Origin of the sequence: Mesorhizobium sp. M7A.F.Ca.US.010.02.1.1 (assembly GCF_004023085.1) — a bacterium.
In the GTDB taxonomy this organism is placed as follows: domain Bacteria; phylum Pseudomonadota; class Alphaproteobacteria; order Rhizobiales; family Rhizobiaceae; genus Mesorhizobium.
Map to the genome: position 1 here is coordinate 137529 of NZ_RZRV01000008.1, position 57671 is coordinate 195199.

54 protein-coding genes (1 of these 54 only partly in view) are annotated in these 57671 nt (G+C 62.2%); 34 read left to right on the forward strand and 20 right to left on the reverse strand.

The features are described 5' to 3' along the window. Positions 1 to 462 (forward strand): YdcF family protein (locus EOA19_RS35855; RefSeq protein WP_245486131.1); only part of this gene is annotated, 462 nt, incomplete at its 5' end. Here the strand turns inward: EOA19_RS35855 and EOA19_RS11195 are convergent. Continuing rightward, positions 441 to 1154, reverse strand: coding sequence for a DUF599 domain-containing protein (locus tag EOA19_RS11195; RefSeq protein ID WP_027161543.1), 714 nt, complete (start codon positions 1152 to 1154; stop codon positions 441 to 443). The genes EOA19_RS35855 and EOA19_RS11195 overlap by 22 nt on opposite strands. A gap of 179 nt (positions 1155 to 1333) precedes the next feature. On the opposite strand from EOA19_RS11195, the gene EOA19_RS11200 reads away from it, so the two are divergent. The 4 genes from EOA19_RS11200 (at position 1334) to EOA19_RS11215 (ending at position 4765) form a co-directional block, all read left to right on the forward strand. Further along, complete coding sequence (locus EOA19_RS11200; protein WP_127295570.1) at positions 1334 to 2737, forward strand: L-serine ammonia-lyase; 1404 nt, start codon at positions 1334 to 1336, stop codon at positions 2735 to 2737. A gap of 76 nt (positions 2738 to 2813) precedes the next feature. Continuing rightward, on the forward strand, positions 2814 to 3251 hold the full coding sequence (locus EOA19_RS11205) for a DUF1489 family protein (RefSeq protein WP_013531780.1): 438 nt from the start codon (positions 2814 to 2816) through the stop codon (positions 3249 to 3251). A gap of 84 nt (positions 3252 to 3335) precedes the next feature. Beyond that, the gene (locus tag EOA19_RS11210) at positions 3336 to 4067 is read left to right on the forward strand and encodes a VWA domain-containing protein (protein ID WP_164892904.1); all 732 of its coding nucleotides are present in this window, start codon (positions 3336 to 3338) and stop codon (positions 4065 to 4067) included. Further along, on the forward strand, positions 4067 to 4765 hold the full coding sequence (locus EOA19_RS11215; protein ID WP_023812952.1) for a DnaJ domain-containing protein: 699 nt from the start codon (positions 4067 to 4069) through the stop codon (positions 4763 to 4765). The genes EOA19_RS11210 and EOA19_RS11215 overlap by 1 nt, the downstream gene beginning before the upstream one ends. A 46-nt stretch (positions 4766 to 4811) precedes the next feature. On the opposite strand, the gene EOA19_RS11220 is transcribed toward EOA19_RS11215, so the two are convergent. After that, positions 4812 to 6221: a D-alanyl-D-alanine carboxypeptidase gene (locus EOA19_RS11220; RefSeq protein ID WP_128303603.1), complete on the reverse strand. Its 1410-nt coding sequence runs from the start codon at positions 6219 to 6221 to the stop codon at positions 4812 to 4814. A 285-nt stretch (positions 6222 to 6506) separates the two neighbouring features. Between EOA19_RS11220 and EOA19_RS11225 the strand changes: the two genes are divergently transcribed. The 4 genes from EOA19_RS11225 to EOA19_RS11240 all read left to right on the forward strand — a co-directional run bounded on the left by EOA19_RS11225 (position 6507) and on the right by EOA19_RS11240 (position 10621). Further along, on the forward strand, positions 6507 to 6836 hold the full coding sequence (locus tag EOA19_RS11225; protein ID WP_128303604.1) for a phasin family protein: 330 nt from the start codon (positions 6507 to 6509) through the stop codon (positions 6834 to 6836). A 297-nt stretch (positions 6837 to 7133) separates the two neighbouring features. Continuing rightward, positions 7134 to 7463 carry an ATP-dependent Clp protease adapter ClpS gene (gene clpS, locus EOA19_RS11230; RefSeq protein ID WP_023812950.1) on the forward strand — a complete coding sequence of 110 codons (330 nt, stop codon included), beginning with the start codon at positions 7134 to 7136 and terminating at the stop codon, positions 7461 to 7463. 6 nt (positions 7464 to 7469) lie between these two features. After that, positions 7470 to 9938, forward strand: a complete 2469-nt coding sequence (clpA, locus tag EOA19_RS11235) for an ATP-dependent Clp protease ATP-binding subunit ClpA (RefSeq protein ID WP_128303605.1) — start codon at positions 7470 to 7472, stop codon at positions 9936 to 9938. A gap of 59 nt (positions 9939 to 9997) precedes the next feature. Next, positions 9998 to 10621, forward strand: coding sequence for a chloramphenicol phosphotransferase (locus EOA19_RS11240; RefSeq protein ID WP_128303606.1), 624 nt, complete (start codon positions 9998 to 10000; stop codon positions 10619 to 10621). Positions 10622 to 10672: 51 nt separating this feature from the next. On the opposite strand, the gene EOA19_RS11245 is transcribed toward EOA19_RS11240, so the two are convergent. From EOA19_RS11245 to EOA19_RS11265, 5 genes are all read right to left on the reverse strand, one after another. Then, entirely contained in the window at positions 10673 to 11815 is a 1143-nt protein-coding gene (locus tag EOA19_RS11245) for a phosphatase PAP2 family protein (protein ID WP_245486133.1), read from the reverse strand. 183 nt (positions 11816 to 11998) lie between these two features. Further along, positions 11999 to 12430: an HIT family protein gene (locus tag EOA19_RS11250; protein ID WP_128303607.1), complete on the reverse strand. Its 432-nt coding sequence runs from the start codon at positions 12428 to 12430 to the stop codon at positions 11999 to 12001. A gap of 98 nt (positions 12431 to 12528) precedes the next feature. Next, complete coding sequence (locus tag EOA19_RS11255; protein ID WP_128303608.1) at positions 12529 to 13743, reverse strand: GNAT family N-acetyltransferase; 1215 nt, start codon at positions 13741 to 13743, stop codon at positions 12529 to 12531. A gap of 50 nt (positions 13744 to 13793) precedes the next feature. Next, positions 13794 to 14522: a glycerophosphodiester phosphodiesterase gene (locus EOA19_RS11260; RefSeq protein ID WP_128303609.1), complete on the reverse strand. Its 729-nt coding sequence runs from the start codon at positions 14520 to 14522 to the stop codon at positions 13794 to 13796. A gap of 14 nt (positions 14523 to 14536) precedes the next feature. Next, positions 14537 to 15001: a RidA family protein gene (locus EOA19_RS11265; RefSeq protein WP_128303610.1), complete on the reverse strand. Its 465-nt coding sequence runs from the start codon at positions 14999 to 15001 to the stop codon at positions 14537 to 14539. 138 nt (positions 15002 to 15139) lie between these two features. Between EOA19_RS11265 and EOA19_RS11270 the strand changes: the two genes are divergently transcribed. The 5 genes from EOA19_RS11270 to tsf all read left to right on the forward strand — a co-directional run bounded on the left by EOA19_RS11270 (position 15140) and on the right by tsf (position 19724). After that, positions 15140 to 15967 carry a cell envelope integrity EipB family protein gene (locus EOA19_RS11270; RefSeq protein ID WP_128303611.1) on the forward strand — a complete coding sequence of 276 codons (828 nt, stop codon included), beginning with the start codon at positions 15140 to 15142 and terminating at the stop codon, positions 15965 to 15967. 113 nt (positions 15968 to 16080) lie between these two features. Then, positions 16081 to 17379, forward strand: a complete 1299-nt coding sequence (locus EOA19_RS11275) for a hypothetical protein (protein WP_128303612.1) — start codon at positions 16081 to 16083, stop codon at positions 17377 to 17379. 43 nt (positions 17380 to 17422) lie between these two features. Then, on the forward strand, positions 17423 to 17701 hold the full coding sequence (locus tag EOA19_RS11280; protein ID WP_128303613.1) for a DUF4031 domain-containing protein: 279 nt from the start codon (positions 17423 to 17425) through the stop codon (positions 17699 to 17701). A gap of 203 nt (positions 17702 to 17904) precedes the next feature. After that, complete coding sequence (gene rpsB, locus EOA19_RS11285) at positions 17905 to 18693, forward strand: 30S ribosomal protein S2 (protein WP_128303614.1); 789 nt, start codon at positions 17905 to 17907, stop codon at positions 18691 to 18693. Between the two features lie 110 nt (positions 18694 to 18803). Further along, a complete protein-coding gene (gene tsf / locus EOA19_RS11290; RefSeq protein WP_128303615.1) occupies positions 18804 to 19724 on the forward strand; it encodes a translation elongation factor Ts in 921 nt (306 codons plus the stop codon). 21 nt (positions 19725 to 19745) lie between these two features. Here the strand turns inward: tsf and EOA19_RS11295 are convergent, their stop codons facing one another. Further along, entirely contained in the window at positions 19746 to 20672 is a 927-nt protein-coding gene (locus EOA19_RS11295) for a LysR family transcriptional regulator (RefSeq protein WP_128303616.1), read from the reverse strand. Positions 20673 to 20788: 116 nt separating this feature from the next. Between EOA19_RS11295 and EOA19_RS11300 the strand changes: the two genes are divergently transcribed. From EOA19_RS11300 to lpxB, 13 genes are all read left to right on the forward strand, one after another. Further along, positions 20789 to 21316, forward strand: coding sequence for a nuclear transport factor 2 family protein (locus EOA19_RS11300; protein WP_128303617.1), 528 nt, complete (start codon positions 20789 to 20791; stop codon positions 21314 to 21316). 39 nt (positions 21317 to 21355) lie between these two features. After that, entirely contained in the window at positions 21356 to 22462 is a 1107-nt protein-coding gene (locus tag EOA19_RS11305) for an aldo/keto reductase (RefSeq protein ID WP_128303618.1), read from the forward strand. Between the two features lie 148 nt (positions 22463 to 22610). Then, positions 22611 to 23333, forward strand: a complete 723-nt coding sequence (gene pyrH / locus EOA19_RS11310) for a UMP kinase (RefSeq protein ID WP_027161554.1) — start codon at positions 22611 to 22613, stop codon at positions 23331 to 23333. Between the two features lie 100 nt (positions 23334 to 23433). Continuing rightward, a complete protein-coding gene (gene frr / locus EOA19_RS11315) occupies positions 23434 to 23988 on the forward strand; it encodes a ribosome recycling factor (RefSeq protein ID WP_013531759.1) in 555 nt (184 codons plus the stop codon). Positions 23989 to 24022: 34 nt separating this feature from the next. After that, entirely contained in the window at positions 24023 to 24757 is a 735-nt protein-coding gene (locus tag EOA19_RS11320) for an isoprenyl transferase (RefSeq protein ID WP_023812930.1), read from the forward strand. After that, positions 24754 to 25569, forward strand: a complete 816-nt coding sequence (locus tag EOA19_RS11325; protein ID WP_128303619.1) for a phosphatidate cytidylyltransferase — start codon at positions 24754 to 24756, stop codon at positions 25567 to 25569. The genes EOA19_RS11320 and EOA19_RS11325 overlap by 4 nt, the downstream gene beginning before the upstream one ends. 104 nt (positions 25570 to 25673) lie before the next feature. Then, positions 25674 to 26816 (forward strand): RIP metalloprotease RseP, encoded by a 1143-nt coding sequence (gene rseP, locus EOA19_RS11330; RefSeq protein WP_023812928.1) that lies wholly within the window; start codon positions 25674 to 25676, stop codon positions 26814 to 26816. 217 nt (positions 26817 to 27033) lie between these two features. Next, positions 27034 to 29400, forward strand: coding sequence for an outer membrane protein assembly factor BamA (bamA, locus tag EOA19_RS11335; protein ID WP_128303620.1), 2367 nt, complete (start codon positions 27034 to 27036; stop codon positions 29398 to 29400). 75 nt (positions 29401 to 29475) lie between these two features. Further along, entirely contained in the window at positions 29476 to 30534 is a 1059-nt protein-coding gene (lpxD, locus tag EOA19_RS11340; protein WP_128303621.1) for a UDP-3-O-(3-hydroxymyristoyl)glucosamine N-acyltransferase, read from the forward strand. Continuing rightward, positions 30527 to 30994, forward strand: coding sequence for a 3-hydroxyacyl-ACP dehydratase FabZ (gene fabZ / locus EOA19_RS11345; RefSeq protein WP_128303622.1), 468 nt, complete (start codon positions 30527 to 30529; stop codon positions 30992 to 30994). The genes lpxD and fabZ overlap by 8 nt, the downstream gene beginning before the upstream one ends. A gap of 13 nt (positions 30995 to 31007) precedes the next feature. Next, positions 31008 to 31841 carry an acyl-ACP--UDP-N-acetylglucosamine O-acyltransferase gene (lpxA, locus tag EOA19_RS11350; RefSeq protein WP_128303623.1) on the forward strand — a complete coding sequence of 278 codons (834 nt, stop codon included), beginning with the start codon at positions 31008 to 31010 and terminating at the stop codon, positions 31839 to 31841. After that, on the forward strand, positions 31813 to 32730 hold the full coding sequence (locus tag EOA19_RS11355; protein ID WP_128303624.1) for an LpxI family protein: 918 nt from the start codon (positions 31813 to 31815) through the stop codon (positions 32728 to 32730). Before lpxA ends, EOA19_RS11355 begins: the two co-directional genes overlap by 29 nt. Beyond that, the gene (lpxB, locus tag EOA19_RS11360) at positions 32723 to 33901 is read left to right on the forward strand and encodes a lipid-A-disaccharide synthase (protein WP_128303625.1); all 1179 of its coding nucleotides are present in this window, start codon (positions 32723 to 32725) and stop codon (positions 33899 to 33901) included. Before EOA19_RS11355 ends, lpxB begins: the two co-directional genes overlap by 8 nt. 68 nt (positions 33902 to 33969) lie before the next feature. On the opposite strand, the gene gltA is transcribed toward lpxB, so the two are convergent. Together gltA and gltX are read right to left on the reverse strand one after the other, a co-directional pair. Further along, positions 33970 to 35298 carry a citrate synthase gene (gltA, locus tag EOA19_RS11365; protein WP_027036654.1) on the reverse strand — a complete coding sequence of 443 codons (1329 nt, stop codon included), beginning with the start codon at positions 35296 to 35298 and terminating at the stop codon, positions 33970 to 33972. Positions 35299 to 35483: 185 nt separating this feature from the next. Further along, the gene (gene gltX, locus EOA19_RS11370; protein WP_128303626.1) at positions 35484 to 36917 is read right to left on the reverse strand and encodes a glutamate--tRNA ligase; all 1434 of its coding nucleotides are present in this window, start codon (positions 36915 to 36917) and stop codon (positions 35484 to 35486) included. Positions 36918 to 37018: 101 nt separating this feature from the next. Between gltX and EOA19_RS11375 the strand changes: the two genes are divergently transcribed. Next, complete coding sequence (locus EOA19_RS11375) at positions 37019 to 39469, forward strand: ComEC/Rec2 family competence protein (protein WP_128303627.1); 2451 nt, start codon at positions 37019 to 37021, stop codon at positions 39467 to 39469. Here the strand turns inward: EOA19_RS11375 and lexA are convergent. From lexA to EOA19_RS11395, 4 genes are all read right to left on the reverse strand, one after another. After that, positions 39463 to 40203, reverse strand: coding sequence for a transcriptional repressor LexA (gene lexA, locus EOA19_RS11380; protein WP_128303628.1), 741 nt, complete (start codon positions 40201 to 40203; stop codon positions 39463 to 39465). The genes EOA19_RS11375 and lexA overlap by 7 nt on opposite strands. 411 nt (positions 40204 to 40614) lie before the next feature. After that, complete coding sequence (gene kynU, locus EOA19_RS11385) at positions 40615 to 41862, reverse strand: kynureninase (protein WP_128303629.1); 1248 nt, start codon at positions 41860 to 41862, stop codon at positions 40615 to 40617. A 79-nt stretch (positions 41863 to 41941) separates the two neighbouring features. Beyond that, entirely contained in the window at positions 41942 to 42778 is an 837-nt protein-coding gene (gene kynA, locus EOA19_RS11390; protein ID WP_031213580.1) for a tryptophan 2,3-dioxygenase, read from the reverse strand. Further along, entirely contained in the window at positions 42775 to 44400 is a 1626-nt protein-coding gene (locus tag EOA19_RS11395) for an AMP-binding protein (RefSeq protein WP_128303630.1), read from the reverse strand. Before EOA19_RS11395 ends, kynA begins: the two co-directional genes overlap by 4 nt. Before the next feature lie 309 nt (positions 44401 to 44709). Between EOA19_RS11395 and EOA19_RS11400 the strand changes: the two genes are divergently transcribed. Then, positions 44710 to 45540, forward strand: a complete 831-nt coding sequence (locus EOA19_RS11400) for an alpha/beta hydrolase (RefSeq protein WP_128303631.1) — start codon at positions 44710 to 44712, stop codon at positions 45538 to 45540. A 48-nt stretch (positions 45541 to 45588) separates the two neighbouring features. Here the strand turns inward: EOA19_RS11400 and glp are convergent, their stop codons facing one another. The 5 genes from glp to EOA19_RS11425 are packed head-to-tail and all read right to left on the reverse strand — an operon-like array spanning position 45589 to position 51001. Further along, positions 45589 to 46794, reverse strand: coding sequence for a gephyrin-like molybdotransferase Glp (gene glp / locus EOA19_RS11405; RefSeq protein WP_128303632.1), 1206 nt, complete (start codon positions 46792 to 46794; stop codon positions 45589 to 45591). Then, the gene (gene moaC, locus EOA19_RS11410) at positions 46794 to 47276 is read right to left on the reverse strand and encodes a cyclic pyranopterin monophosphate synthase MoaC (RefSeq protein WP_023812913.1); all 483 of its coding nucleotides are present in this window, start codon (positions 47274 to 47276) and stop codon (positions 46794 to 46796) included. The genes glp and moaC overlap by 1 nt, the downstream gene beginning before the upstream one ends. Positions 47277 to 47278: 2 nt before the next feature. Then, positions 47279 to 48091 carry an indole-3-glycerol phosphate synthase TrpC gene (trpC, locus tag EOA19_RS11415; RefSeq protein ID WP_128303633.1) on the reverse strand — a complete coding sequence of 271 codons (813 nt, stop codon included), beginning with the start codon at positions 48089 to 48091 and terminating at the stop codon, positions 47279 to 47281. 10 nt (positions 48092 to 48101) lie between these two features. Beyond that, complete coding sequence (gene trpD, locus EOA19_RS11420) at positions 48102 to 49112, reverse strand: anthranilate phosphoribosyltransferase (protein WP_023812911.1); 1011 nt, start codon at positions 49110 to 49112, stop codon at positions 48102 to 48104. Beyond that, positions 49109 to 51001, reverse strand: a complete 1893-nt coding sequence (locus EOA19_RS11425; protein ID WP_128303634.1) for a SurA N-terminal domain-containing protein — start codon at positions 50999 to 51001, stop codon at positions 49109 to 49111. The genes trpD and EOA19_RS11425 overlap by 4 nt, the downstream gene beginning before the upstream one ends. Before the next feature lie 144 nt (positions 51002 to 51145). Between EOA19_RS11425 and tpiA the strand changes: the two genes are divergently transcribed. From tpiA to EOA19_RS11450, 5 genes are all read left to right on the forward strand, one after another. Further along, on the forward strand, positions 51146 to 51913 hold the full coding sequence (tpiA, locus tag EOA19_RS11430; RefSeq protein ID WP_128303635.1) for a triose-phosphate isomerase: 768 nt from the start codon (positions 51146 to 51148) through the stop codon (positions 51911 to 51913). Between the two features lie 170 nt (positions 51914 to 52083). Beyond that, a complete protein-coding gene (gene secG, locus EOA19_RS11435) occupies positions 52084 to 52554 on the forward strand; it encodes a preprotein translocase subunit SecG (RefSeq protein WP_128303636.1) in 471 nt (156 codons plus the stop codon). 211 nt (positions 52555 to 52765) lie between these two features. Next, a complete protein-coding gene (locus EOA19_RS11440) occupies positions 52766 to 53893 on the forward strand; it encodes a L,D-transpeptidase (protein ID WP_128303637.1) in 1128 nt (375 codons plus the stop codon). Positions 53894 to 54030: 137 nt separating this feature from the next. Continuing rightward, on the forward strand, positions 54031 to 55668 hold the full coding sequence (locus EOA19_RS11445; protein WP_127810447.1) for a CTP synthase: 1638 nt from the start codon (positions 54031 to 54033) through the stop codon (positions 55666 to 55668). An 18-nt stretch (positions 55669 to 55686) separates the two neighbouring features. Then, complete coding sequence (locus EOA19_RS11450) at positions 55687 to 56223, forward strand: DUF1697 domain-containing protein (protein ID WP_128303638.1); 537 nt, start codon at positions 55687 to 55689, stop codon at positions 56221 to 56223. A 36-nt stretch (positions 56224 to 56259) separates the two neighbouring features. Here the strand turns inward: EOA19_RS11450 and EOA19_RS11455 are convergent, their stop codons facing one another. Then, on the reverse strand, positions 56260 to 57671 hold the 3' portion of the coding sequence (locus EOA19_RS11455; RefSeq protein ID WP_027161571.1) for an NCS1 family nucleobase:cation symporter-1. The gene runs 46 nt beyond the window's last position; the window shows 1412 of its 1458 coding nt (coding positions 47-1458); its start codon lies off the right edge, out of view; its stop codon occupies positions 56260 to 56262.

Below are 57671 nucleotides of genomic sequence, written 5' to 3' on the forward strand. Positions count from 1 at the left end.
GACCGCAGTTCTGGCCGGCGCTTTCCTACCGCCAAGGTGGTCGTCTCCGGCGGCACCGGCGCGTTGTTTCTCGATGGCGAGGGCGATGCCGCAACCGCGCCGCGCCTGCTCACCGCGCTTGGCGTGGCCGCCGATCGTCTGATCCTGGAGAACAAGTCCCGCAACACCTATGAGAACGCGGTCTTCACCAAGGAGTTGCTAACGCCGAAGCCCGGCGAGACCTGGCTGCTGGTGACTTCGGCCTTCCATATGCCGCGCGCCAAGGCGCTGTTCGACAAGGCCGGCTTTGCGACTGTTCCCTGGCCGGTCGACTATCGCACCTCGGGCAAAGAAGGCATCGGCCTGTTCCGCGACAATCCAGCCGATTCGCTGCAGGCCGCCACCATGGCCATCCGCGAATGGATCGGGCTTTTTGCCTACTGGCTGTCAGGCCGGATCGATCAGCCTTTTCCAGGCGGCTGACCGATCACCGCCTGCCTGGCGGCCGAGAAGAACTGGCGCCGCACCAGAACGGCCAGCAGCAACAGCGTCGACAACACGAACACCATTGGGTCGACGAACCAGCCGAGATAACCGATCGAGAAGAACACGCCGCGCAGGCCGGAGTTGAAGTGCTTTCCGGCCAGCATGTTCATTTGCGCCGCACGCCACACCGCCGTTTCGGTGACCGGATTGCGTGAGGCTTCGCCATGCGGGATCGGCACGGCGCCGATCAGGATCGTGCAATAGTTGAACAGCCGGTACGCCCAGCCGAATTTGAAGAACGAAAACGCCAGGATCAGCACCAGCCCGAACACCTTTATCTGGAAGGCCGCGCGCGACGGCGCGCCACCCAGGGGCAGGTCGCTGAGCACTTCAAGAACCCGGTCGGATGCGCCGAGCAGGGCAAAACAGCCGCCGATGGCGATCAGCGAGCTGGAGGCGAAGAAGGCGGTGCCTTGCTGCAGCCCGCTCATGATGGCGGTATCGACGATGCGGATCTCGCGCTCGGCCATGGTCCGCATCCAGGCTTGCCGCTGTGCATTCATCGCCGTCGTCAGTGACATGCGGCTGACCAGCTTGCCGTCGGAGGCGAACGTGTGCAGCAGCCACGCGACGAGGAAGAAGGCCAGCGCCGCGAGATCGGCTGTCGAAAGATCGAGGGAATCGCCCATGCCTGAATTTAGCACATTCAGCGCGATCGCTTCGATGTCCGCCTACAGCGATAAGGCACCAATGTCGCTGCCGGAGCAAACAAGGTCGGCGGGTGCAGCGCCGCGATTTCCAAAAGAGCGGAAACATCGTGGGAATTCCTATATGTAGTCATCGACCTGACGCCAGGAGACAACGCCGCGTGTTCCTTTCGGTTTTCGACCTGTTCAAGATCGGCATAGGACCCTCGAGTTCGCACACGATGGGGCCGATGACAGCCGCTGCGCGGTTTCTCGACGAGGTCGCGGGAAATGACTGGCCGCGTCCGGCGGGCGTCAAGGTCGATCGGCTTGGCGCAAGTCTGCACGGGTCACTCGCCTACACCGGTATTGGCCACGGCAGTGATCGCGCCGTCATGCTCGGCCTTGCCGGCCTGACGCCGCAGACGGTCGATCCCGACCAGGCCGATGGCATTGCCAGCCGCATCGCCGCCGAAAAGCGCATTTCGCCGCCCGGCCATCCCGCCTATCGCTTCGATCCGGCCACCGATCTGGTGCTGGACCGCAAAACGCCGCTCACCGGTCACGCCAACGGCATGGCGTTCTACGCCTATGATTCCGGCGGCCGCCTGCTGCTCAAGCGCATCTATTATTCGATCGGCGGCGGCTTCGTGGTTTCCGAAGAAGAACTGCAGCGGATGAAAGCCAAAGGTTCGGTGACAACCGAAGGCAAGAAAGTGCCTTATCCGTTCAAGAATGCGGTCGAGATGCTGGCCATGGCCGGCAAAAGCGGCCTTTCCATCGCCGACATGAAACGCGTCAACGAGGAGACGCAGATGACGCGCGAGGAGCTCGACGCCGGCCTCGACGGAATCTGGAGCGCCATGAAGGGCTGCATCGACCGTGGCCTGTCGCAGGATGGCATCATGCCGGGTGGGCTGAAGGTGCGCCGCCGTGCCCGCATGCTGCACGATAAGCTGCAGGAGCAGTGGCAGCAGAACAAGCCCAATCCTTTGCTCGCCAATGACTGGCTGTCGATCTACGCCATGGCCGTGAACGAGGAAAATGCCGCCGGCGGCCGCGTCGTCACCGCGCCGACCAATGGCGCTGCCGGCACGCTGCCGGCGGTGCTGCGCTACTGGCTGCATTTCCATCCCGAGGCGGACCAGCCGAGCATTCGTGATTTCCTGCTGACGGCTGCCGCCGTTGGCGGCATCATCAAGACCAACGCGTCGATCTCGGGCGCCGAGGTCGGCTGTCAGGGCGAGGTCGGCTCGGCATCGGCGATGGCGGCGGCCGGCCTGTGCGCCGTCATGGGCGGCACGCCCGAGCAGGTCGAGAATGCCGCCGAGATCGCGCTCGAACATCATCTCGGCATGACCTGCGATCCGGTCGGCGGGCTGGTGCAGGTGCCGTGCATCGAACGCAATGCGCTGGGCGCGGTCAAGGCGGTGACGGCAGCGTCACTGGCCATCAAGGGCGACGGCATCCATTTCGTACCGCTCGATGCGGCGATCGAGACCATGCGCCAGACCGGCCTCGACATGAACGAGAAGTACAAGGAAACCAGCCTTGGCGGGCTTGCAGTCAACGTCGTGGAGTGCTGAAGGCTGGCCTAAACCGCCACTGTGGAGAAGTCGATCCGGTCGTTGACGCGTTCGCGTGCAGGACTAACCTTAAGCGATGTCTCTCAATCTCATAAAACTCTGTGTCGGCTGCGACAGCGTCGAGGATCTCGAAGAGTGGATCGCCTTCCGCCTCGACGAGCGGCGGCGCGCCGGTGAGCCGGTCGAGCAGTATCACACCACCCGTATGATGCCGACGCGCGGCGCCGAGGTTACCGATGGCGGTTCGCTCTATTGGGTGATCAAAGGCAATGTGCAGTGCCGCCAGTTGATCACCGAAATCCGGCCGTTCACCGACAGTGAAGGCATAGGCCGTTGCCATCTGATACTCGACCCCGAGGTTGTACGCACCGACTGGCAGCCACGCCGGGCTTTTCAGGGCTGGCGCTACCTGAAGCCGGCGGACGCGCCGCTCGATCTGGGTAAGGGCAAGGCCGGATTGATCGAGATGCCGCCGAAACTCAGGCGCGAGCTGGCCGATCTCGGTCTGCTCTGACCCCAGGTGGCATCACCGCCTGGCCCTTTGCACTGCCCGATGTGGGGCTTGCAAGCGATGTGGCAACGCCACATCTTGTTTTTCATGAGCGATAAGAAGCAGCCTGTGCCAGCGGGGACCAATCCTGCGCCGATCAAGCCTCAATCCAACGCCGGAGAGATCGACGCCTTCATTCGTCAGGCGAGGACACTTGCCGCGTCGGCGACCGGTTCGGGCAGGCTGATCCTTGCTCTCGACGCAACAATGAGCCGCCAGCCGACCTGGGATCTGGCTTGTGAGCTGCAGGGCCAGATGTTCGACGCTGTCGGCAAGGCCGGAACCCTCAGCGTGCAACTGGTTTATTTTCGTGGTCTCGGCGAGTGCCGTTCGTCCGCTTTCGTGAGCGACACCAATGCCTTGAAGCAGCTGATGACGCGGATCGAATGCCGCAGCGGCCACACCCAGATCGGCAAGGTCCTGACGCATGCGTTGAAACAGACGGCGGCCGCCAAGGTCAATGCGCTGGTCTACATCGGCGACGCGATGGAAGAGAATATCGACGATCTGGCCGAAAAGGCCGGCAGCCTCGGCCTTCATGGCGTTCCCGTCTTCGTGTTTCAGGAAGGCCATGATTCCGGCGCAGAAAAGGCGTTCAAAGAGATTGCACGGCTGTCCAAGGGGGCTTGGTTTAGATTTGATCGGCGGGCTGCCGCGACCCTGGCAGGACTGCTTTCGGCCGTCGCCGTGTTTGCGACCGGCGGGTTGAAGGCGCTCGAAGCCAGGGGCAGGCCGGAAGACCGGCTGATGATCGAGTATCTGCGGGGCGGCGGAAAATAATGGGCGCGATCATCGCTTTTGGAGCGTTGCTTCTGCTGCTCCTCGGCGCGGTGACGATCTTTCTGCGTGCCGAGCCGGCGAAACTGGCGAGCACGCTGCGAACGCTCGGGCCGGCTCTTCTGGCACTTGTCGGCGTCGCCGTGCTTGTGGTCGGCCGGGAAGGCATCGGCGGCATGATTCTCACCGGCGCAATTGCCTGGTATGGTTCCATGCGCATGAAACGCCAGCCGGCCGGGCTTGCACCGGGCAAACGCTCGACGGTGCGCACAGCGGCATTGGAAATGGAACTCGATCACGATACCGGCGGCCTCGAAGGACTGGTCCTGGCTGGCCGCCACGAAGGCAAGATGCTTGGCGCGATGGGGCTGGCGGAATTGCAACACCTCTACCGCGAACTCTCCGGCGATCCGGAGAGCCGACAGCTGCTAGAGACGTATCTTGACGGCAGATTTCCCGTCTGGCGCAAAAACGCTGAGACGAACGGTGGCGAAGGGCTGGGTGTTGCGCCAGGTCCGGGCGCCATGACTAAGGAGGAGGCCTACAAGGTCCTTGGTCTTGAAGCGGGGGCCGCCGCGGCGGATGTCCGCAAGGCGCACCGCCGCCTGATGCAGCGCCTGCACCCCGATGTCGGCGGCACGTCTTTCCTGGCGGCGCGGATTAACGAAGCCAAGGACGTCTTGCTCTCCAATCACAACTAGTCTCCTTCGACGCAGAATTTTTCCGGGAGATGGCTTGCACGCCGTCCTACTGCTGGACGGCGTAGCACTCGATGTTCTTCTTCTTCAAAGCGGTACAGGCCTTCCAGGCGGCGGTCTTCGAACCGAAGCCACCGAAGCGGGCGCGGTAGTAGGTGACGCCATCCTTGTCGAAGGCGACAGTGAAACCGGAAGCGTCCGCCAGCACCTTGGGCGCCTGCTTGGTGGTCTTGTCGAGAAAGGCCTGGGCCTCGGACTGCTTGGGCGACGAGGCGACCTGAATGGCCCAACCCGAAGGCACCGACGCGGTGTTGACCGGGTCGACAGCCGCCGGCGTCGGCTCGGCATAGGCCGCTACAACCTGGGCCGTCGCGACTTGGGGGGCTGAAACGATGACGGTCTTGACCTTTCTGGTCTTGACGACGGGGGCTGCTTCTTCGGCCTGCGCGGTATCGTCTTCCGCGACCGTGGCGTCCTCGGCAACGGTGACATCGTCCTGCGCTATGACAGGCTTGTCGTCCGGTGTCGGAGCGTCATGCTTGGGCAGGAGAACCTTGGCAAGGGCGGTGATCGGGTTGTTGCCACCGGCCTTGGCGACCAGATCGCCACCACCGCGAGTCGACGCCCTCGGCAGATAGGTGTTGATCAAGCTGGCCATCTGATTGTCGCGGCTGCCGCCCGAGGTGCCGCCCATGACCACGCCGACGATGCGGCGATTGCCATCGGAAACCGATGAGACGAGGTTGAAGCCGGAGGCGCGGGTGTAGCCAGTCTTGATGCCGTCGACGCCCTTGATGCGTCCAAGCAGACGGTTGTGGCCGTTGATGCGCTGGCGCCCATAGAGAAAGGAGCGCTGCGAGAAATAGCCGTAATACTGGGGAAAATGCTCGCGCAGCGCGATGCCGAGCGTCGCCATGTCGCGCGCGGTGGTGAACTGGCCGGGGTCGGGCAGGCCATTGGCGTTGCGGAACACGGTGCCGTTCATCCCCAGCGCACGCGCCTTGGCGGTCATCATGCGGGCAAAAGTGGTTTCATTGCCGCCGAGCATTTCGCCGAGCGCGGTGGCCGAGTCATTCGCCGACTTGGTGACGATCGACAGGATCGCGGTCTCGACCGTGACGGAACCGCCCGGCTTCACGCCAAGTTTCGTCGGCGCCTCGGCGGAGGCCTTGGCGGAAAACACCACTGGCGTGTTCCTGCTGATCTTGCCCTTCGCCATCGCTTCGAAGGTCAGATACAGCGTCATCATCTTGGTCAGCGAAGCCGGATAGCGCCTGCCGTTGGCGTCGGCGGAGTAGAGCACTTTGCCGGTCTTGGCATCCACGACGATGGCCGCCTGCCTGGCCGCCAGCGACGAGGCAACGTCGCCAAAAACGAATGTCATCGCCAGGGCGATGATCATCATCGTTTTGAGAGGGGAGGTAGATTTGGAAACGATGCCCAACAACGCCTTACGCACTGGTACTTCCCTTGGATTTCTTCGTTGCGTTGGAGGCGGCAAAGGGTCCTGCCTCGCTTCCGGCCAAGCTACCGGCGCAGCGTTACCAATCCGTTTATGGTAACCGCCGCGTTCACCATTTTCTTCGGGCTTGTGGCTCTCTTTATTCGATTTTTAGCCATTGGCTGCGCAGGCGGGTCCGCAAGCCCGCGAAATCTTGACTTTTGTGCGGCGCACAATATATTATCTTGCATTGCACAAGGGCGCCCCGAAGAAGGACGCTTCAGCCGTCAAGGGAATCGTGAAATGACCCAGACCTATGAGGACTTCAGCAAATACGGCAAAGAGTTCGCCGACACCGGATTGAAGAGCTTTGCGTCGCTGTCCAAGGGCGCGCAGGCGATTGCCACCGAAGCTGGTGAATACACCAGGAAGAGTTTTGAAACCGGCAGCGCCACGGTGGAGAAGCTGTTTTCAGCCAAGTCGCTGGAAAAGGCGATCGAGATCCAGTCGGATTACGCCAAGCAGTCCTATGAGGCGTTCGTCGCCGAGGCCACCAAGATCGGCGATCTCTATGCCGAACTCGCCAAGGAAGCTTACAAGCCATTCGAATCGATCGTTGCCAAGGCAAAGTAATTTTGCCCGGGCGAACTGATTTCGCCTGACGTGACCCCAGATTCAGCCTTTGAACCCGAGAAAAAGCCCGGCCACGGAAACGCGGCCCGGCTTTTTCGTGTCAATTTCCGTTCCAGAGCCTCGCGCCCCTTCACGATTGCGAAAATCGTCCAAGTTTGGTGACCTAGCCATATTGTCAGCTAACCAGAAGGGCTTAAAATCGTACATCGAACACCTACATGTCGAACTCGCATGGGGAATCGAAAGAGGCAGGAATACGTGACGATCGGTTTGACTGCCACGAGACGAGTGGTGCGGATGCAAGACGGCGACGGTAACGGCAATGGGGCCGGCCGTGGGACGGCCGTCATCACGCGCACCAAAACCAAGACCAAGAAGCCCAGCCTTTATCGGGTCCTCATCCTCAACGACGACTACACTCCGATGGAGTTCGTGGTTCACGTGCTGGAGCGTTTTTTCCAGAAGGATCGCGAAGCCGCCACACGCATCATGCTTCATGTTCACAATCATGGAGTGGGCGAGTGCGGGGTCTATACATTCGAGGTGGCCGAGACCAAAGTGTCCCAGGTCATGGATTTCGCCCGACAGAATCAGCATCCGCTGCAATGCGTGATGGAGAAGAAGTGAGGTAACATGCCGGCTTTCTCCCAAGGCCTGGAAAAGGCGCTTCACCAGGCGCTGACGCTCGCCAATGAGCGGCACCATGAATATGCAACCCTAGAACATCTGCTGCTCGCGCTCATCGACGACACCGAGGCGGCCGCCGTCATGCGCGCCTGCAATGTCGATCTCGATGAGCTCAAGCACACGGTTCTCACCTATATCGACACCGAGCTCGACAACCTCGTCACCGGTTACGACGAGGACTCCAAGCCGACCGCCGGTTTCCAGCGCGTCATCCAGCGCGCGGTGATCCATGTGCAGTCGTCTGGCCGCGAGGAGGTTTCGGGCGCTAACGTCCTCGTCGCCATCTTCGCCGAGCGCGAGAGCCATGCCGCCTATTTCCTGCAGGAACAGCAGATGACCCGCTACGACGCGGTCAACTACATCTCGCACGGCATTGCCAAGCGTCCGGGCGCATCGGAGACACGCTCGCCGCGCGGTGCCGATGACGAGCAGGGCGGCCAGAACGGCGCCGAGCCACAAGAGGAAGGCGGCAAGAAGAAGCAGCAGCAGGATGCGCTGACGGCTTATTGCGTCAATCTCAACAACAAGGCCAAGGCCGGCAAGATCGACCCGCTGATCGGCCGCGAGTCCGAGATCAACCGCACCATTCAGGTGCTGTGCCGCCGCTCGAAGAACAACCCGCTCTATGTCGGTGATCCCGGCGTCGGCAAGACGGCGATCGCCGAGGGTCTGGCCAAGCGCATCGTCGAGGGCGACGTTCCCGAAGTGCTGCACAACGCCACCATCTTCGCGCTCGACATGGGCACGCTGCTCGCCGGCACGCGCTATCGCGGCGATTTCGAGGAACGGCTGAAGCAGGTCGTCAAGGAACTGGAGGACTATCCCGGTGCCGTGCTGTTCATCGACGAGATCCATACGGTCATCGGCGCAGGGGCTACTTCAGGCGGCGCCATGGACGCGTCCAACCTGTTGAAGCCGGCGCTGTCATCGGGTGCGATCCGCTGCATCGGCTCGACCACCTACAAGGAATTCCGCCAGTTCTTCGAGAAGGACCGTGCTTTGGTGCGGCGCTTCCAGAAGATCGACGTCAACGAACCGACCATCGCGGACGCCATCGAGATCATGAAGGGCCTCAAGCCCTATTATGAGGAGTTCCACAAGGTGAAGTTCACCAACGAGGCGATCAAAGCCTCGGTGGAGCTGTCGGCACGTTACATCAACGACCGCAAGCTGCCGGACAAGGCGATCGACGTGATCGACGAGACCGGCGCCTCGCAGATGCTGGTTCCGGAAGCCAAGCGCAAGAAGACGATCGGCATCAAGGAGATCGAGGCGACGATCGCCACCATGGCCCGCATCCCGCCGAAGACGGTTTCGGCCGATGACGAGAAGGTGCTGCAGGGTCTCGATATCGAGCTGAAGCGCGTCGTTTATGGCCAGGACACCGCGATCACCGCGTTGACCTCGGCGATCAAGCTGGCGCGTGCCGGCCTGCGCGAACCGGAGAAGCCGATCGGCTCCTACCTGTTCTCCGGCCCGACCGGCGTCGGCAAGACCGAAGTGGCCAAGCAGTTGGCCGCGTCGCTCGGCGTCGAGCTGATCCGCTTCGACATGTCGGAATATATGGAACGCCACACTGTCTCGCGGCTGATCGGCGCGCCTCCCGGCTATGTCGGCTTCGACCAGGGCGGTCTTTTGACGGACGGCGTCGACCAGCATCCGCATTGCGTGCTGTTGCTCGATGAGGTCGAGAAGGCACATCCGGACCTGTTCAACATCCTGTTGCAGGTTATGGACCATGGCAAGCTGACCGACCACAACGGCAAGCAGATCGACTTCCGCAATGTGATCCTGATCATGACCACCAATGCGGGCGCGTCGGATGCGCAGCGCGCGGCGATCGGCTTCGGCTCGACCAAGCGCGAAGGCGACGATGTCGAGGCGATCAACCGGCTGTTCACGCCGGAATTCCGCAACCGTCTCGATGCGATCATCCCGTTCGGCTCGTTGCCGGTGCCGGTCATTCATCAGGTGGTGCAGAAGTTCGTCATGCAGCTCGAGGCCCAGCTTTCCGAGCGTGGCGTCACCTTCGACCTGTCGGCGGATGCGATCGCCTGGCTCGCCGACAAGGGCTATGATGAGCGCATGGGAGCGCGGCCGCTCGGCCGTGTGATCCAGGAGCACATCAAAAAGCCGTTGGCCGACGAGGTGCTGTTCGGCAAGCTCAAGAAGGGCGGCACGGTGCGTGTCACCGTCGAGAAGAAGGAAACCGGCGAGACCGGCCTGAAGCTCGAATCGCTCGCCGACGAGGCGCCGGTGAAGCCGAAGAAGGAAGAGCCGGAAGAAACGCCGAAGCCCAGAAAAGCCGTGGCGAAGAAGCCGACGGCGAAGAAGCTGGTGGCGCCGAAGCCTGAAGCCAAGGGCAAGGACGGCGGCAAGCGCAGTCTCGTCCCGCAACTGCCCCGAAAGAACTGACCTTGACGAAAGGCGAAAAAAGCCCCGGAAACGGGGCTTTTTTTGGAGCGGGAGGACGCATGGCCGGGCAGGTCATCATTCTGAACGGTGCACCGAGATCGGGAAAATCAAGCATCGCCAGAGCTGTTCAGGAGAGCTTCGATGGCGTCTGGATCAATCTCGGCGTCGACGTTTACGAGCAGGCTACGCCGGCACGCTATCGGCCTGGGATAGGATTGCGGCCCGGCGGCGAGCGTCCGGGCCTTGAGGCCCTCGTGCCCGGATTATACGCCGCGCTCTACGAATCGATCGCCGCCCACAGCCGGCTGGGGCTGAATGTCGTGGCGGATGTCGGTCATCACGATGCTTATTCGAGACCACTTCACATTGTGGCCGATTGCGCGCGCCGGCTTGTAGGTCTGCCGGTGCTGTTTGTCGGTGTTCGCTGCCCGCTGGAAATCATCATGGAAAGGCGTGCGGCCAGCGCGGCAGACAAGGGATATGTAACCGGCTCGCCCGATGATCCCGTCCCGCTGCCCGTGCGTCTGTGGCAAGAAGAGGTCCACCGCCCAGGCGTGTACGATCTGGAAGTCGACACCTCGCTCCTCAGCCCTGGGCAATGCGCGGATACGATCGCAGAGCAGCTTAGCACCGTATCCAACAGCGTTTCAGAAACTATTCAACCCATCCAGCGCGGCCCTTGAGCCGTTTTGACCGGCATGGCCGCCGCAGGCGGTTCGTCCAGATCGGCGAATTTACAGCCCGCATACGGCCGGCGATTGCATGGTGGAGCTCTCGATTTCAGCGGCCATGCGGTCCGACGCGAAACGTGTCACCAAATATCCGCACGCCTTCCAGATCGCGATCATCAGGAATGCACCCGCATAGCCATCCACGGCATAGTGCCAGCCAAGTACGACGGAACCGACCATAATGACGCCGGCGAATAACCACATCACAAGACCGGCCAGCCGAGACCGCCGTGTTGCGTAGAGGGCGAACAGCACCGCCATCGCAACGTGCAGGGATGGGAAGGCGGATATACCGACGCTGCCGGTAGTTGCGCCGGTATAGCCACTCCACAGCATATCCTGCGTGCTGAGCGCCCAGATCGGATAGACGCGATCGGCAACGGCAAGTGCTTGCATGAGGGAGTGAAAGTCGTTGCCGAACCCCAATCGCTCGTAAAAGCAAGGGCCAGCCGACGACAGGCCCATCGCGAGGAAGAAGCCACCCAGCGTCCACATCGTCATGAAGCTCATCAGGAACTGGTGACGCAGCTTCGTATCCTTGCGTGTGATGCACACGGTGAAAACCGTGGTGATGAGCACGACGAACCAGAAATTGTACGCGATGTTGATGATCTTCAACGCAAGCGGCGACTGGACGACAAACCACAACCATTCGTGCGGGGCTCGACCGAAATGCAGGATGCGATCGGCGTGAGCCAATGCTTTGTCCCATGCAAACGGAGAGAGGATTGCAATGGCTCCCTTCAACACACCGATCGCGGATATGAAGGCAAGACCTGCACCCAGGCCATTCAGGCTGTTGGCAATGCGTTCGGCATCGCCAAAGAATCTACCCAGTGACTTGAGGAAGGTGTGCAGCGGTTCGGTATCCCGCTGGACCAGCGCAAGGTGGAAAAGCGTCCCAAGTGCAAGGGCTGAGCCGCAAATCCAGAAGGCGATGAAAAGATACTCGGCGTATTCCTCCAGAACGCCGAAATCCGGCATGTTTCCAGTGTGCCACCCGACTGCGCTTGCCAGAAGCAGCGCAGCGGCAGCCATAGCGTGCAGCAGCCGGTGTCGCCAAAAGGCATCCGCCAAGATACCAAGAAAAGCACGTCCGAAAATTGCCCCCGTCAGCGGGGCCGATGCCGCAACCGAATCTTCCATGGTTTTGAAGCCCCACAGCTCGCCACGCCGTTACTGTTTTACCGTGAGACGGTTCAATATTTCCTAATCAGACGATTAGAGTTGCAAACGGTTGAGTCCCGGCGCCGGCACGGCCGGGCACTAGAATCGTCTTCTCGGCTAAACGGCGCTACCCGGTCCGCCACATCGGCTGACCTCTCGCTCTCAATTTTTGAGCGCAGTCCGGATCTTTTCGGCATTTTCGGTCAGCACCTCCGGCTTCTCCATTCCTCCCGTGTGCGACTTCAGCGGGATGCCGTCGAAGCGCGGAATGACATGTACATGCAGATGATAGACGGTTTGCCCCGATGCCGGCTCATTGAACTGCATGATGGTGACGCCGTCGGCGCCAAAGGCCTTTTTCACCGCCAGCGCCACTTTCTGAACGACGTTCAAGAGATGGCCGAAAATTGACGGGTCGGCGTCGAGCAGGTTGCGCGATGGCGCCTTCGGCAACACCAGCGTATGGCCCGGCCCCTGCGGCATCACATCCATGAAGGCGATGACCGCTGCGTCCTCGTAGACGCGGTGCGAAGGAATTTCGCCGCGCAGGATCTTGGCGAAGATGTTGTCGGTATCGTAGGCGGCCTCAGTCATGGTGAACGCTCCGGATTGTGCCTTTCGTGTAGCGAAACGGTGGAAAATCGACAAGACGATCGGGCGAAGTCAGCCCTGCTCGTCAGGCAGCCCTGTTGCTACTCCTCCAGATCCTTGCGGAACGGGGTGTGCCCCTCGAGATATTCGCTCATCCGCTCCACCTCGTGGCGTTCACGCTTGAGATAATCGGCGACGGCATTGCGCAGGCCTGGGTGTGCAATGTAGTGCGCGGAATGCATGGTCACCGGCCGGTAGCCGCGCGCCAGCTTGTGCTCGCCCTGCGCGCCCGCCTCCACCACCTTCAGCTTGCGCTCGATGGCGAAGTCGATCGCCTGGTGATAGCAGACCTCGAAATGCAGGAAGGGATGGTCCTCGATACAGCCCCAGTTGCGGCCATAGAGTGCGTCGGAGCCGATGAAATTGATGGCCCCGGCAATGTATCGCCCGTTGCGCCTCGCCATCACCAGCAGGATGTCGTCGGCCATGCGTTCGCCGATCAGCGAAAAGAATTGACGGTTGAGATAGGGCCGACCCCATTTGCGGCTGCCGGTGTCCATGTAGAAGGCGAAGAAATCGTCCCAGGCCTTCTCCGTGAGGTCCTTGCCGGTCAGCCGGTCGATCGAAATGCCTGGGGCAAGCGCTTCACGCCTTTCCTTCTTCATCGCCTTTCGCTTGCGCGAGGCAAGGGTGGCGAGGAAGTCGTCATAGGTCGAAAAGCCTTCGTTGAAGAAATGGAATTGCTGGTCGGTGCGGTGCAGGAAACCGGCCGCTTCCAGCACCTCCACATCGCTCTCTTGCGCGAAGGTGACATGCGCGGAAGAGACGCCGAGTTTTTGCGTCACTGCCTTCAGGCCCGCCGCGAGACCGGCCTTCACTTTGGCGCTGTCCTCGCCTTTGCTGACCAGCAGGCGAGGGCCGGTGACCGGGGAGAACGGCACGGCACTTTGCAGTTTGGGATAGTAACGGCCGCCGGCGCGCTCGAAGGCATCCGACCAGCCATGATCGAACACATATTCGCCCTGGCTGTGCGATTTGAGATAACAGGGCACCGCGCCCAGCAATCTGCCTTGCCCGTCCTCCAGCCTGAGGTGATGGCCCTGCCAGCCGGTACGCCGCACGGCGCATCCAGAATCTTCGAGCGCACTTAGAAAAGCGAAGGAAACCAAAGGATTGTAACTGGTTTCTGAATCTCCGCGCGCAGTTCCGGCAAAGCCGTTCCATTCATCACAGGTGAAGGCGCCGATGCCGGCGGCGACGCGGATCGAATAGTCCGCATTGGCCGTTTGTCCGTCACCCTCGTCGCCCTGATCCATGAGGCTTATTTAAGCTCCGTCCGGCCTGGTACAAGTCACGTTTCAGACACTCAGGCGACTTTGACCAGATCGGGCTCGAACCCCTCGAACGTCATCTGGTCGGCATATCTGAAGGTCAGGTCGACCGCCGGCTGGTCGTGCACCGTCCAGGTGATAACAGGCATTTTCAGCTTTTCGCGCACGAAGCTGACGAATGGGTTCGGCAGGTCGCCTGCGGCATAGGAGGTGAAGGCGATCTTATGCGCCAGCATGGCGAAATGCGCCTCGATCAGCCCAACGTCCTTGCCGTAGGCGGTGAGCCCCCCTGGGATACCCGGCGCGTCCTTCGGAAAATCGCGGACCAGCCAGTGGTCGAACGACATGATCGCCGCTTTGCCCTTGTAGCGCTTGAGCATCTTGCCGACGCTTGCCACCAGGCCTTCGTCATAGCCGGGCGTGCCTTTCAACTCGACCACCAATGGCACGCGGCCGTTCACCAGGTCGAGCGCTTCCTGCAGCGTCGGCACATGGTCCGCCGTGCCACCGACCCTGAGCGCCGCGAGTTCAGTTGCGGTACGCTGCCAGACGAAACCATCCTGGCCGGTCAGGCGCTTGAGATCGCCGTCATGGATGATGACGGGAACACGGTCGGACGACAGGTGCACGTCGCATTCGATGGCATAGCCGCGCTCGGCGGCCGCGGCGAAGGCCGACAGCGTGTTTTCCCAGCGCGTCTTGTTCATGTCGTGGAAGCCGCGATGGGCGACGGGCCGGGCGGTCAGCCAGGATAGGTCGGTCATATCTGTCCCCTGGCTCATTCGACTTCGAAGATGGCTTCGATTTCCACTGCGGCATTAAGCGGCAGGCAGGCGGTGCCGACGGCGGAGCGCGCATGCTTGCCACGTTCGCCAAGGGCCGCCACCAGGAAATCGGAGGCGCCGTTGGCAACCAGATGCTGCTCGACGAACTCAGGTGCCGAGGCGACGAAAACGGTGATCTTCACCAGACGGCTAATCTTCTCGAGGTCGCCGAGTGCTGCCTTGGCCTGTGCCAGGATGTTGATCGCGCAGTATTTTGCCGCGTCCTTGCCGCCTGCCGTATCCAGATCGCGACCTAACAGCCCGCTCGCCTGCAGCTTGCCGTCCTTGAGCGGCAATTGCCCGGCGGTGAACAGCAGATTGCCGGTCCGGCAATAGGGCACGTAGTTGGCGGCGGGCGCGGCGGCGACGGGAAGTGTCACACCCAGATCGCTTAGCCGCTTTTCGATTGTTTCACTCATGGTATTTCCCTATTGCTTGGTGACGCCGCGCCGGCCGGGCCGAAATTGCTATTTTTGCCTCGCTTCCGCCACGACTTTTTTTAAGCTGGACCATCTTTCCCTGCGGCCTGCCATCAGTCGCGACGATCGGAGTACCTCATGCGCGCAACGCGCCTCGCATTCCATGCCGTCCTGTTGTCGGGGGTCTTCTCGATAGGCCCTGCCTTTGCCGCGCCGGCGCTGCAAGCCCACCGCGCCGTCTACGATCTTACCCTGAAAAAAGCGTCCGATCAGTCCGGCATCACGGGCATATCCGGCCGCATGGTCTATGAGTTCAATGGCTCGGCCTGCGAAGGCTATACGGTGAAATTCCGCTTCGTCACCCAGATCGTCACCGCCGACAACACCAGGTTGACCGACCAGCAGACGACCACTTTCGAGGATGCCGAGGGCAAGACCTTTTCGTTCGTGACAAAATCCTTCGTCGACCAGCATCTCGACAAGGAGGTCAGGGGCGTCGCCACGAAAGAAACCAAGGGCTTGAAGGTCGACATCGACAAGCCTGAAAAGAACAGCGTCGAGCTGGCAACAACCCAATTTCCGACCCAGCACCTGGTCGAGCTGATCGGCAAGGCCGAAAAAGGCGAGAATTTTTACGAAACGAACCTGTTCGACGGTTCCGAAGACGCCAACAAGGTGATGACCACCACTGTCGTGGTCGGCAAGAAAACCGATGCCGACAAGGCCGACCCGGAAGCTTCGGCACTGGCAAAGCTCGCCACGGACAAATACTGGCCGGTCGACATCGCCTATTTCGACGACACCAACAAGACGGGCGAAGAGGTGCCGGAATACCGTATCAGCTTCAAGCTGCATGAGAACGGCATCACCCCCGATCTCGTCATGGACTATGGCGACTTCTCGATGACCGGCAAGCTGGTCAACCTGTCGCTGTTCGACCAGACGAAACCCTGCCCCGCCAAATAGTGCCGGTCTAGGCAGTTGATTTACCACGACACGGCGTGGTCGTTGCGATCGACTTGAACGTGCCGCAATCGTCTCTCAACCTCTCCCAGCGTCCAGGCGCGAGGGGGATCAGCTTGAGCAGGATCGATACATTCGTGGCGCCGCGGCCCAACCCGGCACTGATCAGGGCCATGACATCCGTCAACCGGATCGTCATGCTGCGCGGCATTCCCGGATTTCGGGATCTGTTGCCGTTCAATCGCCTGGCCGGTCTTCGCGGCGTCGCCAATGTCCGCCATATCGACTTTCCCGACGCCGATCTTGAGCGGCTGAAGGCCAGTTGCGGGGCAGGGAAGGCGACCTTCATCACGCCCAATCATCCCGAGTTCTTCACCGACTGGATGATCGACAAGGAGATTGTGTCGCAGGTCAGCCCGCTCACGGCCTCATGGGCAACCAATGGTGTCGTCAACGGCCTTGGCCGGCTGATGCAGAAGTTCTGGCTGGCCAACAATCTGATCGCCCAGATTCCGGGCAACAGCGGGGCAGCCAAGGAACACTCCGTCGCCTGGGCCTTGAAAGGCCATGGCGTGCTGCTGCATCCCGAAGGCGGCGTTGGCTGGCATGCCAACATCGTTGCGCCTTTGCTGCCGGGTGCCGTCGAGATGGGGCTTGAGGCCCTCAAGCGCGGCCGGGCCACGGATCCGGATTTCAAGGTCTGGATCGCGCCAGTCGTCTGGAAGCTTGCCTTCACCGGGAATGTCGAAGCGGCGCTGGCGAAGGAATGCGCCTATGTCGAGAAAAGCCTGAAAATAGAACGCCTTGCGACCGACACGCTGCCGCAGCGCATCCACCATGTCTATTCGACGCTGCTGGCCCGCGATGAAGCAGCATCGGGCATGCCATCCGACGAAGGCGCAACCTATGCCGAGCGCCAGCAGGCATTGGTTGCTGAACTCGGCCGCCGACTCGGCGAAAGCATCTCGCCCGACACTGATGTCACCGACGCAACCGAACTTCTGCGGCGGGCGCGTCGTTGGCAGCGCGAAAACAGTGGCGATGCGGAAGGCCGAAAGCAGGTCCGCGCGCTCGCCGACACGATTCAGAGGCTGCAACGCGTCGGGCCCTGGGCCGCGGCCAACCCGCGCATCAGCCTGGAAGAGATCGCCGAACATCTGAAGCGGGTCCGCAACGACTATTGCCGGGGCGGACTGCGTGACACGATCAACCGGTTCATTCCGCAGCCGGCCGGACCGCGTTGCGCCCATATCCGGGTGCCGGAGGCGCTGGGCCTGCATGAGTATGCCGGCTCGATCGACGATGCGGTTGCCGAGTTGCATCGTCGCATGCAGGACACAATCACCAGCACCGTGGCTGAAGTCGAGGCCGGCGGCGGCTTCATTTTCTATCTGAATCCCTTCTATCATCGCTAGACGAGTGCCTGTCGGCGCAAGATGAAGGAATACGGCAAGCCTCATGGCAGTCTATGTCGACGCAGCGATCTGGAACTGGGCCGGCCATCGCTGGTGCCATCTGTTGGCCGACGACACCGACGAACTGCATCGCTTCGCCGCGGAGCTGGCCATCAAGCGTTCATCGTACCAGGGACCGCCCAAGACTTCGGCGCCGCATTATGACATAACGGGCTTCGAGCGTGATCGTGCGGTGCGGCTCGGCGCTATCGAATGCAGCCGCGAGGAGATCGTCGCGGTCTTCCGGCGGGTGCGGGTGCCGAACGGCAAGGTCAAGCGCTGACAGCAGGGCGCGGATCGTCGCACGCAACACCACGGATCCTGCGGCGCTTGCGTTTATCGCGCATCCCCTCTATATGCGCGCTCATTCCACACACGGACTTTGGTGTCTGCCCGGGAGAAATCCGGCTGAAACCTCCGGTGGCGTTCGAGGACAAAGTCCAAAAATGCCTGTGTCCGTGGAGGCTAACCGGAAAGGAACTTTGAATGGCACTGCCTGATTTCAGCATGCGCCAGCTTTTGGAAGCTGGCATTCACTTCGGCCACCAGACCCACCGCTGGAACCCGAAGATGGCGCCCTACATCTATGGCGCCCGCAACAACATCCACATCATCGACCTGTCGCAGACGGTGCCTTTGCTGCACCAGGCGCTGAAGCAGGTTTCCGACACCGTTGCCAAAGGTGGCCGCGTGCTGTTCGTCGGCACCAAGCGCCAGGCCTCCGACATCGTCGCCGATGCGGCACAGCGTTCGGCTCAGTATTATGTCAACTCGCGTTGGCTCGGCGGCATGCTGACCAACTGGAAGACGATCTCGAACTCGATCCAGCGCCTGCGCAAGCTCGACGAGATGCTGGCCGGCGAAGCGCAAGGGTTGACCAAGAAGGAACGCCTCAACCTCGACCGCGAGCGCGAGAAGCTCGACAAGGCGCTGGGCGGCATCAAGGACATGGGCTCGACGCCCGACCTGATGTTCGTCATCGACACCAACAAGGAAGCGATCGCCATCCTCGAGGCCAAGCGCCTCGGCATCCCGGTCGTCGCCATCATCGATTCGAACTGCGATCCGGACAAGATCGACTTCCCGATCCCCGGCAATGACGACGCGGCCCGCGCCATCCAGCTCTATTGCGATCTGATCGCCAAGGCTGCGATCGACGGCATCGCCCGCCAGCAGGGCGCGCTCGGCGTCGACATCGGCGCTTCGGTCGAAGCTCCGGTCGAACCCGCGCTCGACCCGGCTCCGGCTCCGGCGTCGGAAGCTCCCGACGCTTGATAATCGAAGGCCGGTTTGCGGCCTTCATCTTTCTCATATTCTGGCACGCTAAACAGACGCACCATCGAATACCGATGGTGCGTCGGTGCATTTAAAACAAAGAGGCGACAATGAGCATTTCGGCTGCACAGGTCAAAGAACTCCGCGACTTGACCGGCGCGGGCATGATGGATTGCAAGGCCGCGTTGACCGAGACCAACGGCAACATGGAAGAGGCCGTCGACTGGCTGCGCAAGAAGGGTATCTCCAAGGCCGACAAGAAGGCTGGCCGCACCGCGGCTGAAGGTCTGATCGGCGTCGACAATGGCGTGCGCGAAGCTGCCGTCGTGGAAGTCAATTCCGAGACCGACTTCGTGGCCCGCAACGCCGCGTTTCAGGAAATCGTCGCCAACGTTGCCAAGGTTGCGCTGGCCTATGGCACGACGGAGGCTGTGGTCGCCGCAAAGTATCCGGGTTCGGACAAGTCTGTCGCCGACACAATCAAGGACGCTGTCGGCACCATCGGCGAAAACATGGGCTTCCGCCGCTCGGCCAAGCTCACCGTTCCGCACGGCGCTGTCGCTACCTACGTCCACAACGCCGTTGCCGACGGCCTTGGCAAACTCGGCGTGCTGGTCGCGATCGAGACCACGGGCAATGAGCATGCCGCCAACGCCTTTGGCCGCCAGGTGGCCATGCATGTTGCCGCCACCAACCCTCTGGCGCTGACGGCAGAGCAGATCGATCCGGCCGCGGTCGAACGCGAGAAGGCGATCTTCTCCGACCAGGCGCGCCAGTCCGGCAAGCCGGAAGCGATCATCGAGAAGATGGTCGAGGGCCGTCTGCGCAAGTTCTACGAGGAAGTCGTGCTCCTGAAGCAGGCCTTCGTGCTCAATCCCGACATCACTGTCGAGAAGGCGCTGAAGGATGCCGAGAAGGAGATTGGTGCGCCGGCCAAGATCACCGCCTACCTGCGCTTTGCGCTGGGCGAGGGCATCGAGAAGGAAGAGACCGATTTCGCCGCGGAAGTCGCTGCAGCGGTCAAGAAATAGCCCTTTCCAGGGCTCACGAACTCAGGCAACTCGGCCGGGTGTCCGCAAGGAGGCCCGGCCGATTTCTTGTGCGGTGTCGATAAAGGCCCTGAGCTTCGGCGCCATCGCCGCCCGGCGAGGGAAATAGAGGAATAGCCCCGGTTCCTCGATCGCCGTCTGCGGCAGCACCTGGACGAGGCGGCCCGCGGCAAGATCGGCGCGCGCCAGCGGCTCGAACACATAGGCAAGCCCGACGCCTGCAAGCGCAAGATCGATTGCTGCGAGCGAATCCGTCACGACAACGCTGCCCCGCGTCTCCATGGCGATGTCCTTGCCATCCTCGATCAAATCCCAGCGATAGAGCGCACCGGAGCGGACGAGCCGGTAGCCGATACAATTGTGGTTCGCCAGGTCGGCAACGCCGCCGGGACGGCCGTGCCTTCCGATATAGGCGGGCGAGGCGACGATGACGACGGAGAATGGCGGCGTCAGCCGGACCGCAACCATGTCCTGAGCGATCATCTCGCCAAGCCGGACGCCGGCATCGAAGCCTTCGCCGACGATATCAACCAGACCCTGGTCAGCGAAGACCTCGACCGTAACCTCCGGATAGCGCTCGGCCATCGCCGCGACCACCGGCGTCACCGCCAATGGTATCGCTATGTTGGAGGCGTTGATCCTGAGCAGGCCAGACGGCCTGCCTTTGACGCTGCGGATGCGGTCCATCCGCTCGGCAATATCCTGGAGGGCCGGAGCCGCCGTTTCCACCAGCACCTTGCCGGTCTCGGTGAGCGAAACGCTGCGCGTCGTGCGGGCGAACAAGGGCTGGCCGATCCGCTCTTCGACAATGCGCACCGCATGGCTGACCGCCGAAGGGCTCATGCCGAGTTCGGCGGCGGCAAGCGCGAAGCCGCCGCGCCGGGCAACGGCGACCACGACCGGAAGATGGCTGAGCAGATCGCGATCCATTCATGAATGATATCGCATGGTCTTTGCGAACAATGCAACCTTATCGATGCCAAGGCGGTGGTCCACATTGTCGCCAACTCATCGGCGATCGGCTGATGGCACTGAGGAGACGAGACATGAACACGTTAAAGCACGTAACTTTCACGGCAGGCATGGCGTTGGCGCCGATGGATGCCGGTGGGGCGGAGCCATCAGACTGGCGGGCCCTTGCAGACGAACGCGCGGTCATTCGCATTGCCGATGCCATCGACCGGGCCGTTGACGCCCAGGACTGGAAACTTGCACGCGGCTATTTTGCGGATCGGATCACCGCCGACTTCAGCAGTCTCTCCGGACAGCCGGCGGCCAACATCGCTTCCGACGATCTGGTTGGCGCTTGGGCGGCCAACCTCAAGGGCAGCAAGACAAGCCTGCATCTGCGCACCAATCACCAGGTCGCTCTCAAGGCGGACACGGCGACTGTCCTGTCGAACGGCTATGCTTGGAACCGGATGGAAGGCAATGGCGACCCGCTTTGGGAGGTCTGGGGCACCTATGAGCATCACCTGACGCGTTTTGCGGATGGCTGGAAGGTCGATGGCTTCGCGTTCCACATGACACACGAGCGCGGCAATCCCTGGGTCAAGAACACTCCGGGCCAGTGACGCGCGGGGGTATCTATCACCAAGCATTGGAAGACGATCATGACCATGACCTACTACACTCTTGGCAACAGCGGCCTTAGGGTCAGCCGACTGGCACTGGGCACGATGACTTTCGGCAAGGAATGGGGCTGGGGAGCCGACAGGGATACGGCGCGGGCGATTTTCGACGCCTATGTCGAGGCGGGCGGCAATGTCTTCGACACGGCGGATCTCTACACAGATGGCACGGCCGAAGCCTGGCTTGGTGAATTCATCGCCGAGCGCGGGCTGCGCGACACGGCGGTGATAGCCAGCAAGTTCACCATGAACATGCAGCCCGGCAATCCGAATGCTGGCGGCAACGGCCGCAAGAACATCATGCGGGCCGTCGATGCTTCGCTGAAACGGTTGGGGACCGACTATATCGATCTCTATCTCATGCATGTCTGGGACAGGCTGACCCCGGCTGAAGAGGTCATGCGCACGCTGGACGACCTGGTTCGGATGGGCAAGATTCGCCATGTGGGACTTTCCGATGTGCCCGCCTGGTACGCGGGTCGCGCACAGGCGATCGCCGAATTGCGAGGATATGAGCCGGTTTCGGCGCTACAGCTCGAATATTCGCTGGCCGAACGCGCGATCGAGAACGAGTTCGTGCCATTCGGCACGCGCCATGGCGCCGGCATCATGGTGTGGAGCCCGCTGGCCAGCGGTTTGCTGAGCGGCAAGTATCGACCGGCCCAGACCGGAAACGGCCGCCTCGACGGATTTCGCAACTCGACGCATCCGGGTTTCCAAAAGTTCACGCAACGCAACTGGGCTATCGTGGCCGAACTCGAGAAGGTCGCATCCGAGATCGGCCGCAGCATGCCTCAGGTCGCGCTCAACTGGGTGGCGACGCAGCCGGGGATCGCAACCGTCATCCTCGGTGCGACGACGCTCAGCCAAATGCATGACAATCTTGGTGCGCTGGATTTCGAGATTCCGAAAGCGCATCGCGACCGGCTGGAGAGAGCCAGCAGAACTCCAGCGCCGTTTCCCTATTCCTATTTCGGTTCACAGATACAGGCGCGCGTTACCGGCGGCGCGACAACCGGCGACAAGCCCTCCAACTACGCGTCACCGGTGCTTATCGAAGGAGAGTCGGCCAGCGTGTCCACCAATTGATTGATGGGACGGGAAACCGGCAATTTGCCGTTTGGGCGCCGCGTGACATCGCGGCGCCCTTCGTGTATCGGAACGCCATTGTTTCGGATGGCGCGCCTGCGCCAGAGAAGCCACCCGGAACGCGCCACATGCAAATGAAGAGGCCCAGATGACGGTGAAGCCCCTCTACCGACGTGTCTTGCTGAAAGCGTCGGGCGAAGCACTGATGGGCGAGCAGCATTTCGGCATCGACGTTTCAGTGGTGGATCGCATCGCCGGCGACATCGCCGAGGCGCGTGCATTGGGCATCGAGGTCGGCGTTGTCATCGGCGGCGGCAACATTTTTCGCGGCGTGGCCGTTGCCTCCAAGGGCGGCGACCGTGTCACCGGCGACCACATGGGCATGCTTGCCACGGTGATCAATTCGTTGGCGCTGCGCACGTCATTGAACAAGATCGGCGTCGACGCCGTGGTGCTTTCGGCGATCGCCATGCCCGAACTTTGCGAGAGCTTTTCGCAGCGCCAGGCGACCGCCTACATGAACCAGGGCAAGGTGGTGATCTTTGCCGGCGGCACCGGCAATCCGTTCTTCACCACTGATTCGGCCGCCGCCCTCCGTGCGGCTGAAATCGGCGCCGACGCTCTGTTCAAGGGCACTCAGGTCGACGGCGTCTACTCGGCGGACCCGAAAAAGGACCCCAGTGCGACGCGCTTCGAGCGCATCAGCCATGGCGAAGTCATAAATCGCGGCCTTTCCATCATGGATACTGCTGCGATTGCACTTGCGCGCGAAAACAACATTCCGATAATCGTCTATTCGATCCACGAAAAAGGTGGTTTCGGCGATATTCTGAGGGGCGGCGGCCGCTGCACGGTCGTCGCGGACGATTGATCGGCGGCCTGACCCGAAAAGGGAAGCCGGTTTTCGAAAGTTCGATTCGAAGACGGCCCCGAAGCAGTGAGCCCGCATTAGACGGGTCGAGGAGATAAAGATGAGTGGTGAGTACGACGATCTCAAGCGGCGCATGGATGGGGCTATTGCCGCGTTCAAGCATGATCTGGCCTCGCTGCGGACCGGTCGCGCCTCCAGCAATCTGCTCGATGCGATCCAGGTGCAGGCCTACGGCACCACCATGCCGATCAATCAGGTCGCCAACGTCTCGGTGCCGGAGCCGCGCATGATCTCGGTATCGGTATGGGACAAGTCGATGGTTGGCGCGGTCGACCGCGCGATCCGCGAATCCAATTTGGGGTTCAACCCGATCGTGGACGGCACCAATCTCAGGATTCCACTTCCCGAACTTAACGAACAGCGCCGCAAGGAACTGGTCAAGATCTCGCACACCTACGCCGAGAACGCCCGTGTCGCTGCGCGCCATGTGCGCCGCGACGGCATGGACTTCCTGAAGAAGGCGGAGAAGGACGGCGACATCAGCGAAGACGATCAGCGCAAGCGCTCGGACCAGGTCCAGAAACTTACCGACGAGACGATCAGCACCATCGACCACCTGCTTTCCGATAAGGAAGCTGAAATCATGCAGGTTTAGGGTCATGGCCGCCGGCTGATCCGAAAGCGAGAACATGGCAACGCCCGCGCATGTCGCGATCATCATGGACGGAAACGGACGCTGGGCCAAGGCGCGCGGCATGCCCCGTCTTGCGGGCCACCGTGCCGGTGTCGAGGCGCTGCGCAAGACGGTGCGCGCGGCACCTGGGCTCGGCATTTCCTACCTGACCGTCTATGCTTTCTCGTCGGAGAATTGGTCGCGGCCGAAGTCCGAGGTCAGCGACCTGATGGGCCTCTTGAAAATGTTCATCCGCCGTGACCTTGCCGAACTGCACCAGAGCGGTGTGCGGGTTAGAATCATCGGCGACCGGGCAGGGCTGCAGTCTGATATCAGGGGACTGCTCGATGAGGCCGAAACGCTGACGGCCGCAAACGAATCGCTGACGCTGGTGATCGCCTTCAACTATGGCGGACGAGACGAAATCGTTCGCACGGCACAAAAGCTTGCGGCGGCCGTGGCGCGTGGCGAACTCGACGCCGAGGCGATATCAGCCGAAAGTTTTGCCGGCGCGCTTGATACGCAAGGCATTCCCGACCCGGAACTCGTCATCCGCACCAGCGGCGAGCTTCGGTTGTCAAACTTCCTTCTGTGGCAAGCCGCCTATAGCGAACTCGTCTTCCTGCCTTGCTATTGGCCCGACTTCAGCCGCGAGCACCTTGCGGAAGCTTTGCGTGAGTTTGCTGGCCGCGAACGCCGTTTCGGCGGACTTGGAGGCCAGGACGTCGCTTCGCGACCGGCCGCGGGATGAGCAATCTTCAACTCCGTATCGTTTCGGCGATCGTGCTCGCCATCATCACTCTCGGCTTGACCTGGATCGGCGGTTTGCCGTTCCGGCTGCTGTGTGCCGTGATCGTAGCGGCGATCTTCTATGAATGGACCCGCATGTCGCGGCCAACCGGGGCAACGGGTCTGGGTTTCCTGCCGGAAGCACTGCTGGTTGTCTTCATTGGCGCCTTGATTGGCGGCCTGGCCTCCTCCTGGCTGCTACCGCTTGTGGCGGCCATTGTTGCCGCAACGGCGATAGCCGCCTCGGTTCGCAAGACCGGACATTGGGATGCGAGCGGCCTTGCCTATGCCGCGGTTTCAGGCCTGTCGCTCGCCTTGCTGCGGGATGGCGATCGTTCAGGCCTCATTGCCATCCTGTTCCTGTTCGCGGTCGTCTGGGCCACCGATATCCTTGCCTATTTCGTGGGGCGCGCCGTTGGGGGGCCGAAACTGGCGCCGGCGATCTCGCCCGGCAAGACGCGCAGCGGCGCACTCGGCGGCGCTGTCGGCGGCGTCGTCGCCGGGCTGGTCCTCGCCGCAGCTGCCGGTGTCGGCAATCTGGTATTGCTCGGCTTGGTCGCGCTCGTGCTGTCGATTGTCTCGCAGGCAGGCGACCTGTTCGAATCCTGGATCAAGCGCCGCCATGGCCGCAAGGATTCGGGGGCGCTCATCCCGGGCCATGGCGGCGTCATGGATCGTGTCGACGGGCTTGTCGCAGCGGCATTCGCCCTATACGTCATCGGCTGGATTTCGGCGAACGCCGATCATCCGGCGCAGGGTCTGTTTCCCGTTTGAGCGATGTCATTTCAGGGTCCTATGCGCGGTGCGCCTTGGATTCGCCCGGATTGGTGTCACAGTCACGGCGCAGTCTGCGCCGTGGAAGAATTTGAGGGTTTGTCTTGAACGAGATTCTTCACGCGCTTTTCAGCACAGAAGGCTTTGTCCTGGGCACGCTGGTGCCATTCCTCTTCGTGCTGACAGTGGTCGTGTTCGTCCATGAAATGGGCCATTACCTTGTCGGGCGCTGGTGCGGCATCGGTGTCAGGGCCTTCTCGATCGGCTTCGGCCCGGAACTTTTCGGCTTCAACGACAGCCACGGCACGCGCTGGAAACTGTGTGCGATACCGCTTGGCGGCTATGTCAAATTCGTCGGCGACATGAACGCCACATCGAGCCAGCCCACGTCGGAAGAAATTGAAACGCTGACCGAGGAAGAGCGCAAGGTCGCCTTCCACACGCAGCCGATCTGGAAGCGCGCGGCAACGGTGGTGGCCGGACCGTTGTTCAATTTCCTGCTGACGATCGTCGTCTTTTCCGTGCTGTTCACCGCCTATGGCCGCTATGTCGCCGAGCCCATGGTGGCCGAGGTGACCGCCGACAGCCCGGCGGCGAAGGCCGGCATTCTTCCCGGCGACCGATTCGTCAGCGTCGACGGCAACAAGGTCGAAACCTTTGGCGACGTTCAACGCCTGGTCTCGGGCCGTGCCGACGACGCAATCACCTTCGTCATGCTGCGCGACGGCCAGGAGGTCACTGTGACCGCGGCGCCGCGGCTGATGGAACAGGAAGACGCGCTCGGCAACAAGGTCAAGGTCGCCGTGATCGGTGTCGTCAATAACAAGGAACTCGGCCAGCCGAGGCTCATCACCTACACGCCGGTCGGAGCGGTCGCGGCGGCGGTCGAGGAAACCGGTCACGTCATCCAGCGCACCGGCCAGTTCCTGCAGCGCTTTGTTGTCGGGCGCGAAGACAAATGTCAGCTGGGCGGTCCGGTGAAGATAGCCGACATGGCGGGCAGGGCTGCGAAACTGGGATTCGAATGGCTCGTGCAGCTGGTTGCACTGCTATCCGTTGGCATCGGAATTCTGAACCTTTTGCCGATTCCCCCCCTCGACGGCGGTCACCTCTTGTTCTACGGGGTGGAGGCTGTCATTCGCCGTCCGGTGTCGGAACGGATGATGGAAATGGCCTATCGGGCCGGGTTGCTTCTGGTGCTGTGCTTCATGGGGTTCGTTTTTTGGAACGATCTGTTTGGGTGCTGAAATCATGAAGAAATTTGGCTTCTGCATGGACGATGTTGAGACGCCGTTTACCATGCAAGGGGATATGAGTGACGCGAAAGCCACGCCGCAGGGTTAAGTAAATACAAATTAACCAGAAGCCTTGCGTGTAGGGAAAATCCGGTTAATACGGTAGGGGAAATTACCGCACGTCCGGTTTTCTCGCCGTGGGGACTACGAGAAAAGGTTATTAAGCCCGATGAAGGCAGCATCCAAGTTTCTAAGCGCCGCGTCCGCGGTGACCCTGTCCGCGGCCATGGTCGTGTCAGGCGCGCTCGCAGTGCAGTTCGTTGCCACATCGGCGGCTGAAGCCGCTGTCGTCAGCAGAGTCGAAGTGAGCGGCAACCAGCGTATCGACGCTGAGACCATCCGCAATTACATCACCATCAAGCCGGGCAAGGCTTTCTCCAGTTCCGATATCGACGGTGCGGTCAAGGCGCTGTTCGGCACAGGTCTGTTTTCGGACGTGCAGATCAACCAGGTCGGCTCGACGCTGGTGGTCAAGGTTGCCGAGTACCAGGTCGTCAACCAGGTGCTGTTCCAGAACAACAAGAAGCTCAAGGACAATGCGCTTGCGGCGGCCGTGCAGCTGAAGCCGCGCGGAACGTTCTCACAGGCGACGCTCGATGCCGATGTGGAATCGGTCAAGGCTGCCTACCGGCGCATTGGTCGCGACGATGTAACCGTGACCACGCAGGTCATGCAGCTTGGCGACAATCGCGTAAATGTTGTCTTCAACATCGCTGAAGGCGATCGCACGCAGATCGCGGCGATCAATTTCGTCGGCAATAGCGCCTATTCCAGCCGCCGCCTGTCGGATATCATCAACACCAAGCGTTCGTCCTGGGTTTCCTTCATCCTGCGCGACGACGTCTATGACGACGACAAGCTGCGCGCCGACCAGGAGCTGCTGCGTCGCTTTTACTACAATCATGGGTATGCCGACTTCCAGGTCGTGTCCGCTGTCGGTGAACTCGACAGTGCGACGAACAAGTACACGGTCACCATCACCGTCCAGGAAGGCGACCGCTACACGTTCGGTGACGTCAGCGTCGAGAGCTCGATCCCTGAAGTCGACGGCAAGTCGCTGGAATCGGTGATCGAGACCCACAAGGGTGACGTCTACAACGCCAAGAACGTAGAGGATTCCATCATCGCGCTGACCGAGAAGGTGGCCGGTTCCGGCTATGCCTTCGCGCAGGTCACGCCGCGCGGCGACCGCAATTTCGAGAACCACACCATTTCGGTTGTCTATACGATCGACCAGGGCACCAAGGCCTATATCGAGCGCATCGAAATCCGCGGCAACGATCGCACGCGTGACTATGTCATTCGCCGTGAGTTCGACGTCAGCGAAGGCGACGCCTTCAACCAGGTGCTCATAAAGCGCGCGAAGAAGCGTTTGGAAAACTTGAATTACTTTGAGAAAGTCGACATCTCGACCGTGCCGGGCTCGCAGCCTGACCAGGTCGTTCTGGTGGTCGATGTGGTCGAGAAATCGACCGGCGAGTTCTCGGTGGGCGCTGGTTATTCGACCGGTGGCGACACGGCCGGTCCGTCGGTCGAAGGCTCGGTGACCGAGCGCAACTTCCTCGGTCGTGGCCAGTTCATCAAGCTGTCGGCGGGCGGCGGCAAGAATTCACGCGACTACAGCCTGTCCTTCACCGAGCCTTATTTCCTCGGACGGCGCATCGCCGCCGGCTTCGACATCTTCAAGCAGACCAGGGAATACGACAACTACGAAAGCGACACTGTGGGCGCGACGGTGCGCTTCGGTCTGCCGATCACCGACAGCATCTCGACCCAGTTGGCGTACAACATCTCGCAAGAAAAGTATAAGCTGGAAGACGATTGCGTGACCGGCGGCGTTTACGATCCGGCGAAGTGTGACGTTTCCACGGCTATCCTGGATGGCATCGAACAAAGCCCTTGGATCAAGTCGTCGGTCAGCCTCGGGCTGGTCTACAACACCATCGACGATATGAAGAGCCCGCACGAGGGTATCTACGCCACCACGACGGTAGAAGTCGCAGGCCTCGGCGGTGATGCCAAGTTCGTGAAGGTCACGGGACGCGGCAGCATCTACCAGACGCTGTCGGAGCAGTATGATCTGGTCGGGCTCGTTTCAGGTGGCGCTGGCCATGTTGAAGGATACGGCAGCGATGGTCTGCGGATTTTCGATCAGTTCCAGAGCACCGATCGCATGATCCGTGGCTTCGCCTATGGCGGCATCGGTCCTGTCGATACTGCTACGGGCGACCATCTCGGCGGCACGACCTATTTCAATGCGTCCGCAGAAGCTCAGTTTCCGTTGCCGGTTGTGCCGGAAAGCTTCGGCTTGCGTGGCGCTGTCTTCGCGGATGCGGCAACGCTCTATGGCAGCAAGGTCGACACCGCTGGCGTCACCCAGGACTCGGTCGGGATGAAGTTGCGTGCCTCGGTCGGCCTCGGCCTGATGTGGGCGTCGCCGTTCGGTCCGATCCGTATCGACTATGCGATCCCGGTCAAGAAGGAAGCGCGCGACGACGTGCAGGAATTCAACTTCGGCATATCGACCCGCTTCTGATCGGCGGCCAACGATGCTCCCGGGTCTTCAGGGTCCGGGAGAAATGTTCCGACCTAGCTGGATATAGCTTCTGGAATGACCGATCCGGTGTTCTTCGCGCCATCACGCCGGTATACGGCGGGCGAAGTCGCGAATCTGACCGGCTCGGTGCTCGTCGATTCCGGCCACTCAGATATTTCGATCGAAGCACTCGCGCCGGCCAGCGAGGGCGGCGAGAATGCGCTCGTCTTTGTCGACGGCAAGCGCAATTCCGCGCTGATGCCGTCGCTGCGGGCAGCCGCGGTCCTGTGCCCGGCGGAATTTGCCGGCAAGGCGCCGGCCGGCGTTGCCGTTCTGGTTCATCCGCGTCCGCAACAGGCCTTCGCGTTTGTCGGGCGTCTGCTGTTTCCGAGGGCGGCGACACCAGGGCCGATGACCAGTGAAACCGGCGTCTCGCCGCACGCTCATGTCGATGCGACCGCGCATGTCGAAGCCGGTGCCGTCATCGAGGCCGGCGCGGTCATCGGGCCAGGCGCTTCGATCGGCAGCGGTACCGTCATCGCCCCAAATGCGGTCATCGGACAATCCTGCCAGATCGGCCGCGACGGCTATGTCGGTCCAGGCGCGAGCGTCCAGTATGCCTTGATCGGCAATCGCGTCATCATTCATGGCGGTGCCAGGATAGGCCAAGATGGTTTTGGGTTCGTTGGAGGGGCCAAGGGTCCCGAACGCGTGCCGCAGATCGGCCGTGTCGTTATCCAGGACGACGTCGAGATCGGCTCCAACACCACCGTCGATCGCGGCGCCATGTCCGATACGGTCATCGGCCAGGGCACCAAGATCGACAATCTCGTGCAGATCGCCCATAACGTCCGCATCGGCCGCAATTGCATAATAGCCGGGCTTTCGGGTATTTCGGGTTCCGTGGTGGTGGGTGACAATGTCACCATGGGCGGCGGCGTCGGGCTTGCGGATCACCTGACCATAGGGACAGGGGCCAAGCTTGCCGCCAGAAGTGGATTTATGAGCAATGTCCCTGCAGGCGAGATCTGGGGCGGCTATCCGGCACAGCCGATGGCGGAAGCCATGCGGGAGATAGCCATGCTGCGCAAGCTCGCCAGGACCCGCAAACAGGGCGAGGGAGGCAATGGCTGACATGATCGCGTCGACGACGCTGGAAGCGGTCGACATCATGGGGCTGATGAAGCTCCTGCCGCACCGCTATCCGTTCCTGATGATCGATCGTATCGTCGACATCGATGGCGACGAATCCGCCATCGGCATCAAGAACGTGACCATAAACGAGCCGCATTTTCAGGGCCATTTCCCTGAGCAGCCGGTCATGCCGGGTGTGCTCATCGTTGAGGCGATGGCGCAGACGGCCGGCGCCATCTGTATCCGCAGCCTGGGTACCGAAAAGCCGTCGCTGGTCTATTTCCTGACCATCGACAACGCCAAATTCCGCAAACCGGTCGTTCCCGGCGACCAGTTGAAGATCTATGTCAGGAAAATCAAGAAACGCGGCAATCTGCTCAAATTCGCTTGTGAAGCCATGGTCGACGGCGCTAAGGCGGCCGAGGCCGAGATTTCAGCCATGATGGTCACCAGCGACTGACGATCGAGTGCTTATGAAAATCAAGACATCCATTCATGCTTCCTCCATTGTCGAGGAAGGCGCCCAAATCGGCCAAGGCGCGCGCATCGGGCCGTTCTGCCATGTCGGCGCCGATGTGGTGATCGGCGACGACGTCGAACTGGTTAGTCATGTCTCGGTGATGGGCGCGACGTCGATCGGCGCCTCGACCAAGGTCTACCCGATGGCGACATTGGGCGCGCCGCCGCAGAACACCAAGCACAAGGGCGGCCGAACCACCCTGGTCATCGGCAGGGACTGCACGATCCGCGAAGGCGTGACCATGCATCTCGGTACCGATTCCAGCCGCGGCGAGACGACGGTCGGCGACAATGGCAATTTCCTTGCCTACGCCCATATCGCCCATGATTGCGTCGTCGGCAACAATGCGACGTTCGCCAATGGTGCAACGCTGGGCGGCCACTGCGAGGTCGGCAACAATGTTTATATCGGCGGCCTGACCGCTGTGCATCAGTTTGTTCGCATCGGCGACAACGCCTTTCTGGGCGGCTGCTCGGCGATCGTCGGCGATGTCATTCCCTTTGCCATCGCGGTCGGCAACCGCGCCAGCCTGCGCGGTCTCAACATCATCGGCCTCAAGCGCTCCGGCCTGCCGAGGTCCGAAATCCTTGTGCTGCGCAAGGCTTACAGGATGATCTTCGATCGTTCCCGCACCGTTGGCGAGAACATCGAATTCGCCAAGGCGGAGTTCGCGTCGTCGCCGACCGCCATGAAGATCATCGATTTCATCACCAGTCGCGGCAAGCGGCACTATGCTGTGCCGTCGCTCAAGGGCGGCGATGGCGACGATGTCGATGACGAAGACTGAGACAGCGGCAGCGCGTCTTGATCTTCCGCCGGGCTCCAGGGTCGGCATCATTGCCGGCGGCGGCAGTCTGCCGGTCGAAGTCGCGGCCGGTTCGGCTGAACAAGGTTATCCGCCCTTCGTCATCCTGATGGAAGGCGAAGTCGACCGCATCGCGGAACTCTCCCGATACGATCACGAAAACCTCGCTCTGGAAGGTATAGGCTCGCTCGTCCCATTGCTGCGGCGGCACCGGATCACCCATCTGGTGCTTGCAGGCGAGATCAAGCGCCGGCCGCGAGTGCTTGCGCTGCGCCCCAGTCTCAGCCTGCTCGCGGTGATTCCTTTGGTCGTCATGGCGCTCGCGCGTGGCGATGATGGTCTTCTAAAGATCTTGGCACGGGGCCTCGAAGCGCGTGGAATAAAGGTCGTTGGCGCCCACGAAGTAGTGCCGAATCTTGTCGCCGCCGAAGGCGTGCTGACCAAGGCCGAACCGCGAAAATTGGACTGGCGCGATATTGAGGCGGGCCTTGCGGCAGCAAAGGCCATCGGGGCGCTGGATGTCGGCCAGGCGGCGATCGCGGTTGGCGGCCGGGCAATCGCGCTGGAAGGCATCGAAGGAACAGCCGGCCTGCTTGATCGTGCGAAGCTGCTGCGTGGCCACGGCCGTATTGCGGGCAAGACCCGCGGCGTCCTCGTCAAGTGCGCCAAGCCTGGTCAGGAACTGCGCGCCGATCTTCCATCCATCGGTCCGCAGACGGTCGAGGCAGCGCACGCGGCCGGGCTCGCCGGCATTGCCGTCGAGGCGGGACGCTCGCTGATCCTCGAAGGTCCTGGAACCATCGCACGCGCCAATGCACTCGGCCTGTTCGTCCTTGGCCTGCCTGTCACCACGGAGCCGCGCAATGGCTGACAGGGCATTGAAGATCGCGATCGTTGCCGGAGAGGAGTCCGGCGACCTGCTCGGCGCCGACATAGTACGCTCGCTCAGGCAGGCGGCCGGGCGCGAGGTGCAACTCGTCGGCCTCGGCGGCCGTCATTTGCAGGCGCTGGGACTGGTCTCGCCATTCGATGCCGGTGAGATCGCCCTCATGGGGTTCAGTGCCGTCCTGCGCGACCTGCCGCGCCTGATACGGCGGATCAGCCAACTGGCCAAGACCGTTGCCGACGAAAAGCCGGACTGCCTTGTCACCATCGACAGTCCGGACTTTTCGTTGCGCGTCGCCAAAAAGGTGCGTGCGGCCAACCCGTCGATTCCAATCATCCACTATGTCTGCCCGAGCGTGTGGGCGTGGCGGCCGGGCAGGGCGGTGGCGATGAAGCCCTATGTCGACCACATCCTCTGCATCCTGCCTTTCGAGGTCAAGGAGCTCGATCGGCTCGGCGGGCCACCGGGCACTTATGTCGGGCATCGCCTGACCCACGATGCGGGCTTGCTGGCCGCAGCCAAGGCGCAGGAGCTGCCGCGCGACCTTTCTCCTGATCGCGTCAAGACCCTGCTCGTCCTGCCCGGTTCGCGGCGTGGCGAGGTACGGCGGCTGCTCGACCCGTTCGGCGAGACGGTGTCGATTCTGCGTGCGCGTGGCCACCGCCTACGGCTGCTGCTGCCGACCGTTCCGCATGTCGCCGACCTCGTCAAATCCTCCGTCAACCGCTGGGATGAAAAGCCTGAGATCATCGTCGATCCCCAACGCAAATGGCAGGCTTTCGGCAAAGCCGATGCGGCGCTGATCGCGTCCGGGACGGTATCGCTGGAACTGGCGCTGGCCGGCGTGCCGATGATTTCCTGCTACAGGCTCGACCCGGTCGCGCGCGTCTTGGCGCCGTACCTCGTTTCCGTCTGGTCGGCGCTGCTGCCCAATCTGATATCGGATCGAGCGCTTATTCCGGAATTCTACGACGGCTACATCAAGCCGAACAATCTGGCCCGGCAATTGGAAGCCCTGTTCGCCGACAGCGGCATGCGCGCCTGGCAGAAGAATGGATTTGCAGAGATCACGCGGCGCATGGCGACGGATAGACCGTCCGGCGAGATCGCCGCGCAGGTGGTGATGCGGTATATCAAGAGAGGGAATAGTCAGTAGGGAGTAGGGAAGTTGACCGTGCCTACTGCCTACTGCCTACTGCCCAATCCCCAATCCCTACTCCCAATTCACCGCTTGGCGATCGGCACGTAGTCACGCTCGGGTGCGCCGGTATAGAGCTGACGCGGGCGGCCGATCTTCTGGCGCGGATCCTCGATCATCTCTTTCCACTGGGCGATCCAGCCGACGGTGCGGGCGACCGCGAACAGCACGGTGAACATGGTGGTGGGAAAGCCCAGCGCCTTCAGCGTGATGCCGGAATAGAAGTCGACATTCGGGTAGAGCTTCTTCTCGATGAAATAGGAATCGGTCAGCGCGATCTTTTCCAGCTCCATGGCGATGTCGAGCAGCGGATCGTCCTTGATGCCGAGCTCGCCCAGAACCTCATGTGCCGTCTTCTGCATGATCTTGGCGCGCGGATCGTAGTTCTTGTAGACGCGGTGGCCAAAGCCCATCAAGCGGAAGGGGTCGTCCTTGTCCTTGGCGCGGGCGATGAATTCGGGGATATGATCGACATGGCCGATCTCGCCAAGCATGTTGAGCGCCGCTTCATTGGCGCCGCCATGCGCCGGTCCCCACAGGCAGGCTATACCGGCGGCGATGCACGCAAACGGGTTGGCGCCCGACGAGCCGGCGAGACGAACGGTCGAGGTCGAGGCGTTCTGCTCGTGGTCGGCGTGCAAAATGAAGATGCGCTCCATGGCGCGCGCCAGCACCGGGTTGATCTTGTATTCCTCGCACGGCACGGCAAAGCACATGTGCAGGAAGTTGGCGGCGAAGTTGAGCTCGTTCTTCGGGTAAATGAACGGCTGGCCGATGTGGTATTTGTAGGCCATCGCCGCGATCGTCGGCATCTTGGCGATCAGCCGCATGGAGGCAACCATGCGCTGGTAGGGGTCGGAGATGTCGGTGGAGTCGTGGTAGAAGGCCGACAGCGCGCCGACCACGCCGCACATCACCGCCATCGGATGCGCGTCGCGGCGGAAGCCGGTGAAAAAGCGCGACATCTGCTCATGCACCATGGTGTGGCGCGTCACGCGATAGTCGAAGTCGTCCTTCTGCGCCTTGGTCGGCAATTCACCGTAGAGCAGGAGATAGCAGACCTCGAGGAAATCGCCATGTTCGGCCAACTGGTCGATCGGATAGCCGCGGTGCAGGAGGATGCCGGCGTCGCCGTCGATGAAGGTGATTTCGGACTCGCAGCTTGCCGTCGAGGTGAAGCCGGGATCGTAAGTGAAGGCGCCGGTGGTTGAGTAGAGCGAGGCGATATCGATGACATCAGGCCCGACCGAACCACTTCGCACCTTGAATTCATGGGTCTTGCCGGCGAATGCAAGCGTTGCCGTGGCCTCCTGGGTCTTGCCGCCCAAATCCATTTTTTTCGCAGCTTCGGTCATTGCAAACTCCTTCTTGTTTCCTCATGCCGGCAAAGGCAAAATTCTGCAGAGCGACACGTCGAAAATCACCGCAATGCGCGTATTCGCCACCGCATTTCAGGAGGTGCGTGCCAGATTGGGCCAAGGCCTAATGTTGCACTGCGAAACCCGCCTTTCAATGCCAATCTTCTTGGGCCAGTTTGCTCCTAATCGATTTGATCTGAGATGCGCGCCAGGCTTTCCTCGCGGCCGAGCACGGCGAGCACATCGAACACGCCCGGCGAGGTGCTTTTGCCGGTCAACGCAGCGCGCAAAGGCTGGGCCACCGCGCCGAGCTTGTGACTGCCGGCCGCTGCCACCTCGCGGATCGCCGCCTCCGCCGAGGCGGCTGTCCAGTCACCCGCATCACCCGCAAGCCCGTTCAAAGCTTCGTGAGCACTGCGCAGGATCTTGCGGGCATCGTCGGTAAGCAGAAGGGCCGCCTTGTCGTCGATCGGCAGGGGGCGCGTGGCGAACAGGAAGGCCGCGCCATCGACGAGCTCGACCAGTGTCTTGGCGCGCTCCTTCAGGCCCGGAAGCGCTGCCAGCAACTGCGCCTTGGTGCTGTCGTTCAGGCGCGCGGCGATCGCCGGGCCACCTTCGAGATAGGGCAGGGTGGCGATGAAGATGTCGAACAGTTCGGCATCGCTCATGCGGCGCATATGCGCGCCGTTGATCGCCTCCAGCTTGGCGAAGTCGAAGCGCGCCGCGCCCTTGTTGACATCGCCGATGTCGAACCACGAGATCATATCCTTGATCGACATGATCTCGTCGTCGCCATGGCTCCAGCCAAGGCGCGCCAGGTAGTTGAGCAGCGCCTCCGGCAGGTAACCCATGGCGCGATAGGCCTCGACGCCAAGCGCGCCGTGCCGCTTCGACAGCTTGGCGCCATCGGCGCCGTGGATCAGGGGGATATGCGACATGGACGGCACGTCCCAGCCCATGGCGTTGTAGATCACGGTCTGGCGAGCGGCATTGGTCAGATGATCGTCGCCGCGAATGATATGGGTGACGCCCATATCATGATCATCGACGACGACGGCATGCATGTAAGTGGGATTGCCGTCAGAACGCAGGATGATGAAGTCATCGAGATCTTTGTTGGGAAAGCGCACCTCGCCCTGGACACGGTCATGGACGATGGTCTCGCCTTCGGTCGGCGCCTTGATGCGGATGGCGCCCTTGACGCCTGCGGGCGCCTCAGAGGGGTCGCGGTCGCGCCAGCGGCCGTCATAGCGGGGCGGCAGCCCCTTGGCTCTGGCAGCCTCGCGCATGGCCTCCAGTTCGGCTGGCGTGGCATAGCAATAATAGGCCATGCCCATGCGCACGAGCTCCTCGGCCACCTCGCGGTGGCGCGGCGCACGCTCGAACTGTGACACCGGCTCGCCGTCCCAGCTCAGGCCAAGCCAGGAAAGCCCGTCGAGGATGGCAGCCGTCGCGGCTTCATTGGAGCGTTCACGGTCGGTGTCTTCGATGCGCAGCAGCATCGTGCCGCCAGTGTGCTTTGCATACAGCCAGTTGAACAGCGCCGTGCGCGCGCCGCCTATGTGCAGATAGCCGGTGGGCGAGGGGGCAAAACGGGTGACGACCTTGTCGGACATGGAACTCTCGGAAACCATCTGAAGCGGGTGCGGTTGCGCGGACTTTCGCGCGCCCGGCGTTCATGTAGCATAGGGTGTCGAGGGCGCAAGGGGCAGACCCGATGGCTGGACGAGGCTGGGGCTCGGATCAGGGCGAGGACGCTGCCATCGGCGTCAGCGAACGGTCCCTCTTTGCGCCTCTGCCATTGCCGTCGCCCCTCCTGCCGGATCCCGGCCAAGCGCCGTTACAAGCGCATGTCGCCGCCTCTGTTCCTGTTGCCGAAACCGGCAGGATCGTTCGCGTGCGCCGGCAAATCAGCCTGACATCACTGCCTCGCCTGCGCCACAGCGTGAACACGGCGGCGAGCCTGGAACTCGACCGGGGCGTGGCCTTCCTGCTGGTGCCGGTCTGCCTGGCGATCGGAGCGATCGGCTATTTTTCGCTGACGGCTGAACCCGACTTTGCGAGACCTGTCGCGGTTGTCATTCTGACGGGGATCTGTGCGCTGGTCTCGCGCTCATGGCCAAAGACCCATCTGTGTTTCATGGCGGCACTTTTGTGCGCCCTAGGACTGCTTGCTGCCAAGGTCGAGACGTGGCGTGCGGGCACACAAATGTTGGGCTCGGAAATTTCGACGCAAGTCACCGGCCGCGTCGTCTCGCTCGACCGGATGGAAACCGGCCGTATCCGGCTGACCATCGACGTGACATCGACCGCAAGACCGAAACTGCGCTATGCGCCGGAACGGGTGCGGCTTTCGGCACGCAAGATCCCGGCTGACGTGACCGCCGGCTCCCTCATCACCGGATATGCCAAGCTCTTGCCGCCGACCGGGCCGGTGCGGCCGGACAGCTATGACTTCTCCTTCGACAGCTATTTTGCCGGCATCGGCGGCAGCGGATTCTTTCTCGGCAATCCAAAGCTTGTCGTTAGCGACGATGGCGACATGCCGCTGTCGGCCCGAATTTCCTCTAGCGTGGAAAAAGCCCGTGAAGGCATCGCCGACCATATCAGGGCCAGCGTCGGCGGCGCCGAAGGCGAGATCGCCGCGGCGCTCATCGTCGGCGTGCGCGCCGGCATTCCCGATGAGATCAATGAGGCGATGCGACGTACCGGCATCTACCACATCATCTCCATTTCGGGACTGCATATGGCGCTGGTCGCGGGCACCATCATGGGATTGCTGCGCGGCGCCTTCGCCTTGTTTCCCGACTTTTCCGCGCGTCGCCCGGTCAAGAAGTATGCCGCTGCCGCCGCGCTGTTCTCGATCGCGGCCTATCTCATCATCTCTGGAGTCGTCGTTGCCGCCGAGCGCAGCTTCATCATGCTGGCGGTGATGCTGATTGCCGTGCTGTTCGATCGAGCAGCACTCACCATGCGCAATCTGGCGATCTCGGCGATCGCCGTCATCGTGGTGTCGCCGCATGAGGTGGTCGGCCCGAGTTTTCAGATGTCGTTCGCCGCGACCGCGGCTCTGGTCGGCGCCTATGCCGGCTGGGCGGATCACCGCGCGGGAAAAGCAAGACCGCCGCCGCCAAAGCGATCCGTGCCCGGTTTCCTGACGCGAAAATTCCTGCTGGCGGCAACCGGCCTTGCCATGACCTCGATCATCGCGGGAAGCGCGACGACGCTGTTTGCCATCTGGCATTTTCAGCGTGTCTCGCCGCTCAGCCTGTTTGCCAATCTCGCGGTAATGCCGATCGTCACCGTCGTCATGTTCCTGGCCGTCGCCAGCGCGCTGTTGATGCCTTTCGGATTGGATTGGCCGGCTCTCTACCTGATGGGTAAGGGCCTGACGATGATGATTGCCATATCAGGCTGGATCTCCGAGCGTTCGCCTGTCGATGGGGTCGGGCTGATTTCGCAGCAGTCGGTCCTGTTGGTGGCAATTGCCCTGGTCATCGCGACAATGGCGACAACTTGGCTGCGGCTCGCTGCTCTGCCATTCGCGCTGGCAGGCTTGCTGACCGTCTCGGATACGCGCACGCCGGATGTGCTAATCTCGGAAGACGCCCGGCTGGTGGCGTTGCCGATCGGTGGCGGCGAGCTTGCCGTCAGCCGGGAACGGCCGAACGAATTCACCGTCGACAACTGGAAACGCGCCCTGACATCAGAAACCATCGTCGTGCCAGAGGTGTTCGACAACAGCGATGGGCAATTCGATGTCGCGGATGCCGTTGATCTGCCGCTGGGATCGCCGTTCTATTGCTCCTCAGGCGTTTGCGTGGCCAGGCACATGTCCGGTGCGATCATTGCCTATGTCGAGGACCGCAAGGACGCCTGGAAAGCCTGCGGCTTCGCCGAGCTGATCGTCATCAATGACGCCACCGCGTATGACGCCTGTCACAATCCGCTGGTTCTCGTCATCACCAAGCGGCAACTGGCTCGCAAAGGCAGTGCCGCGGTCTTCTTCGATCGCCAATCGGCGACCACGCCGGCGACGATCAGCTTCGCGGTGGACAGCCCATATCGGCCCTGGCACACGCAACGCAAATACTCTCGTGAGGCAAGGGGGCTGGCACCCTTCAAGAAACCGGAGAAGCCAGCGGCCAACCCACAGCCGCCTCAGTAGCGGCGGATCAGGCCGACGAGCTTGCCTTGCACCTTGACCCTGTCCGGGCCGAAAATACGGGTTTCATAGGCCGGATTGGCGGCTTCGAGAGCAATCGAAGCGCCCTTGCGGCGGAACCGCTTCAGCGTCGCTTCCTCTTCATCGACCAGCGCCACGATGATCTCGCCTGGCTGGGCGGTGTCGGCGTTGCGGATTATGACGGTGTCGCCATCGAAGATGCCGGCCTCGATCATCGAGTCACCCTTGACCTCCAGCGCATAGTGGGCGCCGCCCATGATCATATCCGGCGGCACCGAGATCGAATGCGTCTGATGCTGGATGGCATCGATCGGCACACCGGCGGCGATACGGCCCATGACCGGGATCGACACGGCGGAGACCGCATCGTCATCATTGCCGGGCGAGGGCATCCGCGAAGGCGCCGGCTTGATCTGCCGGCCAAGGGCGCCACCCTGACCGAGACTGCCCTGGATGACGCTTGGCGAAAACTTCTTTGCCGCGTTGAGACCGGGCGCGATCGAGTCCGGCAATCGCAGCACTTCCAGCGCGCGTGCCCGGTTGGGCAACCGGCGAATAAAGCCGCGCTCCTCAAGTGCGGTGATCAGCCGATGAATCCCGGATTTGGAGGCAAGGTCAAGCGCCTCCTTCATCTCGTCGAAGGATGGCGGAATGCCGCTCTCCTTCAGGCGTTCATGGATGAACATCAGCAGTTCATGTTGCTTGCGCGTCAGCATGGCGGCCCCCAGGTTACCTGAAACCAGAATCGAAAAACAAACCCAGAACAAACCCTATCTGTTCCAGTTGTGTTCTGCAACCGTTTAAAGTTTAATGAATTTGTTAAGGCTGCTGAAATTATTTGGCGCTTGCCAGCGGGTCGCGATCAACAGGCGCTAGGCACGGCGATGCGCCTGCTCACATTGAAATTATTATGGTTAATGACCTGTGGCTCATCCTCGACCCAAGGCTTGGCATTATCAGTCTATCGACCTCCACAAAGGACGATATCAATCTTCGGGACGTTCGTTTGCCGTGAACGAAACGGAGCCAAAACGCCAACGTCTGTTGGCATTTGTGGCTGGAAATTCAGCCCTCCGTCATCTGCCAGGCAGTGAGGGCGGCGGCGGTGGATCGCGGGGATCGTTGCGTCAGGTAACGGCTTCCTTGACCGCGAAACGGCGGTCCTTCCATGCGCCCGTGCGCAGAATATCCTCCAGCACCTCAACCGCCAGCCACACATCCTTGTAGCCGACATAGAGCGGCGTGAAGCCGAAACGGATGGTCGATGGCGCACGAAAATCACCGATGACGCCGCGCTCGATCAGCGCCCGCATGATTTGATAGCCGTGATCGTGAAGGAACGACACCTGGCTGCCGCGCCTGGTCGCGTCGCGGGTGGTCTCCAGCGTGAGACCGTAGGCGCCGCACCTGGCTTCGACGAGCTGGATGAACAGTTCTGTCAACGCGACACTCTTCTTTCGCAATGCCGCCATGTCGACGTCATTCCAGATGGCAAGCGCGCCTTTGAGCGCCCGCATCGACAGGATCGGCTGAGTGCCGCACAAAAAGCGGCGGATGCCGGTGCCGGCAACATAACCCCGTTCGAAGGCAAAGGGCCGCGCATGGCCGCACCAGCCGCTGAGCGGCTGGCTGATATCGCCGTGGTGGCGCTGCGCGGCATAGATGAAGGCCGGTGCGCCCGGACCGCCGTTGAGGTACTTGTAGGTGCAGCCGATGGCGAAATCGGCATTTGCGTGATCGAGCTCGACGGGCAGGGCGCCGGCGGTGTGGCAAAGATCCCAGACGATCAGCGCTCCGGCCGCATGAGCTTTGCGCGTCAGCGCCGCCATGTCGCGCAGTTCACCCGATTTGTAATTGACGTGATTGACCAGCACCACCGCGACGTTTTCGTCGATCAGCTCTTCGATGGTCGGCGCGTCGACACCCGCGAGGCGCAGCAGGACGCCATCCCGGGTCGAGGCCACGCCTTCGGCGATGTACAGGTCGGTGGGAAAACTGTCACCTTCGGCGACGATGGCCGACCGGCCGGGCCGCATCTCCATCGCCGCGTGCAGCACCTTGTAGATGTTGGTCGATGTCGTGTCGCAGACAACGGTCTGGCCGGCCGCGGCTCCTATCAGGCGTCCGAGCTGGTCGCCGAGTTCGATTGGCATCTCGAACCATCCGGCCGTGTTCCAAGCTCGGATGAGATCCTGGGCCCATTCTTGGGTCGCCGCCTGCTGCAGCTCGCTGAAAACGGCATGAGACGCTGCCCCCAGTGAATTGCCGTCGAGATAGATCATCCCCTCCGGCAGAATGAAACGGTCGCGCATGGCCCGCAGCGGATCCGTGGCATCCATCGCTTCGACTGCGGCGAGATCAGGAATTCCACTCATGGTCGGTCAGTCCCCGGTTGTTCGCGAAGGGTTTTCCGCCACAGCGCGTCCCCTCGGTGTGCCTGTTTTCATTTCGACGTCAGAGCCGGGTGCGGACCGTCCACAGCTCCGGGAACAGCACGACCTCGAGCATTTTCTTCAGATACGAAGCACCCGACGTGCCGCCGGTGCCGCGTTTCAGGCCGATGATGCGCTCCACCGTGGTGACGTGGTTGAAGCGCCAGCGGCGGAAGTAGTCCTCGAAGTCGACCAGCTTCTCGGCCAGTTCGTAGAACATCCAGTAGCGCTGCGGATCGCGGTAGATGGTCTGCCAGGCGACCAGCACCTCTTCATTCTCGGTTCGCGTCTCACGCCAGTCCGTGCGCCTGGCATCGGCACCGATGTCGAATCCGTTGCGCGCCAAAAGCAGCAGAGCCTCGTCATAGAGCGACGGCTCGGCCAGGATCGCTTCCAGCTTCCCGCTCAGGTCGGGCCGATGCTTGTGCGGCCCGAGCATTGCCAGGTTTCGGTTGCCGGCCATGAACTCGATGGCGCGATACTGCCAGGACTGGAAACCCGAGGACTGGCCGAGCGCGTCGCGGAACTCGGTGTATTCGCTGGGCGTCATCGTCCGCAGCACGTCCCAGGCATTGTTCAGCTGCTCGAAGATGCGCGCAACGCGCGACAGCATCTTGAAGCTCGGCTCGAGCCGGTCGGCGCGGATGGAACGGATCGCGGCGCCAATCTCGTGCAGAGCAAGCTTCATCCAGAGCTCGGAGGTCTGATGCTGGATGATGAACAGCATCTCGTCATGCGCCGATGACAGCGGCGTCTGGGCCTCCAGCACTTTCTCCAGGTGCAGGTAGTCGCTGTAGGACATGCGCTCCTTGAACGACATCTGGGCGCCTTCGGACGCCGGATCGTACGGTTGGCTCAATTGATTTTCTCCGTGCGCAGCCGGAAGCGCTGGATCTTTCCGGTCTGGGTCTTGGGCAGAGCGGCGATGAATTTTACCGATCGCGGATATTTATAGGGCGCGATCGTTGCCTTGACATGGTCCTGCAGGCGCTTGGTGGTGAGGGCGTCGGGCGCGACGCCCTGCACCAGCACGACATGCGCCTCGACGATCTGGCCGCGTTCGGCGTCCTCTGCACCGATCACCGCGCATTCGGCGACGTCCGGATGCGCCAGCAGCGCCGCCTCGACCTCGGGACCGGCGATGTTGTAGCCGGCGCTGACGATCATGTCGTCGGAGCGTGCGGCGAAATGGAAGAAGCCGTCCTCGTCCTGCGTGAAGGTGTCGCCGGTGAGGTTCCAGCCGTCGCGCACATATTCCTTCTGCCTGTCATCGGCCATGTAGCGGCAGCCGGTCGGGCCGCGCACCGCCAGCCTGCCGGTCGTGCCGCGCGGCACCTCGCGCATCTCGTCATCGACGATGCGCGCCTCATAGCCGCCCACCGGCTTGCCGGTCGACGCAGGCCTCATGTCATCGAAGCGGTTGGAGATGAAGATGTGCAGCATTTCGGTGGCGCCGATGCCGTCGAGGATCGGCTTGCCGGTCTTTTTCGTCCACTCTTCGAAAACCGGGGCGGGCAAGGTTTCGCCGGCCGAAACGGCGACGCGCAGCGACGACAGGTCGGCACCTTCATCCATGGCCTTCAGCATGGCGCGGTAGGCAGTCGGCGCGGTGAAGGAGATCGTCGCTTTGTAGGTCTCGATGATGTGGATCATGTTGGGTGGCGTCGCCTGCTCCAGCAGCGTCGCCGCCGCACCGAAGCGCAGGGGAAAGATAGCGAGCCCGCCAAGGCCGAAGGTGAAGGCCAGCGGCGGCGAGCCGACGAAGATGTCGTCCGCCGTCACCTCCAGGATTTCGCGTGCATAGGCGTCGGCAATGATCAGGAGGTCGCGGTGGAAATGCATCGTCGCCTTCGGAACGCCTGTCGTGCCCGAGGTGAAGCCGAGCAGGGCGACATCGTCGCGGCCCGTGTCGACTGCGGTGAACGTCACCGGCTTGTCGAGCGCGGCGCGATCGAGTTCAGCATCATGGTTGGCGGTGCCGTCGAAACCGATGACCTGCCTGAGGAATGCGCTGTCCTTGGCGCACACGGTCATCTCGTCCATCAGCCTGGTGTCGCAGAGCGCAACGGTGATCTCGGCCTTGTCGACGATCTTGGCGAGTTCGCCGGCGCGCAGCATCGGCATGGTGTTGACGACCACGGCACCGACCTTGGTGGCGGCCAGCCAGCAGGCGACCATGGCGGGGTTGTTGGCCGAGCGGATCAGCACCCGGTTGCCCGGCTTGACTCCGTAATTCTCGACCAGCGCGTGGGCCAGCCTGTTCGTCCAGTCGGACAGTTCCTTGTAGGTGCGGCGGCGGCCATTGCCGATCAGGGCGGTGTGGTCGCCGAGACCTTTTTCGACCAGCCTGTCGGTCAGTTCGACACCGGCGTTGAGGCGTTCGGGATAGTCGAAGCCGTCGAGCAGGATTTCAGGCCATTGCTCCGGCGGCGGCAGGTGATCGCGCGTGAACGTGTCGATATGCGCTGAAGGCCCAAGCATGTCGCCGCTATCCCGTCTGCTGCCTGACCAGTGCGCGATGCGCCTTGGCCGGATGTAGTGGATCCTAAGGTCCTGCTCTGAGGAAGCTTCGTACTACCCATCGCACCTGCTGAGATGCGCCCAGAAAGGGTGAACATCTGCAGGTTCGGGCAGCACAGCAGACCTCCCATTGTCGGCTGTTCGTTGGGGCAGGATCGCACCAGTCGAAATTTGTTTCAAGCCTAAAATGTTTTTGCTCAGGGCATTGACGCATGGCATGGCGGTGGCCATTGCTAGCAAGTAGCGATGCCGTCTTGGGGAAGGGCGCAGATGTTCGAACGTCACATCGTCGATTGGGATGATGCCTATGCCAACGGCGCCAACATCGCGGGCAGTGATCGCTGGCCGTCTGCATGGGCGGAGCCAGCGCAAGCATTCCGCGATGCGCTGTCGGCGCAGGGCCGGGCGCGGCTCGACATCGCCTATGGCGACGGACCGCGCAATCGGCTCGATCTTTTCCTTCCCAGGGCCGCGCCCAAAGGGCTGGTGGTGATTATCCATGGCGGTTACTGGCTGGAGACCGACAAGAGCTTGTGGTCGCACCTCGCCAATGGCGCGGTCGGCAGTGGCTTCGCCGTGGCGATGCCCTCCTACACGCTGTGCCCGAACATACGCATCGCCGGCATCGTCAGGGAGATTGGTGCGGCGATCGGCGAGGCGGCGGCAATGGTCGACGGACCGCTGATGCTGACCGGGCATTCGGCCGGCGGCCATCTTGCCACCCGGATGGTGACGATATCAACGCCGCTGGCTGCCGATGTGGCGCGGCGCATACGCCACGTCATTTCGATTTCAGGCCTCCACGATTTGCGTCCGATCATCCGCACCGGGATGAACAAGGCACTGGCAATCGACGAAGAAGAGGCGCTGGCTGAAAGTCCGGCGCTGCTGCGACCCATGGACGGCGCCCGCATCACCTGCTGGGCCGGTGGTGGCGAGCGCGCTGAGTTTCTGCGTCAAAATGCATTGCTTGCCAATATCTGGACCGGCCTCGGCGCCACCACCAGCGTCGTGATCGAGCCCGACCGGCATCATTACAGCATTGTCGACGGCCTTGCCGACCCGGCGCATCCGCTGACGCAGAGCCTGATCTCGAACTAGAGCCGGGATCATTTTCTCGTCTGTTATGAATGGCTTGTTCGGGATTCCTCAGCGCAGCATCAAAACGCTGCAAGCCTCGCCCGCGGCTGCTGCAGGGGCAAACGGCGCCCGCACGATCAGCCCGTTGGCGTCGGCCAGCATTCTCAGCATCGAGGAATCCTGGATACCGAACGGCGTCGCCACCAGCACGCCGTCATCTTCCCTGACCACGGCTCGGACATAGTCCTGGCGCAAATCATTGGCCGGCATTGCGGCGCCCAATCGCGCTTGGCGAACGTCCTGTCGATGATTGCGGCCGCCGAGCCGCGCCAGCAGCGGCTTCAGGAACAACTGCGAGCAGACCAGGCTTGCCACCGGATTGCCGGGCAGGCCGATGCACCTGATATCGCCGAGGCGGCCGAACATCAGCGGCTTGCCGGGGCGCATGGCGATCTTCCAGAAGCCGAGCGTCATGCCTTCGCCGGTCAGCACGTCGTGGATCAGGTCGTGATCGCCGACCGAGGCGCCACCAAGCGTCACGATGACATCCGCACCGGCCGCGACCGCTTGTCTGATCAGGGCAGCGATAGCCTCCTTGCGATCGGCGGCAATGCCGAGATCGAGCGCGCGGGCGCCGACCGAGTGTGCGGTGGCAGCGACGCCATAGGCATTGGACGAGATGATCTGGTCCGGGCCGAGATCACTGCCCGGCGGCAGCAATTCGTCGCCGGTGGCGATAATGGCGACCAGCGGCCGTTTCACCACGCTGACCCGGGGATGGTTGGCCGATGCTGCCAGCGACAGTGCCGCCGGGTCGAGCAAGCGGCCTTTCTCCAGTAGCATGTCGCCTGTTGAAAAATCGAGGCCGATGCGGCGGATATTGCGCCATTGCGCTGTCGGCTCGATCACTTCGATATCGCCGCCGCCGAGGTCGCGGACATTCTCCTGGATGACGATGGTGTCGGCGCCTTCGGGCAGCGGCGCGCCGGTGAAGATGCGCACGGCCTGCGTCTGGCCGACCGTGCCGTCGAAGCCACGTCCAGCCGGCGCTATGCCGATCACCGACAGCCTGGATGGGACCGACGTGACGTCGGCGGCGCGCGCCGCATAGCCGTCCATGGCGGAAGCATTGAAAGGCGGCTGGGTGCGAAGAGCAACGACCGGTTCCGCCAGAACACGATCCACCGCCTCGAACAGAGGAACGCTTTCGCCGGCTAGAGGTGCCGCACCATCGAGCAGGCGTTCAAGCGCCTCCGCGATAGGAACCAGCGCCATCAGGCGCTCGCCTTGTAGTCACCCGACTTGCCACCCGTCTTTTCGACCAGGCGGATGCCGGTGATGACCATGGCGCGGTCGACTGCTTTCGCCATGTCGTAGATGGTCAGGCAGGCTACCGAAGCGGCGGTCAGCGCTTCCATCTCGACACCCGTCTTGCCGGTGACGCGCGCCAGCGCGGTGACCTTCAGGCCCGGCAAAGCATGGTCGGGCTCGATGTCGACGGAAACCTTGGTCAAAAGCAGCGGGTGGCAGAGCGGGATTAGTTCATGCGTCTTCTTCGCCGCCATGATACCGGCGATGCGCGCGGTGCCGAGCACATCGCCCTTCTTGGCGTTGCCGGCGAGGATCATCTTCAGCGTCTCGGGCTGCATCGCGACAAAGCCTTCGGCGATCGCCGTGCGCGTTGTTTCTTCCTTGTCGCCGACATCGACCATGTTGGCCTCGCCCTGCGCGCCGAGATGGGTAAGGCCTGATACCATCGTCAGATAGCCTCGGCCAAAGCCTTGCCTGTCAGAAGCAGGCGCGTCGCCGCGGTGACGTCCTGTTGCCGCATCAGGCTCTCGCCGACAAGAAAAGTGCCGATGTCGCTCTTTTGCAGCCTGAGGCAGTCGTCATGCGAGAAAATACCGCTCTCGCTGACCAGCAAGCGGTCGGCCGGCACCATTGTCGCCAGCCGCATGGAAGTGTCGAGGCTGGTCTCGAATGTACGCAGATTGCGGTTGTTGATGCCGATCAGTCGCGACGACAATTTTAGCGCGCGCTGCGTCTCGGTCTCGTCATGCACTTCGACCAGTGCATCCATGCCGAGTTCGAACGCCGTCGCCTCGAGTTCGCTCGCCAGGGCGTCGTCGACGCTGGCCATGATGATCAGGATGGCATCCGCGCCCCAGGCGCGGGCTTCGTAGACCTGATACGGATCGAACAGGAAATCCTTGCGCAGCGCCGGCAGCGCGACGGCGGCTCGCGCCCGGGTGAGAAATTCAGGCGCACCTTGGAAGGACGGTGCATCGGTCAGCACCGAAAGACAGGCAGCACCACCCTTGGCATAGGCCTGCGCCAGAGCCGGTGGATCGAAATCGGCACGGATCAGACCCTTGGAGGGGCTCGCTTTCTTGATCTCGGCGATCAGCGCGAAGGCGCCGGATTTGCGCTTCGCTTCCAGTGCGGCAAGAAAACCGCGCGGTGCGTCGGCATCTTTTGCCCGGACCTTGATTTCGGCCAACGGCACGCGTGCCTTTGCCGCCGCGATCTCGTCGCGCTTGTAGGCCTCGATCTTGCGAAGAATGTCAGACACGCTCTATCCGTTATCCGTTCGAAATCTCGACCAGCCTGTCGAGCACTTGCAGGGCACGGCCGCTATCGATGGCTTGCGCCGCCGCCGCGATGCCGTCGCCAAGCGTCGTCGCCTTGCCGGCCACAACCAGTCCGGCACCGGCGTTCATCAGCACGGTGTCGCGATAGGCGCCGGCGCCGCCGCCCAGCATATCGCGCAAGGCCTTGGCGTTGTAGTCCGCATCGCCGCCGCGCAACTCATCCTTGCTATGGCGCGCCAGCCCAACCGCTTCAGGGGTCAGCGTGAAGCTGCGGATTTCGCCGCCGATCAGTTCGGCGACCTGCGTCTCGCCGGTGGTGGTGATCTCGTCATAGCCGTCGCCATGGGCGACCCAGACATGCTCGGCACCCAGCGCCTTCAGTGTCTCGGCAACCGGCAGGATCCATTCCGGCAGGAACACACCGACCAGCTGCCGCTTGACGCCGGCCGGATTGGAGAGCGGCCCGAGCAGGTTGAATATGGTGCGGGTGCCGAGTTCGACGCGGGTCGGGCCGACATGCTTCATCGCAGGATGATGCGCGGGCGCGAACATGAAGCCAACGCCTGCCTCGTGGATGCAACGGCTAATGAAATCGGGCGAGATGTCGATCTTGACCCCGAGCGCCACCAGCACATCGGCTGCCCCTGTCAGCGACGACAGGCCGCGATTGCCGTGTTTGGCAACCGGCACGCCGCTGCCGGCAACGACGAAGGCCGATGCCGTCGAAATGTTGACGCTGTGAGAATTGTCGCCGCCGGTACCGACGATGTCGACGGCATCGGTGGGCGCGTCGACGTGCAGCATCTTGGCCCGCATGGTTGCGACGGCGCCTGAAATCTCGCTCACCGTCTCGCCGCGCACGCGCAGCGCCATCAGGAAGCCGCCGATCTGGCCGGGGGTCGCATCACCCGACATGATGATGTCGAAAGCCTCGCGCGCTTCCTCGAAGGAAAGCGCGCTACCGGTCGCGATCTTGGCGATATGGGTTTTCAGCGCGCTCATCTTGTCGAGGCTTGGGCGACGGCGGCCTGGTCGATGCGAACGTCGTACTGCGTCTGCAACTGCGCCACCAATTGGTCGAGCAGGTCGTCCGACATGCCGGAGGTGAAGGATTTCTGTGCGTCATCCGGCACCGAGCTGGCATCGGCTCCGGCGGGCTCGAACACTTCGGCGACCTTGTACAGGATCTGCCCGTCGCCGGTGGGCGAGGGGATCAGGCCGGTACCGCCTTCGCCGACACCGAACATCGCTGCCGCACCCTCCTTACCGAAGTCGACGTCGTCAGCCTCACGCTTAACACCGCGCTTGGTCTGCTTTTCGAGCTTCAGTTCGCTGGCGATGACATCGAGCGTTGCGCCGGCCTTGAGCCGCTTTTCCAGCTCGTCAGCCTTGGCGGCGAGCCGCTTGCTTGTTTCCGCCGCCGTCCAGTCGGCCACGACTTTCTGACGAACCTCATCCAGCGTGCGGTCGCGAGCCGGCGTGATGGACGCCACCTCATAGAAGACGAAGCCGTTGTCGGCTGTGGTCAAGGCATCGTTTTCCGTGTTGGGTTCGGCGTCGAAGACCGCTTTGATCAGCTCCGGCGATTGCGGCAGGTCCTTGACGATGCTTGCATCTGGCCGCAGCCCACTGCGATCGATGGCGTCGATGGTGACGACCTTCAGCTTCAGCTTGGCCGCGGCCTCAGCCAGCGAACTGCCGGCGGCGCGGGTGTCATCGTAATTGTCACGCACGTCCAGAAGGATGCGGCTTGCCTCGCCCAGCGCCAGATCCTTGCGGATCTGATCGGACACCTCGGCCAGTGGCTTCACCACCTCGGGCTTGATCTCGGTGACGCGCAGCAGCACCGGACCGAAGGCGCCTTGCACGACCTGGCTGACTTCATTGGCGTTGAGCGAAAAGGCCGCGTCGGCGACCGCCTTGTCGGCGATCTTGTCCTTGGCAAGCGTGCCGAGCAACGTGTCGGCCGGCGTCTTGCCTTCCGCCGTGACCAGCTTGTCGAAAGTGGCGCCGGCCTTGAGCGAATCGAGTGCGGCCTTGGCCGCATCCGGCGTCTTGAACACGAGCTGCTCCACGGTGCGCAGTTCCGGCGTGGTGTAACGCGCCTTGTTCTTGTTGTAGTCGTCGCTGACCTGGCTGTCGGTGACGGCTGTCGTATCCATGATGTCGACGGGTTCGAGGCGGACATAGGAGAATTTGCGGTATTCGGGTGCCGCATATGTCTTCTTGTTGGCTTCGAAATAGGCCGAGAGCACACTGTCGGACGGTGCCGCGATCGGCTCGACAAGTGCCTTGGGTAGCGTCAAATAGTCGATGGTGCGGTCTTCGCCGCGATAGAGCGCAACCGCCTTGAAGAAAGTGTCCGGAGCCTTGAGGCCATCCGAGACCGCCTCGACAATCTGCTGGCGCACCGCCACCTGGGCACGGTTCTTAAGATAATCCTCGGGCCGCATGCCGATCTGCTGCAGCATATATTCGAACGTTCTGCGGTCGAACTGCCCGCCCGGGCCTTTGAAGGCCGGGTCTTCGCGTGTCAGCTCGGCCAGCCGGTCCTTGGAAAGTCCGAGGCCCAGCTTGCGGGCCTGTTCGTCGAGAACGGCACCCGAGACGAGCTGCGCCAACACCTGGTTGTCGACACCGAGCGCCTTTGCCTGTTCGTGGCTGAGACGCTGGCCGAACTGCTGCGACATGACGGCGAGCTGGCGATCGTAGGCGAGACGGTATTCGTTGATCGACACTTTGGTGCCGCCGGCCGTTATGACCGAATCATGGCCGGCCAAACCGCCCATCAGCCGTCCGGAAACGCCCCAAACCAAAAAGCTGAGCACCAGCAGCACCAACAGCCCCTTCGCGACCCAGGTGCCTGCCGCGCTTCTCAATATACCAAGCATTTTTACTTCCGATTTATGCGCATTTTCGCATGCGCCGAGTCTGAAACAAGCGCAATAGCGCCCTTCCGGTCCACTGTCGATTGCTTTGTGGCCTGATTTTGGTAGTGAGGGCCAGAGCCCGATATCGCCCGGAGAAGCAAACCCATGACACCAGGAATTCGCCCGCTCGTCGCCGGCAACTGGAAAATGAACGGCACCAGCGCCTCCCTCAACGAGCTCAGGATGATCGGCAACGGCTTCATGAGCGGACTTGACGCGGAGACCGAAGCACTGGTTTGCGTTCCCGCGACCCTGCTTGCCCACGCCGCGGAGATCCTGTCACGCACGCCGGTGCATGCCGGCGGCGAGGATTGCCACACCAAGGAGAGCGGCGCCTACACCGGCTGCATCTCGGCGGAAATGCTCAGGGATGCCGGTGCAAGCCATGTCATCGTTGGCCATTCCGAATGCCGCGAGCAACACGGCGAGGATGATGCCACTGTCCAGGCCAAGGCCTCCGCCGCCTGGCGCGCCGGGCTTGTGGCCATCATTTGCATTGGCGAGACGCATGAGCAGCGTGAAGCGGGCGCCACACTGGACGTGCTGTCGCGGCAGGTCGATGGTTCGGTCCCGCCAAGCGCCACACCGTCCAACACCATCATTGCTTATGAGCCGGTATGGGCGATTGGCACCGGCCTGACGCCGACCGCCGCCGATGTGGCCGAAGCACACGCGCATATTCGCGAAAAGCTGTCGGAAAAGCTCGGCGGCGTTGCGGCCAAGGTGCGCATTCTCTATGGCGGCTCGGTCAAGCCTTCCAACGCGGTCGAATTGCTCGGCGTCAGGAATGTCGACGGGGCGCTGGTCGGCGGCGCCAGCCTGAAAGCGGCGGATTTCCTAGCTATTGCCGAGGCCTATCGCAATATTGCTTGAAGACATTCGCCACGCCGGACAGGGCTTCCGGTGCCTGAAATCGTTGCAAAGGACGGGTTGCTTCCCATATTCCGGCCACGGGCTTGGAAATGCCGTCAAAGCATTGTATTGAGCCGCCTCCAATTCACCGGTCGTGTCCGCGGCCGGGCAAGGCCTTGCCAGGATAAACTATGGAAACCGTACTGATCGTCATCCATCTCATGGTTGTGCTCGCCCTTGTCGGCGTGGTGCTGCTGCAGCGCTCCGAAGGCGGCGGCCTCGGCATCGGTGGCGGCTCCGGCTTCATGACCGCGCGTGGCGCTGCCAATGCGCTGACGCGTGCGACGGCGATCCTGGCGGCCGCCTTCTTCGCCACCTCCTTGACCCTGTCGATCGTCGCCCGCTACGGCGAGAAGCCGATCGACATCCTCGACCGCGTGCCGGCGACATCGGACGGTGCAGGCAAAGGCGTGCTCAACCAATTGCCCGGCACGACCACCCCGGCGCCCGCAGGCACCACCACGCCGACGCCGCCGTCAGGCAACGATGCCGCGGCTCCGGCGACCGCGCCGGCCACGGCGCCTGCCGCCGGTTCGACGCCGCCGGCAACCAATGGCGCCGCTCCCGCCGCGCCGGCGGCCCCGCAGGTTCCTAACCAGTAGTCTTCGGCGGCTGAAGCCGCGATCTGTGCTCGTTTGAACACAGTCGCGGCAAATGCAGCGAGATCACAAAGATTCGACTGGGTGAGGTACGACCTCACGCTTGAGGCCCCCGCGCTTATTCGACTATAGATTGCGCGCGGCACTTCCGGCGCCCTTGGGGGGCGCTGGGCGACGCCGTGGGCAACAAGCATAGAACGATCGGATCTTCGCCATGCAGCTTCGCAGCTTCATTTTCCTGGGACTTTGTGCCGCAATCGGCATCAGTTCCCCAGCCTTCGCTGGCGTTCCGGCCAATATGGCCGCACAGCCTTCGGTTGAAACAACCTCCGCCATCAACGTCGCCGTCAAAAGTGACGCGTCGCAATTGAAGCTTCTCAAGAAGAAGAAAAACCCGACGCCCGACGACCTCGCCCAGATCAAGAAGATCGAGGCCAAGATCGTTGCCGACAAGGAGGCCGCCAAAGCCAAGGCGCTCGAAGCCAGGAAACTGGCGATGCGCGAGGCGGCCAAGGCCAAGGCCGACGCTGAACGGCAGGCGTTCCTTGCCAAGAAGGGCAAGAGCGCGCCGGCAACCGAGGTGGCCGATGCCAAGCCGGCCAAGAAGCAGGTTGCCAAGATCATCGAGCCTATCGAACCGATCGCACCGATCCAATCGGCAGAGCCGCTTCCGGCAGAGGCGATGAACGTCGCCTTGACCGGCAACAATGGCGAGCTGCGCAGCGAGGTCATCGGCCAGAAGCAGCCGAGCAGCGGTGGTCTGTTCGCCGGTCTCTTCGGCGGGACCTCGTCCGGGTCTTCGATAAGCTATCTCCCTGAGACACGGGCTCTCGACCAGGTGCTCGCCAAGAGGGAAGCCAAGAAGCAGTTCAAGGTGAAGCCGGAATTCGTGCCGCAGGACGTGGAATTCAGCGGTTACGATGCGGGCACCATCGTCATCGACACCAGCGCGCGGCGCCTCTACCTCGTCGAATCGTCCTCCACCGCCCGCCGCTACGCCATTGCGGTCGGCCGCGAGGGTCTGCAGTACAAGGGTACGGTTGCGGTCGGCGACAAGCAGGAATGGCCGCGCTGGATCCCGACGCTGGACATGCAGAAGCGTGAGCCGAAGCATTATGGCCAGTACAAGGACGGCATGCCCGGCGGTGGCCAGAACCCGCTCGGCGCCCGCGCCATCTACCTCTATGACGGCAAGAAGGACACGCATCTGCGTATCCACGGCACCATCGCGCCGCAGTCGATCGGAACCAGCGCCTCGAATGGCTGCTTCCGCATGATCAACGAGCACGTCATGGACCTCTACAGCCGCGTCAGGGTTGGCACCAAGGTCGTTATCATCTGACGTTTTCGTCATCCTGCCGAAAGGGCCGGCTCAGCCGGCCCTTTTGTTTTGCCCTGTTCACGATCCGAGCGCCTTCTTGGGAAAAAACCTTCGCGGTGGTTTTTTCTCTGGCGGAATCAATCCGGCCGCGTTAAGCGATGACTCCCATGGCGCGATATGTATTCATCACAGGCGGCGTGGTTTCCTCACTTGGAAAAGGCATAGCCGCAGCGGCCCTTGGGGCTCTCCTGCAGGCGCGAGGCTATCGCGCACGCATCAAAAAACTCGACCCCTACCTCAATGTCGATCCGGGCACGATGTCGCCGTACCAGCATGGCGAGGTTTTCGTCACTGATGATGGCGCGGAAACCGATCTCGATCTTGGCCATTACGAGCGCTTCACCGGCCGCTCCGCCAATCAGCAGGACAACATCACCACCGGCCGCATCTACAAGAACATCATCGAGCGTGAGCGGCGCGGCGATTATCTCGGCGCAACCGTGCAGGTCATTCCGCACGTCACCGACGAGATCAAGAATTTCGTCCTCAACGGCAATGACGACTATGATTTCGTGTTGTGCGAGATCGGCGGCACGGTCGGCGACATCGAGGCGATGCCGTTCCTGGAAGCTATTCGCCAGCTTGGCAACGACCTGCCGCGCAACAACGCCGTCTACGTCCATCTGACGCTGATGCCCTACATCCCGACGGCAGGCGAGCTGAAGACCAAGCCGACCCAGCATTCGGTCAAGGAGCTGCGCGGCATCGGCATCGCGCCCGATATCCTGCTGGTCCGTGCCGACCGCGCCATTCCCAAGGAAGAGCGCAGAAAACTGTCGCTGTTTTGCAATGTGCGCGAAAGTGCCGTGATCCAGGCGCTCGACGTGCCGCATATCTACGATGTGCCGATGGCATACCATAGGGAAGGGCTCGATTCGGAAGTGCTGGCTGCCTTCGGCATCGATCCGGCGCCGAAGCCGCGCATGGAGCCGTGGCAGGCGGTGTCCAACCGCATCCACAATCCGGAAGGCGAGGTCACCATCGCCGTGGTCGGCAAATATACCGGCCTCAAGGATGCCTACAAATCGCTGATCGAGGCGCTGTCGCATGGCGGCCTGGCCAACCACGTCAAGGTCAAGCTCGACTGGATCGAATCGGAGATCTTCGAAAAGGAGGATCCGACGCCATGGCTGGAAAAGGTGCATGGCATCCTGGTTCCCGGCGGCTTTGGCGAGCGCGGTGCCGAAGGCAAGATACTGGCGGCGAAGTTCGCGCGCGAGCGCAAGGTGCCGTATTTCGGCATCTGCTTCGGCATGCAGATGGCCTGCATCGAGGCGGCGCGGTCGCTGGCCGGCGTCGAACATGCGTCTTCGACCGAGTTTGGTCCGACCGAGGAACCGGTCGTCGGCCTGATGACCGAATGGCTGAAAGGCAACATGCTGGAGAAGCGCCGGGAAACCGGCGATCTCGGCGGCACGATGCGGCTCGGCGCCTATCAGGCCGAACTCGCCAAGGGCTCCAAGATCGCCGAGATTTACGGCGACACACAGATTTTCGAGCGCCATCGCCACCGCTACGAGGTCAATGTCGACTACAAGGAGCGGCTCGAAGATTGCGGCCTGGTGTTTGCCGGCATGTCGCCCGACGGCGTGTTGCCGGAAACGGTCGAATATCCGGACCATCCGTGGTTCATCGGCGTGCAGTATCACCCGGAACTGAAAAGCCGGCCGCTTGACCCGCATCCGCTGTTCGCCAGTTTCATCGAGGCGGCGGTGGAGCAGAGCCGGTTGGTGTAGCGATCAGGTCGGGCGGCAATGCAGACCTATGTCGCACTGCTTTACAGCATCATCCTGGGCGAGGGCCGCCGGGTCGTCATGGCCGACCTCAAGGCCATGGCCGAAGAGCTCGGGCTGAACAACCCGCGCACGCTGGTGGCGACGGGCAATCTGGTCTTCGAGGCACCGGCAACTGATATCGCCGACCTCGAACAGTGGTTGGAGGCAGCCTTTAAAAAAACCTTCGGCCGCCATGTCGACATCATCGTGCGTGGTGCCGAGGACTGGCTGAAGCTTGCCGCCGGCAATCCGTTCCCGGCTGATTCTGCTAAAGCAGGCGATCAGGTGGCGGTGCGCGTGATGCGTAAGCCTGCACCCCAGGAGGCCGTGACGGCACTGCAGGCTTATGCCGCCGAGGACGAGAAAGTGACTTCGCTCGGCGGCGACATTTGGGTCGTCTTTTCACGCGAGAGGCCAAGCTCGCGGCTGCTTGCGGCGATGAATCACAAGCGCATGGGCACAGGCACGTCGCGCAACTGGAACACAGTGCGCAGATTGGCCGAGATGCTCGGGTAGGTTTGGGGCGGCACTCGCCGCCCCAAATTCACCTTGTCAGGCTTTCGCGGTCCTGGCGCCGGCGCCCAAAGCGGCGGTGCGCAGCACGTAGTAGATGATGCCGGCGATCGCCACGCCGAAGAACCAGCCATAGACGCCCCACCAGGATGGAAGCCAGTTGGTGAAGTTGGGCAGGATCGACGAGAAGATGGCGCCGATGCCGGCGGCGATAAAGGCATTGACGTGCCAGCCGCCCTGGAAACGGAACTCGCCGTCTTCGCGGTAAAGCGCTTCGACGTCGACCTCACCCTTCCGGATCAGGTAGTAGTCGACCATCATCACCCCGAAGATCGGCCCCATCGTCGCGCCGATGATGTTGACGAAGGAAGCGGCACTGCCTTCCCATGGCGCGAAGGGATAGAGCAGCAGGGCAATGACGGCCGCGATATAGCCGCCCTTCTTGAAGTCGATCTGCCTGGGGAAGACGTTGGAGAAGTCGAAGGCCGGCGAGACGAAATTAGCGACCACGTTGATGCCCAGGGTCGCAACCGCAAAGGTCAGGGCTGCGAGCGCCGCCAGGAACCAGCTGTCGAATTTCGCCGAGATCTGGTCGGGATGCAGCAGCACCTCGCCATAGACGTCAAAGGCGGCAATGGTGGTGACGCCGGCGACCAGCGAGAACAGGATGAGGTTGATCGGCAGGCCCCAGATGTTGCCCTTGCGCAGCGATGCCTTGTCCGGCGCGTAACGGGCGAAATCGCAGAAGTTGAGATAGAGCGCCGAGAAATAGGTGACCCAGATTGCTGCCACCGCAAACAGCGAAGTCCACGAGCCGGGCGTGCCGGGCACGCCCGCGTCCTTCGTCTTGTCCAGCAACACGTCCATCGGGATGTCGCTGGTGAAGGCAAATCTCCCGGATTTGACGCAGAGATAGATCGCCAGGATCAGCATCATCACCCACACTGCGGGGCCGGCCCAGTCCTGGAAGCGGCGCACCGTTTCCATGCCGTTCTGGATGATCAGCAGTTGCAGCCCCCAGATGACCACGAAGCAGATCACCTCCAGGCCGGTATGGCCGAGGAAATGCGTGCTGGCGTTGAAATCGGCGAACCACTGCGTGCGGATCAGCAGCGCCACGATCGCGCCCGAGGCGGCGGCCGTCTGCGCGCCGTACCAGAAGCAGGCGACGATGGCGCGCACCAGTGCCGGTATGTTGGCGCCCCAGATGCCGAAAGAGGCGCGGGCAAGCACGGGGTAGGGCACGCCCGTCTTCACGCCGGCATAGCCGACCATGTTCATCAGCGCGTAGATGATCAGCGATCCGATGCCTATGGCGATGATGAAATTGACAAAGCCGCCGCAGAACAGGAACAGACTGGCGGCGAGATAGTAGCCCCAGAGGCTGTGAACGTCCGATGTCCAGACGTTGAAGATCGAGAATGGTCCCCAGTTTCGAACTTTGGCTGGAG

Coding starts and splice junctions, on each gene's coding strand:
- tsf (WP_128303615.1), top strand. CDS start 18,804: ATGAGCATTTCGGCTGCACAGGTCAAAGAACTCCGCGACTTGACCGGC.
- rpsB (WP_128303614.1), top strand. CDS start 17,905: ATGGCACTGCCTGATTTCAGCATGCGCCAGCTTTTGGAAGCTGGCATT.
- tpiA (WP_128303635.1), top strand. CDS start 51,146: ATGACACCAGGAATTCGCCCGCTCGTCGCCGGCAACTGGAAAATGAAC.
- EOA19_RS11215 (WP_023812952.1), top strand. CDS start 4,067: ATGGGCGCGATCATCGCTTTTGGAGCGTTGCTTCTGCTGCTCCTCGGC.
- fabZ (WP_128303622.1), top strand. CDS start 30,527: ATGGCTGACATGATCGCGTCGACGACGCTGGAAGCGGTCGACATCATG.
- EOA19_RS11320 (WP_023812930.1), top strand. CDS start 24,023: ATGGCAACGCCCGCGCATGTCGCGATCATCATGGACGGAAACGGACGC.
- EOA19_RS11400 (WP_128303631.1), top strand. CDS start 44,710: ATGTTCGAACGTCACATCGTCGATTGGGATGATGCCTATGCCAACGGC.
- EOA19_RS11280 (WP_128303613.1), top strand. CDS start 17,423: ATGGCAGTCTATGTCGACGCAGCGATCTGGAACTGGGCCGGCCATCGC.
- lpxA (WP_128303623.1), top strand. CDS start 31,008: ATGAAAATCAAGACATCCATTCATGCTTCCTCCATTGTCGAGGAAGGC.
- trpD (WP_023812911.1), bottom strand. CDS start 49,112: ATGAGCGCGCTGAAAACCCATATCGCCAAGATCGCGACCGGTAGCGCG.
- EOA19_RS11245 (WP_245486133.1), bottom strand. CDS start 11,815: ATGGAAGATTCGGTTGCGGCATCGGCCCCGCTGACGGGGGCAATTTTC.
- lexA (WP_128303628.1), bottom strand. CDS start 40,203: ATGCTGACGCGCAAGCAACATGAACTGCTGATGTTCATCCATGAACGC.
- EOA19_RS11260 (WP_128303609.1), bottom strand. CDS start 14,522: ATGACCGACCTATCCTGGCTGACCGCCCGGCCCGTCGCCCATCGCGGC.
- EOA19_RS11240 (WP_128303606.1), top strand. CDS start 9,998: ATGGCCGGGCAGGTCATCATTCTGAACGGTGCACCGAGATCGGGAAAA.
- bamA (WP_128303620.1), top strand. CDS start 27,034: ATGAAGGCAGCATCCAAGTTTCTAAGCGCCGCGTCCGCGGTGACCCTG.
- EOA19_RS11375 (WP_128303627.1), top strand. CDS start 37,019: ATGGCTGGACGAGGCTGGGGCTCGGATCAGGGCGAGGACGCTGCCATC.
- lpxB (WP_128303625.1), top strand. CDS start 32,723: ATGGCTGACAGGGCATTGAAGATCGCGATCGTTGCCGGAGAGGAGTCC.
- pyrH (WP_027161554.1), top strand. CDS start 22,611: ATGACGGTGAAGCCCCTCTACCGACGTGTCTTGCTGAAAGCGTCGGGC.
- EOA19_RS11440 (WP_128303637.1), top strand. CDS start 52,766: ATGCAGCTTCGCAGCTTCATTTTCCTGGGACTTTGTGCCGCAATCGGC.
- EOA19_RS11270 (WP_128303611.1), top strand. CDS start 15,140: ATGCGCGCAACGCGCCTCGCATTCCATGCCGTCCTGTTGTCGGGGGTC.
- gltX (WP_128303626.1), bottom strand. CDS start 36,917: ATGTCCGACAAGGTCGTCACCCGTTTTGCCCCCTCGCCCACCGGCTAT.
- EOA19_RS11305 (WP_128303618.1), top strand. CDS start 21,356: ATGACCATGACCTACTACACTCTTGGCAACAGCGGCCTTAGGGTCAGC.
- secG (WP_128303636.1), top strand. CDS start 52,084: ATGGAAACCGTACTGATCGTCATCCATCTCATGGTTGTGCTCGCCCTT.
- clpA (WP_128303605.1), top strand. CDS start 7,470: ATGCCGGCTTTCTCCCAAGGCCTGGAAAAGGCGCTTCACCAGGCGCTG.
- EOA19_RS11395 (WP_128303630.1), bottom strand. CDS start 44,400: ATGCTTGGGCCTTCAGCGCATATCGACACGTTCACGCGCGATCACCTG.
- glp (WP_128303632.1), bottom strand. CDS start 46,794: ATGGCGCTGGTTCCTATCGCGGAGGCGCTTGAACGCCTGCTCGATGGT.
- gltA (WP_027036654.1), bottom strand. CDS start 35,298: ATGACCGAAGCTGCGAAAAAAATGGATTTGGGCGGCAAGACCCAGGAG.
- moaC (WP_023812913.1), bottom strand. CDS start 47,276: ATGGTATCAGGCCTTACCCATCTCGGCGCGCAGGGCGAGGCCAACATG.
- EOA19_RS11265 (WP_128303610.1), bottom strand. CDS start 15,001: ATGAGTGAAACAATCGAAAAGCGGCTAAGCGATCTGGGTGTGACACTT.
- EOA19_RS11445 (WP_127810447.1), top strand. CDS start 54,031: ATGACTCCCATGGCGCGATATGTATTCATCACAGGCGGCGTGGTTTCC.
- EOA19_RS11255 (WP_128303608.1), bottom strand. CDS start 13,743: ATGGATCAGGGCGACGAGGGTGACGGACAAACGGCCAATGCGGACTAT.
- kynU (WP_128303629.1), bottom strand. CDS start 41,862: ATGAGTGGAATTCCTGATCTCGCCGCAGTCGAAGCGATGGATGCCACG.
- EOA19_RS11450 (WP_128303638.1), top strand. CDS start 55,687: ATGCAGACCTATGTCGCACTGCTTTACAGCATCATCCTGGGCGAGGGC.
- EOA19_RS11205 (WP_013531780.1), top strand. CDS start 2,814: ATGTCTCTCAATCTCATAAAACTCTGTGTCGGCTGCGACAGCGTCGAG.
- EOA19_RS11425 (WP_128303634.1), bottom strand. CDS start 51,001: ATGCTTGGTATATTGAGAAGCGCGGCAGGCACCTGGGTCGCGAAGGGG.
- EOA19_RS11195 (WP_027161543.1), bottom strand. CDS start 1,154: ATGGGCGATTCCCTCGATCTTTCGACAGCCGATCTCGCGGCGCTGGCC.
- EOA19_RS11210 (WP_164892904.1), top strand. CDS start 3,336: ATGAGCGATAAGAAGCAGCCTGTGCCAGCGGGGACCAATCCTGCGCCG.
- EOA19_RS11295 (WP_128303616.1), bottom strand. CDS start 20,672: ATGGATCGCGATCTGCTCAGCCATCTTCCGGTCGTGGTCGCCGTTGCC.
- EOA19_RS11250 (WP_128303607.1), bottom strand. CDS start 12,430: ATGACTGAGGCCGCCTACGATACCGACAACATCTTCGCCAAGATCCTG.
- EOA19_RS11325 (WP_128303619.1), top strand. CDS start 24,754: ATGAGCAATCTTCAACTCCGTATCGTTTCGGCGATCGTGCTCGCCATC.
- EOA19_RS11355 (WP_128303624.1), top strand. CDS start 31,813: ATGGCGACGATGTCGATGACGAAGACTGAGACAGCGGCAGCGCGTCTT.
- clpS (WP_023812950.1), top strand. CDS start 7,134: ATGCAAGACGGCGACGGTAACGGCAATGGGGCCGGCCGTGGGACGGCC.
- EOA19_RS11225 (WP_128303604.1), top strand. CDS start 6,507: ATGACCCAGACCTATGAGGACTTCAGCAAATACGGCAAAGAGTTCGCC.
- frr (WP_013531759.1), top strand. CDS start 23,434: ATGAGTGGTGAGTACGACGATCTCAAGCGGCGCATGGATGGGGCTATT.
- EOA19_RS11300 (WP_128303617.1), top strand. CDS start 20,789: ATGAACACGTTAAAGCACGTAACTTTCACGGCAGGCATGGCGTTGGCG.
- lpxD (WP_128303621.1), top strand. CDS start 29,476: ATGACCGATCCGGTGTTCTTCGCGCCATCACGCCGGTATACGGCGGGC.